A 57671-nucleotide genomic window follows, 5' to 3' on the forward strand; every position below is an offset into this window, starting at 1 on the left:
GCTGCAGCGAAATATCGATAGCTTCTTTTGGACTCTTCTTGAATTGAACGAAATCAGAACTGAAGCTGATTATTGTAGTGATGATCTTATCGTTAATAAGGTGTGTCATGTCGGTAGAAAGTGTTCAGCTCGAGATTTCTGACAAATTCGAATAAAATGGCTGCTATCACAGCCAACGCAACAATAACCTGTACCCGATACCTCGCTACAGGAAACGAACAGACTTGTGTCTTACCGGATGCAACGCATGTTCTTTGCGATCAAAAATCACAAATTTTGGAGCCACTATGTCAACCGACACCACGATGGAGTCTGCTGGACTCTCGTCCGCGCCTGCCGCGCAACACAGCACAACAACATCCCTTTCCCCTGCTTTGCATGATGTCAGCCTCGACGATAAATATACATCGAACAGCGGTACGATTTTTCTTTCCGGCATCCAGGCCTTAGTCCGTTTGCCGATGATACAACGCCAGCGTGATCTGGCTGCGGGTTTGAATACGGCAGGTTTTATCTCAGGGTATCGCGGTTCCCCGCTCGGCGGTCTCGATGAGACTTTGTGGAAAACCAAAAAACTGCTGGAGCAGAACCATGTGAAGTTCGTGCCGGGTGTAAATGAAGATCTGGCCGCGACCGCCGTCTGGGGCACCCAGACTGTCGATCTGATTGGACCTGCCAAATACGATGGCGTGTTTTCTATGTGGTATGGCAAAGGCCCGGGCGTGGATCGTTGCGGCGATGTGTTTAAACACATGAACCATGCCGGCACTGCTAAATATGGCGGTGTGCTGCTGGTGGCCGGAGATGACCACGGTGCTTATTCCTCCACCCTGCCGCATCAGTCCGACCATATTTTTTCTGCCTGCATGATCCCCATGCTGTATCCCTGCAATGTGCAGGAATACCTTGATCTTGGTCTGCACGCCTGGGCCATGTCGCGCTTTTCCGGTTGTGCGGTCGGCTTCAAGGCGCTGGCCGATACCGTTGAATCCACCGCTTCGGTCGATGCCGATCCTTTCCGCCTGAACATCGTGTATCCGGAAGATTTTGTGATGCCGGAAGGTGGCCTGAATACCCGTCTGTCGCTCGATACACTGGGTGTGCAGGCGCGCAAGCAGGAAGCGCTGATGCAGGATTACAAAATCTATGCAGCGCTGGCGTATGCCCGTGCCAACAAGCTCAACCACACCACCATCGACAGCCCGCAAGCCCGGCTCGGTATCGTCGCATCCGGCAAGTCTTACCTCGATGTGTTGGAAGCGATGGAAGAACTCGGCATCGATGAACAATTTGCCGCCGATATCGGCATCCGCTTGTACAAAGTAGCGATGCCCTGGCCGCTGGAACCGGATGGCATCCGCGAATTTGCGCAAGGGTTGGATGAAATTCTGGTGGTGGAAGAAAAACGTCAGATGGTGGAATACCAGCTCAAAGAACAGTTGTATAACTGGCGCGACGATGTGCGTCCGCGCGTGATTGGTAAATTCGACGAAAAAGGTGAATGGGTACATCCACGTGGCGAATGGCTGCTGACTTCCAAGGCCGATTTCTCGGTAGCGCAAATCGCCCGTGTCATCGCCAGCCGTATTGCGCGTTTCCACACCAGTGATCTGATCAAGGCGCGTCTGGCTTTTCTGGAAGCCAAAGATGTGGTACTGACCAAACAGGTCAATACCCCGGCGCGTCCTGCTTACTATTGCTCGGGCTGCCCGCACAATACCTCGACCAAAGTACCGGAAGGCAGTCTGGCGCTGGCCGGTATCGGTTGTCATGTGATGGCAACGGCGATTTATCCTGAACACAATAAACTCACCACTCACATGGGCGGCGAGGGCGCACCATGGATAGGTCAGGCGGCTTTTTCGACATTACCGCATGTGTTTCAGAACCTCGGTGACGGCACCTATTTCCATTCCGGTTATCTGGCGATCCGTGCGGCGGTAGCGGCGAAGGTGAATATCACTTATAAAATTTTGTATAACGATGCAGTGGCGATGACCGGTGGCCAGCCCGTCGATGGCACGATTACTGTGCCTATGATGGCGCAGCAAATGGCGGCCGAAGGCGTGCAACGTATCGCACTGGTGACGGAAGATTTGTCGCGTTACAGCGATCGCTCCCAATTGCCGGAGATGGTCACACTGCATGATCGTAAAGACATGGATGCGGTGCAGCGCGAATTGCGCGAAATCGCTGGCTGCAGCGTGCTGATTTACGATCAGACCTGCGCTGCCGAAAAACGTCGTCGCCGCAAAAAAGGCGAATTTCCTGACCCGGATCAGCGTCTGTTTATCAACGACGCGGTATGCGAAGGTTGTGGCGATTGCGGCGTGCAATCCAACTGTACCTCGCTGATGCCGCTGGAAACTGAATTCGGCCGCAAACGCGTGATCGATCAGTCTTCCTGCAATAAGGATTATTCCTGCGTCAAAGGTTTCTGCCCCAGTTTTGTCACGGTAGAAGGCGGCAAGTTGCGTAAATCAAAAACCGGCACCGCGAAGAGCGATGATTTCGGTGCTTTGCCTGAGCCGCAACTGCCAGCCTGCAGCAGCGCTTATAACATCCTGCTGAATGGTATCGGCGGTACTGGTGTGATCACCGTTGGCGCCTTGCTGGGCATGGCGGCGCATCTGGAAGGCAAGGGCGCATCGGTGCTGGATATGACCGGTATGTCGCAGAAAAACGGCTCCGTGACTTCGCATATCCGCATCATCGAGCAGGCTGGCAAACTGCGCGCGCAACGTATCGCGACCGGTGAAGCCGATCTGATTCTGGGTTGTGACATCCTGACCGCTGGTGCACATGATGCGATTTCTAAAATGCGTGCAGGCCGTACCCGTGCAGTCGTGAATACGCATGAACAGCCGACCGGTGCATTTGCCAAAAATGCAGACTGGCAATTTCCGCTGGAATCAACCGAACACCTGATCAGTGAGTCGGTGGGTGGTAAGGTCGATTTCATCAATGCAACCCGGCTGGCGACCGCGTTGATGGGGGATTCGATTGCGACCAATCTGTTTATGTTGGGTTTTGCTTATCAGAAAGGTGCGATTCCTGTATCAGAAGCAGCGCTGATGCGTGCAATCGAACTCAATGGCGTTGCTGTCGACGCCAACAAAAAGGCTTTCCTGTGGGGACGTCGCGCTGCGGTCGATCTGACGAAAGTCGAAAAAATTGCCATGCCTGCTCAGAATGTTGTCTTGACCATGCCGCAAAGTCTGGACAGTCTGATCAAGCGCCGCGTTGATTATCTGACTGTGTATCAGAATGCCGCCTATGCCGCGCAATACAGCGATCTGGTCAGCCGTGTGCGCAGCGCGGAAAGCGACTTGGGACAGGGCAACCGTCTGAGTACGGCGGCGGCGAAATACTATTTCAAACTGATGGCCTACAAAGATGAGTACGAAGTCGCGCGTCTGTACACCAATGGCGAGTTTACTGCCAAACTCAAGCAACAGTTTGAAGGTGACTTCAGTCTCAAATTTAATCTGGCACCACCGCTGCTGGCGAAAAAGGATGGGCAAGGCCGTCTGCTGAAGGCGCAATACGGTTCCTGGGTCTGGCAGGTATTCAAACTGTTGGCAAAATGCAAGGGTTTGCGCGGTACTGCGCTGGATATCTTTGGTTATACCGAAGAGCGCCGCTCCGAGCGTGCCCTGATCACTGATTATCGTGACCTGATCCTGAACCTGATTGCGCGTCTGAACCAAGACAATCTGGAACAGGCAGTGGCACTGGCAAACTTGCCGGAACATATCCGCGGTTTTGGTCACGTTAAGGAAAAATCGGTACAAACCTACTATGCTGACAAAGCTGCGCTGCTCGATCAGCATAAAGCGACGGTGACTGAAATTTCCCGGGTCGCCTGAAGCTGGCAGCCGCAGTAAACCACTCACCCTCACGTTGGAGAGAGTGGTTTTGTTGCTCAAAGGGAATAAATGGGAGGAAGGTGAATATTTTTCAGGCACTGAGTCTGTATCAGCTTCTCACCTCATTTCCGGCTCGTAAGCCTTGCCAGTATTGAGTGTGCCGTTTTGCATCTGCTCATATATACTCATTGACGTTTACGTTAACGTCATATAACTTAGCTGCATAATTCATCAGCAAAGGAAATCCGACGCCCAGAGCGCAAACCTTTGCCATACCTTGTTGAGGAAGACATGACCGACCTGTCCGTAGCCCAGAATCTGACCGAATATAAACCTGCTAACAAAGTCCGTTTCGTCACGGCTGCTTCACTGTTCGACGGCCATGATGCCTCAATCAATATCATGCGTCGCATCCTGATGGCGAACGGTGCCGAAGTGATTCATCTGGGGCATAACCGCTCGGTCGAGGAAATCGTTACTGCCGCCTTGCAGGAAGACGCGCAGGGCATTGCGATTTCGAGTTATCAGGGCGGCCACGTTGAATATTTCAAATACATGATCGACCTGCTCAGGCAGCGTGGCGGTGCGCATATCAAGGTATTCGGCGGCGGTGGCGGTGTGATCGTGCCGGAAGAAATCGCCGATCTGCATGTGTATGGCGTGACCCGTATTTTCAGCCCGGAAGATGGTCAGCGCATGGGGCTCGTCGGCATGATCCTGTCGATGATACAGGCATGTGATGTGAACTTGTCCGGCTATGCGCCGACCTCACTGGATGTACTGACAGAAGGCGACATCACGACCCGGCATCGCCCGCTGGCACAACTGATTACGGCACTCGAAAACGATAGTGTGCAACCGGAATTACGCGCAGAGTTATTGAAAGCCGCACAGCAAACCAGCGTACCGGCATTCGGCATCACCGGCACAGGTGGTGCTGGTAAATCCTCGCTGACCGATGAGCTGATCCGCCGTATCCGCCTTGATCAGGACGACCAGCTGAATATCGCACTGATCTCCATCGACCCATCACGGCGCAAATCCGGCGGTGCCTTGCTGGGTGACCGCATCCGTATGAATGCGATCAACCCGTGGGCGGGTCAGGTGCGCGTGTTCATGCGCTCGCTCGCCACGCGCGAAGCCGGTTCAGAAATTTCCCAGGCGTTGCCGGACGTGATTGCAGCTTGCAAAGTCGCTGGCTTCGATCTGGTGATCGTGGAAACTTCCGGCATCGGTCAGGGCGACGCCGCGATTGTGCCGCATGTGGATGTCTCCATGTATGTGATGACACCGGAATTCGGCGCTGCTTCGCAACTCGAAAAAATCGACATGCTGGATTTCGCCGACTTTGTCGCGATCAATAAATTCGACCGCAAAGGTGCGCAGGATGCTTTGCGCGATGTCGCCAAACAATACCAGCGCAACCGCGAGCTGTGGAGCAAAAAGCCTGACGAGATGCCAGTCTATGGTACCCAGGCATCACGCTTTAATGATGATGGCGTCACGGCCTTGTATCAAGGTTTGCTGCCTGCGCTGACCGCTCGTGGTCTGAAAACCATCCCCGGCAAACTGGCGCCGGTGACGGTGAAATTTTCCAGCGCCAAAAACGTCATCGTGCCACCGGCCCGCAGCCGTTATCTGGCAGAAATTGCGGACACGGTGCGCGGTTATCACAAACACACTGGCAAGCAGGTGGTGCTGGCACGTGAACGCCAGCAGTTGCACGAGTCGGCACGCATGTTGCACGAGCATCTGCAGGCGAATGGCCGCACGCCGGTGGTCGTTCGTCCACAGGCAGAACAAGCCGGGTCAGCAGAGTTGCAATCCCGCCTGCGCGAAAACGATATTTTGTTTGAACTGAATCAGCTTGCCAGCGACAAAGACGCCCAGCTGGATGCTGAATCCAAAAAACTGATCAGCATGTGGCCAGACATGCAGCAGGCGTATTCCGGTGATGAATATGTCGTCAAAATCCGCGACAAGGAAATCCGCACCCGCCTGACTTACAAATCCTTGTCCGGCACGACGATACGCAAAGTTTCGCTGCCACGTTTTGCCGATCACGGTGAAATCCTGCGCTGGCTGATGCTGGAAAATGTCCCTGGCTCTTTCCCTTACACCGCCGGTGTGTTTGCCTTTAAACGCGAAGGCGAAGACCCGACCCGTATGTTCGCGGGTGAAGGCGATCCATACCGCACCAATCGCCGCTTTAAACTGGTGTCACAAGGCATGGATGCCAAACGCCTGTCCACGGCGTTTGACTCGGTCACGCTGTATGGCGCTGACCCTGCAATCCGCCCTGATATTTACGGAAAAATCGGTAACTCCGGCGTGTCGGTCGCGACATTGGACGATATGAAAGTGCTGTATGACGGTTTCGATCTGTGTGATCCGGCGACCTCGGTCTCCATGACGATTAACGGCCCGGCACCGACGATACTGGCCTTCTTCATGAACACCGCGATTGATCAGCAAATGGATAAATTCCGCGCTGATAATAAGCGCGAACCAACCGCTGACGAAGCCGCCAAAATCCGCGCCTGGGTGCTGATGAATGTGCGTGGCACGGTACAGGCCGATATTCTGAAAGAAGATCAGGGTCAGAACACCTGCATTTTCTCGACCGAATTTTCACTCAAGGTGATGGGCGATATTCAGGAATATTTCGTGCATCATCAGGTGCGTAATTTCTACTCGGTGTCGATCTCTGGTTATCACATCGCCGAAGCCGGTGCCAATCCGATTTCGCAACTCGCATTCACCTTGTCGAATGGCTTTACTTTCGTCGAGGCCTATCTGGCACGTGGCATGCACATCGATGATTTCGCTGCGAATCTGTCGTTCTTCTTCAGCAATGGCATGGACCCCGAATACACCGTGCTGGGCCGCGTCGCACGCCGTATCTGGGCGGTTGCGATGCGCGACAAATACGGCGCGAATGATCGCAGCCAGAAACTGAAATACCACATCCAGACTTCAGGCCGCAGCTTGCATGCACAGGAAATTGATTTCAACGATATCCGAACCACGTTGCAGGCACTGATTGCGATCTACGATAACTGCAATAGCTTGCATACCAATGCCTATGACGAAGCGATCACCACACCGACTGATGAATCGGTACGCCGCGCACTGGCGATACAGCTGATCATCAACCGTGAATGGGGTCTCGCGAAAAACGAAAATCCGATACAAGGCAGCTTCATCATCGAAGAACTGACCGATCTGGTTGAAGAAGCCGTGTTGCAGGAATTCGAACGTATCGCCGAACGCGGCGGTGTATTAGGTGCGATGGAAACCGGCTATCAGCGCGGCAAGATACAGGAAGAGTCCATGCATTACGAACATCTGAAGCATGACGGCACCCTGCCTATCATCGGCGTCAACACCTTCCGCAATCCTAAGGCAAACGACGCACCGCAAAAGATAGAACTGGCACGTTCAACCGAAGAGGAAAAACAGTCGCAACTCACACGCCTCGCTGATTTCCATCAACGCCACGCAAACGTCGCACCGCAAGCACTGGCAGCATTGCAGCAAGCCGCGATCAACAATGAAAACGTGTTTGCCAAACTGATGGATGCCGCACGGGTCTGTTCACTCGGCCAGATCACTACTGCCTTGTTTGAAGTGGGTGGGCAATATCGTCGCAATATGTAGTTGACCCTTTCTGTAATTTCATGCACGGTCGCATTGCTGTGTGTGCCGTGAACAGCAACTGCAGATAAAAAATCCCGGACGAGTTCCGGGATTTTTTATTGAAGCAAATAGTCCAGACTAACGCGGGTTGTTAGCATCGTCGAAAACGCTTCCACTGCAGGTGCAGCCAAGTCACTGAGATGACGCAATCCTGACAAGCGTGTGAAAAAACGTATCCAGTACACGTGCACTTTTTCAGTCGATAATCTGTAATGCTGATAACGCTAACGTTCGCGTACCTGATCCAGCAAGCGTGGTTTTTAAGGGATGATGTTTTTGTTCGTTTTATACTTTGTTAATTATCAGTATAAACAAATGTAGTTAATGTTCATGCGGTTTTCATGAGGATTGTAACACGTTGACAATTTGACCATTGACGGTTAATGTTGCAAAATGAAAATTAAAACACGATAGGCCACTATGAAATACGCCACGTTCTTCGTTATGTGCGCCTTCTCGCCCCCCATTCTCGCCAGTGAGCAATTGGAACTACCTCACTACGATTGGGGCGCTTGCCCGTTTGAGTGCTGCACATACAAGGAATGGGAAACAACCAAACCGGTCATTGCCCGCGAGAAGCCATCGAGCTTCTCAAGAACTCTTTTTACAGTTCCGCCCAAACAATCTGTTACAGGTTTAACGGGGGTTGTCATAACAATAAGTCCGGGAATTACCCGCATTCTCAAGCCTGTTCAACTCGGCTATACGAAGGACGAAAAAGGGCCAATGCTCTCCCTAAAGCCAGGAGAGAAAATCTACACTTTGCATTATCTTGGCGAAGGTTATGATCTCTTCTGGTACAAAGGGAACACCTATTCAGACCAATGCAATGTGTCCGAGAACGCCTTTGGTAACGTGCCATTTGCAGGTGACGTGAAGGTTGAGTCGAGACCAAAAACAAGCTGGTGGGTAAAATTCAAAGACAACAAGGGGCGAGTCGGCTGGTCCGAAGTAAATGAAAACTTTGTTCACGTGGACGCATGCGAATAGTGGCTAACCCTACGGTCAAGTTCGCTCCGCTTCGCTGTGCTGGGACTGCGCTAAAGCGCAGTCCCTTACCTCCAAGTTAGATGCTTACTCCTATGAACTCAGCTCACGAAAAAATCAAAACTCAATTGTCTTCTGGCGAACGCGTCTTGTGGTCAGGTCAGCCGCGCCAAGGCGTGATCATTCGTGGCACTGACGCCTTGATGATTCCATTCAGTTTGTTGTGGGGCGGATTTGCTGTGTTCTGGGAAATGTCTGTTATCAATTCCAATGCTCCAGCATTCTTTGCCCTATGGGGTATCCCCTTTGTTCTTATCGGTATTTATATGGTCGTTGGCCGTTTCTTCGTTGAGGCAAAGCAACGTGCTAACACTTTTTACGCCGTAACCAATGAACGCATTCTTATAGTCTCGGGGTTTCTCAAACACAATGTCAAATCCCTGAACCTTCGCACGCTCTCCGATCTTTCTTTGTCGGAAGGCAAAAGCAATGAAGGCACTATTTCATTTGGAGGCGGATCTCCGTTTGCCTCAATGTTCAGCGGCTTCTCAAGCTGGCCGAGCATGGGGACTCATCTGGGACCACGGTTTGATTCAATCTCAAACGCCAAGTCCGTTTTTGAAACAATTCGCGGGGCTCAACGTGCTGCTTAACCACGCATCTAACCCGGCGCTCAGCCCCGTTCGCTTCGCTCTCTGGGTGCTGCGTGATAAAGCCGCGCAGCGCCGGTTAGCTCTACGTTAACGTGACTGAAAACTGCGTTGCGCATGGCGTACCCTGTATGGCTTGATTCTTTGGGCAAGCGCTGTTTCAGGCTTGCTATCCCTTCCTTCCGGAAATTCGGAAGTCGTTACGCAGTAGTGTTCCAATGTCGGACGGCTGGCTTGATTTAAGGGGCGTAATGGCTTACTGGTTGCATTAGCGCGGTTTTCTGCCTTTGGTACACCGGCTCAGACCGTGTCAGGTATGGCGGGAGAAAAAGAGCAGGAGAAGCGGAAAAGTGCACCGCCCGCTATGCAGGTATAAGGTGGCTGCTTACGCGCCAATATCCGTCGCGTTGTCGTCCCGGGTTGCCCGGTATATTTGGGATTGCGGTTTCAGGCGCTGGTGCTAAACAGGCTGCCGACGGCGCTGCTGCCCTGGATATTGGCAGCCACCAGTTTCAGGAAAGACTGCAGGCTGGCCTGATCGGGATTACCGCCGCTGCTTTGGATCAGGCTGTTGAACGATTGTTGCAGGTTGCCGATGTCGGTGCCTGTGCTGTTGCTGCTGAGGCCGCCGGTCAGGCTGCTCCCGCCGTTCAGATTGGAGATCAGTTGCTGGATACTGGTTTGTAGTTTGATGGTGGCGCTGTTCTGATCGAGTTGTACCGGAGCGGGCGCGTTGCCGCCATTGAGCAGGCTCGATAAAGGATTGCTGGTCTGGCTGCTATCAGATAAGCCTGGCAAGGCGGAATACAGGCTGCTCAGGAAATCGGAAGACGATTGCTGGCCAGTGGCCGACAATAAACTGGAAACATCGAGACCGGAATTGAATTGCGCCAGGCTTTGTGCAATCGCGGCAGACAGACTGCTGCTGGCATTGCTGCCAGAGACTGCCGTAGCCGTCGTGCCGGTTGAGCTGACGGTATCCGTGCTGGCGGCGTTGACCGTGGGCAGCAGGTTGTTCACCGTCTGATAGCTGCCGGAGCCGATCGTTGAAATTGACATGGTGTTCTCCTGATGTGCCGCTGCTACTGTGCAATGCGCCGAACGGGTTGGGAATGCATGAAGCGGCAGACCTGCCATCCTGCCGTTCACCGGATGTTTTCATTGTCGGTCTGTGACGGTGGAATTGAAATGACAGTTTGTTTATTTTTACAAAACTATACAAAACGGGCTTTGAATATATTCATATACTCCCCCTTAGTATATTTCAACATCTTTTATTTTCAATGCGAACAGGTCGGAAATTGCAGATACTCCCTGATTTTATATTCTTTGCACAAAAATCTTTGCAATACTGCGGGATTCCCTGAGTCCGCATGATCTGCCGCTGCAGGGCTGCCACAACGGGCACCGGAACTGCCGCCGGGACGATGGCTTCATGCTAGTATGAAGCCATCGCCGTACTGGCGATGTTGACTATGCGTGCATCAGCATCCGGGCCGGTGCCGTGTGGATTTCATGAGATGAAGGTGCTCTATGACTCAATCAGTTTTTGTCAGTTCCACGCCATTTGATCTGGCGCTGCATCGTCAAACAATCATGGATGCGTTGTCGCAGCCGCAATCCGGTCTGCCACCGCTGAAGGTGATCATGGCTCTGCCGGAAACAGCACTGGATGAACGCCTGCGGCTGGTGCGTAATGCAATGGTCTATGTCGTTGTGCTGGGCATGGTGCGCGGCAATACCGAAGCCGCCGGCACCCGTTCGCTGGTGCAGCTGGAGTTTGAAGAAGCGCAGCAATACAGCGTGCCGACCCTGATATACCTGATGGATGAAGACGAGCATCTGGTCTTGCCCAAGCACGTCGATACCGGTGCTGCTGCGCAGCAGCTGGCCGACTGGAAAGCAGCTCTGAGTCAGAAGCAGCATGTCCGCTTTTTTCATTCTGCTGCTGATCTGGCGGCGCGTCTGCAGAATGACCTGCATCTGCTGCTGCAGCCGGTGCTGACGGAAACCGCTCCTGCACCATCTGCCGGCGGCGCACCTGCCGCTCCGGCCAGCAAAACTGCAACATCTGCTGCACCCGCACCCGCTGCTTCTGCCCCGGTGTCGGGTATGAAGGCCCGGCGCTATGCCCTGACGCCGCCACGCTTTGCGTTTTTCAAGGAAAAAGTCAGCCCTTTGCTGGAGCAGAAAGAAACACCGGTCAGTGACGCCGTATTGCAGGAAGCACTGGAATTTATTTTGGCAGGAAACAGCATGGCAGCCGCATCGGGGCTGAACCGGGGTAGTACTCTCGGACTGGAAGATGCAATTGAGCTGGTGCGCAAGATGGAGCTGATCATTATCGACACGGTTCAGCGGCACCAGGTAAAAAAATAAGTAATTGCCCAGCACTGATTGCAGGCTCCTGCACAGTCAGACCGGACAGAATGCATCATCACCACCGCAATCGTGATTACAGACGTAACAGAAAAACAGACAGAAGCTATGAGCATACAGATCAGTGAAGCGGTGCGTAAAGAAGCCGTGACTTCGGTACAGCGCTATTTCCGTGAATATTTTCCTGAACCGCTGGGTAATCTGGAAGCGGATGCGCTGCTGGCTTTTTTCCTGCAGGAGATCGGACCGGTGGTGTATAACCATGCCGTTGCCGATGTACAGGAACGTCTGCAGGCGCGGGTGATGGAAGTCGATATCGAAGTGCACGAAGCAGAATTCACCTATTGGCGGCAACATGACAGCAAACGTAAAAAAGCCTGACGCCGGAAGGCGTGCCGGGCTGGCGGCCTCACTGCGACGGATGTTGCTGACGCTACCGGTATGGATAGCGTCGTCCTTGCCGGTGCAGGCGGCGGGTACTGGAGCGCAGGCACCGTCGATCGCCGATCTTTTTGATGAGGACGGCGTGCAGATGATGTACCCCTCGGCGGCGGGGTCGCAGTTCCGGCTCGGCGCACGTGATCCGGCGCAGACGGCCGGATTCGAAATCGAACGCCACACCGCGGTGCGCGCAGGGAAAGACGGCGGTCTGCGATTCTGGAATCTGCCATCGTTTGCGCTGAACTATGCCAGCGGCGGCAGCGGTCTCAGCAGCCGCCTGCATGTGTATGCTTCGGCAGCCAGACAGCGTTATACCTGGAAAACACAGCACGGTTTTCTGAATAGTCCGGCAGATTTCACCAATCAGGAAATGACGATTTATCTGCGGGTGCATCAGATCAGCGATCCCGCCAGAGCGCAGATTGCCCTCAAAATCCGCGGCGGCAGACACAGCGACAAAACGCCGGATGCCGCTTCCTGTGTGATGCTGACCCTGTCGCCGTCTGCACATGGCAGCGTGGCGCGCTTCGGCAAGGAATTGCGGCATCCGCTGTATGACTATGTGACGCTGCGAGCTCTGGGTCAGGCAACGCTACGGGACAATGTCTGGATTGGCCTCAAGCTGGTCAGCTGGAACGATCCGCATGATGCCACGCGCGTGCTGCACCGGCTGTATCTCGACACCGACCCGTTTCAGGCAGATAGCGGCGTGCCGAACAATAACTGGCGGCTCTACAGCGAATACACCGATATCGCCGGCGTCAGTACCGGCCGTTACCGGACGCTGGTGAACTGGGGTGGCAATGTCGCCACCTTCCGTATAGATGGCTTTCACGACGTCGATTTTGCTTACCCGTCGGTACGCGAGATTGTGGTGCCGCAATAAGAGATCGCGGCAGGGCGGGTATACTGCCGGGTTTATGTCTGCTGAAAGTTTGAGTCATGTCTACAATTCCCGCCTGTCCGCAATGCGGCATGGAAAACACCTATCCTGATGGCAGCCAGTTTGTGTGCGCCGATTGCGGCCACGAATGGTCTGCGCTGGCTGCTGTCAGCAGTGAGGACAATGCAGCGCGCATTGTCCGTGATGCCAATGGCAATCTGCTGTCCGATGGCGATGCCGTGGTGCTGGTGAAAGACCTGAAAGTCAAAGGCTCGTCCACCACCCTGAAACAGGGCACCAAGATCAAGAGCATCCGCATTGTCGATGGCGACCATGAGGTCGATTGCAAAATGGATGGCGGCAGCTTCATGCTGAAAGCCTGCTATCTGAAAAAGGCCTGAGTATCTGAGTGAGTGTTGCCGGTTTCGGAAAGCTTCGCCGGTGACGCTTGTTCCGCAGCAGTTTCCGGTATCGGCATCGGAATAGATAGATCAGCTTGCCGCATGGCCGGCAGCACAAGTCTGCGGCTCTCTGTGATGGAGGAATTCCTGCAGCGCCTGTTGCACTTCCCGGATCACACCGGCCCAGTCGCCATCCTGCCGTTGCCGGAAAATGCGGACTGTGGGATACCACGGCGACTCCTGCCCGCTGGCCAGCCAGCGCCAGTCCTGGCGGTAATAAGGCAGCAGCAGAAAGGCCGGTTTGCCCAGTGCGCCTGCCAGATGCAGCACTGCGCTGTCGATGCTGATGACCAGATCGAGCTGGCTGATCAGGGCGGCGGTATCGGCAAAATCATGTAATTCCTGATCGGCACAAAACAGCGGCGTGGCCTGCCACTCGCGGGCCTGCTGCGCGGCAGGGCCTTTTTGCAGGCTGACCCATTGCACGCCGGATTGCTGCAGCAGGCTGTGCAGGCAACTGAGTTCAGGTAATGAACGATCCTGATCGGTTTCAAATTGCGGGTTGCCCTGCCATGCAATCCCGATGCGCCATTGCTGCCGGCTGAGCCGGGTATGCCAGCGGGCAGCAGCCTCTGGTGCGGCAAACAGATAAGGCACCTGCATTGGAATCGTGGCGCGCCGGGTGCCGCAGTGATGCGGCAGGCTGAAGATGGGCACCCAGATATCCCACAGACCATCCGGCAGGGTTTCGTCGTAGCCATAGACGACATCTGCGTCCGGCAAGGTCTGAAGCAGGCGTTTCAGCGGCGGATGACACAGCAGGCCGGTCTGCGCCGCGCCGAGCTGCTTCAGCAGGCTGGCGTAGCGACAGAATTGCAGCATGTCGCCAAAACCGCATTCAAACACGATCAGCATCCGTTTCCCGTGCAGAGGTTCACCCTGCCAGCGCGCAAAGGGCAACACCTTGGTCAGTGCGTCCTGCGAAGTGCGTGCTTCAAGCCGTTGCCAGCCTTCCTGCCAGCGTTCCTGACGCAGCAACAGGTAGCTCAGGTTAAAACTGGCAGTGCGGTAATCGGGCATCAGGCTGAGCGCTGTCCGGTAGGCGTCTTCGGCTTCTGTTTCGCGCCGCAGCCCTGCCAGCAGCACGCCCAGGTTTGACCAGCCGGCGGCGCTGCCTGGCACCTGTTGCAGTAAAGCGCAGTAGATGTTTTCTGCCGCCGCAAATGCCTTGCACCGGGTCAGCAGCGCGCCGGCATTGATATAAATCTGTTGTTGGCCGGGATGGGCCTGTGGGTCGGCGTGTTGCAGTGCCTGATGGTAATACTGACTGGCGGCAGAAAAATCCTGTTGCTGTTCTTTCGCATACGCCAGATTGGCCAGCACTTCGGGGCATATTGGGTCCAGTGCCAGCGCCTGCTGATAACACTGGGCCGCAGCAGCATAATCCTGCGCTGCAAGGAGTTGATTGCCGAGTGCAAATAAGGTGTCAAGCGTTGGAACAGCGGTGGCTGGCATGATGTCGGACAGTCTCATGGGGAGCGGGAAATTGTACCGCCGGAACGCCTGCCGTGTCTTTTTCCTGTGATGCGCAATCGCGCAGGATAGTGTGTCGTTGCATCGTTCTGCATTTTACTCAATACACATCACGCCGGTAACGACCCGTCTGCGTCAGTGTGTCGAGCAGCGTTTCACCCAGAATCGAGAGCAATGCCGCATGGACACCGGCAGCCATGCCGTGCAGGCTGCCACACACCAGAATAGTCGCGCCCCGTTCCGCCCAGCGTTTTACTTCTGCAGTCTGTTCAAGCAGAGCGTGCTGCACATAACGCCGTTGTGTCTGATCGCGGGAAAAACACAAATCCAGGCGACTCAGCGTACCCTGCCGCAGCCAGTGTTCCACTTCCGTCTGAAAAAAATAATCATGTGCACGCTGCCGTTCACCGAAGACCAGCCAGTTATCCGCCAACCCTGCCGCAGCGCGCGCTTTCAGGTGTGCCCGCAATCCGGCAATGCCGGTGCCGTTGCCGATCAGCAGCAAGGGATCGGGTGACAGCGGTGTATGAAACGAGGGATTGCTGCGTACCCGCAGGGCAATGGCTTGCCCCGGCTGCACCTGCTCGGTCAGCCAGCCTGAGCCTGTACCCAGGCGGCCATCCGGGTGCCGCATCTGGCGCACTGCCAGTTCCAGTCCGCCGTCAGACGGCAGGGATGCGATCGAATATTCGCGGCTGGGTAAAGTCTGCACAGCGCTGGTGACGCCTGAGCCGGGCAATTCGCCGGGGCCGATTTCTGCAATGTCTCCGGCCTGCCAGTTGCTGCCCGCCGGTGGAATCAGCTGCAGATGAAACACAGGCTGGCCTGCGCTGCCGGGATTGAGCAGATGTCTGTCACGCAGTATCCATGCGCCGTAGGCCGGCGTGCTCCAGTCCGCCAGCCCGGTGTCGCCGCTGATATGGTTCAGATGATGCTGCCAGTGCCGCAGAGCGGCTTCGTCGCCGTTATCGACCTCAACCAGATCAAACAGCGCTTGCGCCTGCTGATGCGCCAGCCACTGCCGGAGCTGATGTCCGAAAGCGCAGTAGCGGCTGTAATGGCGGTCGCCCAGCGCCAGCACCGCATAGTGCAGATGGGATAAATCCTGCTGCTGCGGCAATATGCGGCGGCAGAACAGGCTGGCCTGATCCGGGGCATCGCCTTCGCCGGTGGTGCTGACCACAAACAGGATTTTGCAGTATTGCGTCAGGGCTTCAGCGGACAGCTGATTCAGCGTGCGCAGCGCTACCGTTAATCCGGCCTGTTGCAGGCTGGCAGCGGTCAGGTGCGCCAGTTGCTGCGCATAACCGGTCTGACTGGCATACGCGATCAGCACGATATCTGTGACCGGCTGATCTGTGGTGGCGCTGGCGATTTGCAGCGGGTGCTGTTGTTCCTGATATTGTCGCCAGTAACTGAGGCAGAAGATCAGATATGTCGCGCCGACCAGCAGGCCGCACAGCCAGGCCGGGCAGGCGCCGGGGCCGGAATCCAATTGGGTCAGGCTGGCAATGCTGGCGATGGCGCCAGCGGCACTCAGCAGGTGCAGGTGGTGGGCGGTGAAGGCGGTATTCAGTGGAGAAGTCATCAAAGCGTTGGGAATACGATAGTCAGGCAATCGTTTGTGGCAGCCGCATATCGGATGGGTTTATTCGAGCATGGCGGCCAGCGCCGCGCTCATGCTTTCCTGAAACAGGTGCGGCGTGTTTTCACTTATTTCTGCGGCAGGGAGGCGCTCGGTAAATAAGGCGGCAATCCGGTGCGCATCGGCATATTTTCTGGCGGCATCTTCCCCCATGACGGTGAACGCGGTGGCCAGCGCATCGGCGACCATGCAGTCGGGATGAATCACGGACACTGCCGCCAGCGTATTTTGTACCGGATAACCGGTGCACGGATCGATGGTATGAGAATAGCGTTGTCCGCATTGTTCAAAATACTGTCGGTAATCGCCGGAGGTGGCGACCGATAGGCCGTGCAGCGCCAGCAGATGACCGTGTCCGTTGTCGGATGCGGCGGATTCCGCGGGCGATTCCAGCTGTACCCACCAGGGAGAAAAATCCGGTTTCATGCCCTTGCCACGCAGCTCACCGCCGACCTCGACGAGATAACTCGGCACGCCTTGCTGATCCAGATAGCGTGCCAGCAGATCGACCGCATAGCCCTTGGCGATGGCGGACAGATCCAGCCGGATGCCGCCAGCCTGCCATGCTTCGCGGGTGGCGCGGCGCAGCGCCAGATCACGCCAGCCGTGGCCGGTCATCGCGGTTCCGATGGCTGCTGCATCCGGCACGCTGTTCCTGCGCGGCGCCGGGCCGAAACCCCATAAATCCACCAGCCTGCCTGCTGCCGGATCATAGCTGCCGCGGCTTTGCCGGGCGATATACAACGCATAATCCAGCACATCAAACAATGCGTCCGGCAGCTGTTGCCAGCTTTCTGCTGGTGCGCGATTGAAACGGCACAGATCCGAATCGGGCTCCCAGGTACTCATCTGCAGCACGACCTGATCCAGCAATGCCTGCAGGTCGTTTTGCCAGATAGTCAGCCGTTCCGGATCGCTGGCGTATAGCTGCACCTGCCAGCTCGTACCCATGCTGTGACCGGCGCAGCGCAATGGCTGGGCCGCAGCAGGCAGTGGCGCTGGCGGCGCGGCCTGCAGGGGGATGAACACATGCGGCATCGGCAGCCTTGCGCTTATTGCGGCAACACTTCCAGCGTCAGCGCCAGACTGGCGATGCGGCTGCTGGCTGGCGGTGTCACGCCTTGTTCCGTTTTGACCTCTGCTTCCAGCCAGTACAGACCGGCTTGTGTCCAGGTCACGCTGAACAGGCCATCCGCATTGCTGACGACGGTTTGCTCATTGAGCGTCTGGCGATAGCGGATGCCACCCCGAATGATGTGTACCGTCACATTCGCTGCGGGCCTGCCATCAATCAGCAGATGAAAGCTGGCTGGCTCACCGGCTACCAGGTCATTCGGATGTGTGACAGGGCTCAGTTCCAGTCCTTTGCCGCTGGTCTTTAAAGCCTGACCGTCCGGTTTGCCATTGGTGACAAAGGTTTCGATCCGGCTGCTTCTCTCTGTCACCTGCAATTCGGTGGCATGAGATGGTATATCTTTGCTGAGACTGGCCGCATTGCCGCGCCAGCGTTTCAGTATGCCGTTGTCTTTGTAACTGGCTGACAGGCCTTCGTTGAGGATGTCAATTTTGTAGCTGCCGGTCTGTCTCAGCGGCAGGTCAAACACGCTGCGGAAACGGCCGGTGCTGGCATTTTCAGGGGCAATCCGGCTGCCATCGGGCGCGGTTACCTGCAGATTGTCGAGTTTCAGCGGCATGTGATCGAATTCAAACACATTGCTGGCGGCGGCTGCATCCAGCGTGACCCACGGCGCATTACCGGACAGGACAGTGGACGAGGGGACCAGGAAAGTCCGGTGTGCTTCAGCACTGACACTGATGCCTGCCAGCAGGCTCAGCGCGGCCAGACGGCGCAATGCAGGATGGGAAAAACGGTGCATGTTGTTTCCTTTTACTTGACGGTGACACTGATCTGACCCAGTTCGGTGTTGCCCTGTGCCTTGGCATTGATCTCATTTTTTGCCTGCCACTGGAACGGCACTTTGACGACTTCCCGTCCGCCGCCTTCGCGGGCGGCTTCCACCAGTAACTGGTAATCGCCGGCGGGCAGTTTTGCCAGCACGCCTTTGTCGCCGCTGAATACCATGCTGTGTTCACCGGTGGTGCGGGTTGCACCACTGAGACCATCGACCGGCATCTGCAATTCGCGACCGCTGCGACGCCACCACTGACGCAGGTCTTTCAGCCATTTGCTGCCTTCGTTATCGCGTTTTTTCAGGTCATACCAGACCGCCAGATTGCCCGCAAAAGTCTGGTCGGGTTTTTCAATCCAGATGGCGACATAGGGTTTGTGATATTCCGCCACATTCAGTCGCGGCACTTCCACCCGGACAGTGAGATCAGCTGCCAGCGTATTCATTGTCGCTGTGCCGAGCAGGCCGGAGATGGCAAACGGGAGCAGGTTGCGCATAATGTAAAGCCTCGTGATGAACAAAAAAAGAACAGACAAAACCGGAAAAAAGATCGATGTCCGACACCAGACAGCAGCGCCGGTCAGCCGTCGCATCATCAGTGCATGAAGATCACGATCAGTAGTACTGGCAGCACCACACCGTAACCCACCAGCGGCCAGGTGGCAGACCGGTTGGCTGCATGCATTTTCAGCAGCAACAAGCCGGTGACGCAGAAAATCAGGCAACCGGCGGCAAACGCATCGATAAACCAGTTCCACGCGCTGCCGGTATTGCGGCCTTTGTGCAGGTCGTTCAGATAAGCAATCCAGCCGCGCTCGGTCAGTTCGTATTCCAGCGCACCGCTGTCGAGTTCAATCCTGAGCCAGGCGTCGCCACCGGGACGGGGCAGCGCCAGATAGGCTTCTTCCGGCGACCATTCCGGCGCCTGCTTTGCGGTGTCGATGCCGAGCTCCTCAACGAGCCAGTCGCGCACCGCTTCAGGCAGCGTTGCCGCATCGTCATTGCGCGCGACGATCACCTGATCCAGCAGCGCCGACGGCAGCGTGCCGGTCTTGTTGCTGATTGCCGGATGCGCCTCAATCTGGGCGGCATGGTTCAGCGTGATACCGGTTGCGGCAAACAGCATCATCGCCACCAGACACATGGCAGAGCTGATCCAGTGCCACTGGTGCAGATAGCGCAGCCAGAACGCGCGCCGCTGCTGGCTGGCATGGGAGAGCTGTTGCGGTACATCCATAATGCATACTTTAAATGATAATTATTCTCAATTATATACGAAGGGTGGCAGCGGAAAGAATTTTTTCTGTTGGTTTTCCATGGTAATGCCCGGTTTCCGGTTAGGATTTGCGCTGGCGCAGCATGGCTCACTGTCATGTGCATGTTAAAATTTTAAGTATTTCCCCATTTTTAAAAAACAGATGCTATGAATGTTGTGATTCTCGCTGCCGGCATGGGCAAACGCATGCAATCTTCGTTGCCGAAAGTATTGCACCCGCTCGCCGGAAAAGCATTGCTGCAGCATGTGATCGATACTGCGCGCAGCCTGCAGGCGCATTCGATTTGTGTGATTTACGGCCATGGCGGCGATCAGGTGTTGTCGGCGGTGGCTGCAGAAGATCTGAAATTTGCACGTCAGGAGCCGCAGCTTGGTACCGGTCATGCGGTGGCGCAGGCGATTCCGGTCCTGGATGACGCGGTACCGACCCTGGTGCTGTACGGCGATGTGCCGCTGACCACGACGTCCAGTCTGCAGCGTCTGGTGGATGTGGCAGGCCGCGACAAGCTGGCGATTCTGACGGCAGTCATGGATGACCCGACCGGGCTGGGTCGCATCGTGCGTGAAAATGGGCAGATCGTCCGGATTGTGGAACAGAAAGATGCCAGCGAGGCAGAGCGTGCGATCCGCGAAATCAATACCGGCATCATGATCGTGCCGACCCCGCAGCTCAGAGAGTGGCTCGGACAATTATCAAATAATAATGCGCAGGGCGAATATTATCTGACCGATATCGTCGCCAGCGCGGTGGCGGCCGGTGTACCGGTGGTGTCGGCGCAGCCCGGTGCGATCTGGGAAACGCTGGGTGTGAACAGCAAAGTGCAGCTGGCGGAACTGGAGCGCATCCATCAGGGCAATATTGCACGTCAGTTGCTGGAGCAGGGCGTGACGCTGATGGACCCGGCGCGTATCGATGTGCGCGGCAAGCTGGTCTGCGGACGGGATGTGACGATTGATGTCGGCTGCGTATTTGAAGGTACGGTCACGCTGGCAGATGGCGTCAGCATCGGCGCGCACAGCGTGCTGCGCAACGCACATATCGATGCCGGTGCCATTATCAGACCGTTCTGCCACATCGAAGATGCCACCGTCGGCGCGCAGGCCCAGATCGGCCCATACGCAAGACTGCGCCCAGGCACCATACTGGCCGAAGATGTGCATATCGGGAATTTCGTCGAGGTCAAAAACAGCCAGATTGCTGCCCACAGCAAGGCCAATCATCTGGCGTATATCGGCGACGCCACGGTCGGCAGCCGCGTCAATATCGGTGCCGGCACCATCACCTGCAATTACGATGGCGCCAATAAATTCCGTACCGTGATCGAAGATGATGCCTTTATCGGCAGCGACACCCAGCTGGTAGCGCCGGTACGGGTCGGCAAGGGCGCAACGCTGGGCGCCGGCACCACGCTGACGAAGGACGCGCCGGAAGGCAAGCTGACGGTCTCCCGTGCGCGGCAGATCACGATCGACAACTGGCAACGTCCGGTCAAACTCAAGAAAGTATAAATAATAGACGGTGGCAGTACGCCCGGTACGCAGGGTATTGCTTCGTCAACCGGCCTGCACAACAGAATGTGTCGGCCGGTTTTTTATTTTGCGGGATGTCGCGGATGGCGATGATTGCTCCTCACAGGCCGCTGTCGGGATAACGCATCAACAGTTGTTGCGCTGCGCCAGCCTGTGGCGTCTGCTTGCTGACGGCCTGTTCCAGATATTGTTTTGCGACCTCAGGCTGGTGCCTGGCGATGGCAAGCCGTGCGGCCCGCAGCCAGACGGCGCCACGAAATGGCAGACCGCTTTCCTCAAACGAGCTGTCATTCAGAATCTGTTGCAGCAATTGCGTCCCCTGTGTCTGACGCTGCATCGCTTCCGGTAATGCCAGAAAGGTATTGGCGGCGACAAATTCGATTTCCAGCGCTACCGGTACCTGGCCGTGCCGCTCGCTGCGGAATTCCGGTGCTATTTGCAAGGCCTGATCCAGCAATGCCATGCCTTGTTGCAAATGGTTTGCCTGTGCATGGCGGTCGCGATCTGTTGCCGCCAGTTTGCTGGTGGCGGCACCGCTGTATGCCATCAGCAGCGGATTGCCGGGTTCTTGCTGCAACAAGCTGGAAAAGCCCGCCGCTGCCCGTTGCATTGACTGGCAGTTTTGCTCGGACTCTGCCTGCTGCAATGAATTGACCATGTCCTGATGCAGCCAGGCAGCGACAGCCTGTTCGGCACGCGCCTGCACCGAACACGGTGTTTCCGTGGTCAGCTGTTGCATTGCCTGCCGGAACGCAGTTTCGGAAAATGCCATTGCCTGGGGGCTCAAAGCCAGATTGCCAGCCAGGGCCAGTCCCGACCACTGAAGGTAGCGAAAAAAACGGGAAGCGGATGTATTTGCCATGATGTACTCCTGAAAGGTGAAAAGGTTGTCGGTCACTGCCACCGCAGAATAGGTATGCCGCTTCGCTGCTGCCAGCCGGATGCGATAAAGCGCGGGTTTGGGTCGTGAACTGTGCACCTGGTACCGTGAACGGGGACTGTCTTGTGGCGTTATCGGATGGCTGAGCAAACTAATTTCACCTTTCCGGCGACATGAAAAACGGATCTGCCCCATGTATACTCGGCGTCATAGGAGTCTGTATGAAATCTGTAACCGTTTTATCTTCCCGTCAGCAAAAAACCGGTATGTTGCTGCGCGGTGCGCGCGATACGTTGCCGATGCTGGTCGGTGCGGCGCCGTTCGGCATGATCTTTGGTGCACTGGTGGCGACCAGTCCGATGCTGCCGTGGCACGGGCAACTGATGTCGCTGACGGTGTATGCCGGATCGAGTCAGTTTATTGCCGCCGGCCTGGTCGCCAGCCATACCGGCATGCTGGTGATCTGGCTCACCACGCTGATCGTGAATCTGCGCCATATGCTGTATGCCGCCACTCTGTTGCCGCATGTGGCGCATCTGTCGTCGCGCTGGCGCTGGCTGCTCGGATTTTTGCTGACTGATGAAACCTTTGCGGTCGTCGCCGGTTACCATCAGCGCGTTTTGTCAGCGGATGAACAACGCTATGCACACTGGTATTTTCTGGGGTCGGGGCTGGCGATGTACGGCAACTGGCAGGTCTGGACGCTGGTGGGTCTGCTGTTTGGCACCTTATTTCCGCAGTTGCAGAATATGGGTCTGGACTACGCGATGGTGGCGACGTTTCTTGCCATTGTCGTGCCGCAGCTGTCGCGCATACCTCAGCTGGCAGCGGCGCTGGCAGCGGGCAGTTTTGCCTACCTGTTGCAGGGCATGCCTTACAAGCTGGGCTTGATGGCGGCAGTGCTGATCGGTGTTTTAACCGGCATGGCCTTGTCGAAGCGCGGTGCGCAAGACGGTCAAAAGGGGGGCGCAGCATGAATTACGCACTGATGATTGGCGGCATGGCAGTGGTGACTGTGCTGGTGAAGGCGCTCTTTTTTATTCTCGGCGACCGCATCGTATTCCCCCGCTGGCTCAGTCTGGCGCTGAGTTTTGTGCCGGTCACGGTGCTGACGGCGATCATCACGCCGATGATTCTGGCGCCGCATGATAAAGGTCTGGAACTCACTACCCATAATCCGCAATTACTGGCATCGTTGGTGACGATCGTGGTTTGCGTACTGAGCCGCCGTCAGATGCTGACGATCGTGGCAGGTTTGCTGAGTTTTTTCTTTTTCCAGTGGCAGCTGGCGCACTGACAAACTGAAGTATTTGAAATGCTAAAACGTATTCAAAGATTTTCCGGTGCGGTTGTATCGGCTGTATGTGACAACCACACCGGACGCCGGATGTACAACCCGATCGTCCGGCTGGCGACCTGACCCGGTTAATGCGGCCTGACTTCTTTTTTCAGTGCCGCCATCGCCATTTTATCAACCAACGCTGGCGCTAACAGTTTCAGCCAGCGTCCCAGTTTCCCTTTGCCGGTCATCACCACATCGCGCTGCCGCTGTTCCATACCATGCAGGATCAGCCGCGCGCATTCTTCCACCGGCATGGCATCGTCTTCTTTCAGGCCGCTGCTGCCCGCGGCTTCACCGGCAGCGTTGTAGCCGTGATAGCGAATGCGCGTGGCGACCACGCCGGGATACGCGAGTGTGACGCTGACGCCGGCTTCGGCAAGCTCGGTACGCAGGCTTTCAAAAAAACCGTTCATGGCAAATTTGCTGGCGCTGTATGCTGTCCGGCCGGGAACGCCGATCAGTCCGGCAAGGGAAGACACGGCGACGATGCTGCCCCGCGACTGTTTCAGATATGGCAGCGCCGCGTGGGTGCACCACAGGCTGCCCCAGAAATTAATCCGCATCAGTTCTTCGTACCAGCCGAGGTTTTCCACGTCGCTGAATAAGGCCTGCGCCGATTTGCCGGCGTTATTGATCAGCGCATCAATCCGGCCGTAGCTGGCAACGGCAGTCTGTATCAGGTGGCGGCAATCGGCTTCGATGCCGACATCCGTTCTCACGACCAGACAGCTGGCGCCTGACTGGCGGCATGCGCTGGCAACCTGTTGCAAGGCTTCGGTGTTGCGCGCCGCCAGCACCAGCGCCACGCTGCTGCCATGCCGTTGCGCCAGCTGGCGCGCCATTTCAGCACCGATGCCGTCCGAACTGCCGGTAATAATGACAACCTGCTGTGACTGGCTCATGATTTGTAGCTTTCATCCATGCGATCGAGCTTGCGGATCAGCGATGGCCAGACAAACGCACCGCCGAGGCCGCCGGTCTGTACCCGCATCGATTCCGCCACGCCTGACACGATCGCCGGATTCACATGCACCAGCTCACCGCCAGCCTGCGCCGCCAGCTGGATCTGGCAGGTGGCTTCAAAGGTGTACATTGAGAGAAACGCATCCGCAATGCTTTTGCCGACGGTCAGCAGGCCGTGGTTGCGCAGCATGAGGAAATTGGCATGACCCATATCCGCCTGCAGGCGTGGTTTTTCTTCATCGCGGAAAGCGACGCCTTCGTAATCGTGATAAGCGAGCGAAGCCAGCACAAACGTCGATTGCTGGGACAGCGGCAGCACGCCGCAGCGCTGGGCGCTGACGGCCACACCGGCTCTGGTATGGGTGTGCAGCACGCACTGCACATCTTCCCGCGCTGCATGTACGGCGCTGTGAATCACAAAGCCGGCCGGATTCACGGGAAACGGCGAATCAATCACCTTGTTGCACTGCTGATCGACTTTCACCAGCGACGACGCGGTGATTTCATCAAACATCAGGCCGTAAGGATTAATCAGGAAATGATGCTCCGGTCCCGGCAGCCGGGCGCTGATATGGGTGAAAACCAGATCGCTCCAGCCATACGCGGCAACCAGCCGGTAGCAGGCGGCCAGATCAACCCGTAATTGCCATTCTTCGGCACTGACCTGATCTTTGAGGGAAGGGATATGCATGGTGTCTCCGTGAGTTTGAATGTGTCGGTATGTTGAAATCGTGGTTCGCAATCAGGACTGCCCTTTCATCGCCGCTTTGTAAATCGTATTGCGCGGCTGCGCAAACAGGCGCCGCAGCATCGGCTCGAATTCAATGACAGGAAAGGTTTCGGCATGGGCGTCAAAGGCCGGGTTGTCGTACAGCGCACAGAATTCTGCAGTACGTTCAAAATGCGGATGCCCACGGAATTGCTCGCGCATGTCGCGATCCATGCCGATGTGATGGAAAAAATAATAGCCCTGAAAAATACCGTGGTTCTGCACCATCCACAGGTTTTCCTCACTGACAAAAGGTTTCAGGATAGCAGCAGCAATATCGGGATGATTGAAGCTGCCCAGCGTGTCGCCAATATCGTGCAGCAGTGCGCAGCACACATATTCCTCGTCCCGGCCGTCGCGCAGGGCACGGGTCGCGGTTTGCAGCGAATGGGTGTAGCGATCGACCGGAAAGCCGCCGTAATCGCCTTCGAGTAATTGCAGGTGACGGATCACACGTTCTGGCAAGCCCTGGGCAAACTGCCGGAATTCGGTGCCGATGATCTGCCAGTCCTCCTGGGTGCTGTCTTCCATGCGGGTGAAATGCGCGCGGTGGTGCATGCTGGTCTCCTGTGTTTTTATAAAAATTGAATGAGGTTTGACTGAAACAGCCGGATGGCACCACCTTAACGCGCTGACCAGCGACAAACTGTCAAATATTTTACAATCAGGCAGATTCTTCATGGAGCCCCGCATGCCGTCTGCCTTCAGCCTGTCAGTCCTGTTGCACAACCCGTGGTTTGCCGCGCTGTCAGCCGGATTGCGGCGTGACATGCTGGCGGCGACCGAACGCCGGCATTTGCAACCAGGCGAGATGCTGTTCCGGCAAGGACATGTGCCGGACGGTTTTTATGCTCTGCTACAGGGCAAACTCAAGATGTCGACCCTGAACGAAGACGGACGCGAGGCGATCCTGACTATGCTCGATGTCGGCACCTGGTTTGGTGAAATTTCGCTGATCGATGGTCAGCCGCGCACGCACGATGCCACTGCTGTCGGCCATGCAGAGATTCTGGTTATGCCGCCACCGGTGTTCGGGCAGCTCATGGAACAGGCCGAATTTGCCGGTGCGGTGGCGCGGATGCTGGCGGCGCGCATCCGGCTGCTGTACGGACTGGTGGAGGACGCCAGTCTGCGTTCGGTCCGGCACCGGGTGGCGCGGCGGCTGGTGCTGCTGTCTAACAGTCATATACCGGTGTCGCACGATGGCCCGGCAGCGATCCCGGTCACTCAGGAATCGCTGGCGATGATGCTGGGAATCAGTCGCCAGAGCTTATCGAAAGAGCTGAAGTTTTTTGAACAGCAGGGCGCGCTGACACTGGGTTACGGTCAGATCAGCCTGTTGTCTGTCGCATTATTGACACGTCTCAGCGAAACAGACTGATCGTTTGCCTGACAAGACATTTCCGGTCGCCACAGAGGTTTGTTAAAGATTGCAAATAAATTGTTTCTTACAGGTATTTTTCGAAAATTCCAGCTATGTTGCAATTCATGGGAGATCAATGCACGATGAAAATAACTGATGTGTGCACGTAACCGATTCATAATCAATATGTGGAATGTCTGGCGTGATTGCTTGCTGAGCCTGACTCTGATTCTGAGCACAACGGCTGCCGGGGCGCATTGTTCGCGTCCGATTACTGTGCCGGTCGCACCGACCGGCTTTAGCGTGATCATCAACGGCGATATCATTTCTGGTATTTACCCAGAATTACTCACCTCCCTCAGCAGCAAAGAAAAATGTGAATTCGTTATCACGCCTGTTCCACGTGCACGGCTGGAAATGATGTTCGACAATGGTCAGGCAGACATTCTGATCCCTGCTGCACGAACGCCGAGGCGCGATCAGTCCGGTATTTTCATTCCCCTGATTTATTACCGCGCCATGCTGATCGCTGTCCATCCGCAACAGAATCCCCCCCAAAATTTTAAAGAATTGCTGGACCAGACGTCGGTTCGCCTGAGTGTCGTGCGAGGATTTGATTATGGAGAAGGCTACCAGAGTCTGATCAGCGAATTGCAAAAACAGGGGCGTCTGAGAATCGAAGCAGATCCTGTGTCGGTGGCGCGGATATTAAAATCCGGCGCCGCCGATTACACGCTGATGACGCCATCGATCTTTGCCGGAACTGTGCTGTCGGATGCGCGGGTTGGAGACATGATGAATAAACTGGAATACATTTCACTGGCAGAGTTACCGTGGAGTGATTCTGGTGTTTATCTGTCACGTAAATCACTGAGAGCGGAAGATCTGGCAGCGCTGACAGAGATGTTTGAGCGCGTGGGAAATTCTGGTTTGGTCTGGAAAGGCTTTCAGCGTTATTACAAAAAAGAAGTGCTGAAAGAAAGTATCCGGCCGCGATGATTGCGAATACGGCATCGCTGTGACATCAGCACATCAGCTCAGGCTGATCCGGGTTTCAAATTTGCTGCGGAATACCGAGAAAAAACTGCGCACATTACGGATATTGTGCTGAGTCGCAAACAACCGGTGCGCCAGCGCGTGATAGGCATTCATATCTGCTACTTGAATGATCAGTACAAAGTCCGGTCCCGGCGAAACCCGGTAGCACTGCTGTACCGCAGCTTCTGTGGTCACTGTCTGCTCAAATTCGATCAGCTTCTCCGTCGCCTGCTGATCCAGCGTGATTTCCACAATCGCCGTCAGCCCGGCGCCGACCTTGTCCGGCGCCAGAATCGCTACCTGACGGGCGATCACGCCCTCATTCATCAGACGCCGCACCCGCCGCAGACAGGTCGGCGCGGACGCATGCACCCGTTCCGCCAGCGCGTGATTGGTCAGGGTGGCATCGAGCTGCAACTGCTGCAAAATCCGTTTATCGAGTTCATCGAGGAGAATCATAGATGGCCAATATGAAATAATATTTCAAAATAAAATTATAAATGGAATTTAAAAACATAACAAAAAACAATTTTCAAGAAATTTCAAAAATAGATCTATTTTGAAAGAAAGTATCGCGGTAACTGCTTTAGCATCATCACATTCTTGATTCATCTGATAAGAGGACATTATGTGCGGTATCGTCGGCGCAGTTGCACAACGTAATATCACCCCTGTATTGCTGGAAGGCTTAAAACGTCTTGAATACCGCGGCTATGATTCCTGCGGCGTCGCCCTGCATGTGGACGGCAGATTGCAGCGCTCGCGCAGCACCTCCCGTGTGGCGGAGCTGCAGGCGCAGGTGGAGCAAAGCGGTCTCGCTGGTTTTACCGGCATCGCCCACACCCGCTGGGCCACGCACGGCGTGCCATCCTCCGCCAATGCGCATCCGCATTTTTCCCGCGAACGGATTGCGCTGGTGCATAACGGCATCATTGAAAACCACGAAGAACTGCGTGCCGAACTGATGGCCGCCGGCTATGTGTTTGAAAGCCAGACTGATACCGAAGTGATTGCGCATCTGGTCGATCACCTGTATCAGGGCGATCTGTTTGAATGCGTGCAGCAGGCCGTCAGACGTCTGACCGGGGCTTACGCGATTGCCGTTTTTTGCCGTGACGAGCCGCACCGCGTAATCGGTGCACGCCAGGGCTCACCGCTGATCGTCGGCATCGGACAAGGGGAGAATTTCCTCGCCTCCGACGCGATGGCGCTGGCAGGCACCACCGACCAGATTATTTACCTGGAAGAAGGCGACGTGGTTGACCTGCAATTGCAGCGCTGCTGGATCGTCGATGCTGACGGCAAAGCCGTGCAGCGCGAAGTGCGCACCGTGCATGCGCACAGCGGCGCTGCCGAGCTCGGCCCTTACCGGCACTACATGCAGAAAGAAATTTTTGAACAGCCGCGTGCCATCAGCGACACCCTGGAAGGTGTCAGCAACATCATGCCGGAATTATTCGGTGATCAGGCATACGGTATTTTTAAAAAAATTGACTCTATATTGATCCTCGCCTGCGGCACCAGCTACTACGCCGGTCTGACCGCCAAATACTGGCTCGAATCCATCGCCAGAATTCCGGTCAATGTGGAAATCGCCAGCGAATACCGTTACCGCGAGAGCGTGCCCAATCCGGCGACACTGGTGGTCACCATTTCCCAGAGCGGTGAAACCGCCGATACGCTGGCCGCCCTGAAACACGCGCGCAGCCTCGGCATGCAACACACGCTGACGATCTGTAATGTCTCCACCAGCGCCATGGTGCGCGAATGCGTGCTGTCCTACATCACCCACGCCGGTGTTGAAGTCGGTGTGGCGTCCACCAAGGCATTCACCACCCAGCTCACCGCTTTATTCCTGCTGACGCTGACGCTGGCACAAAGCAAAGGGCGGCTGAGTGATGCCGATGAAGCCGATCACATTAAAGCTCTGCGCCACCTGCCGCTCGCCATCAGCGCCGTGCTGGCGCTGGAACCACAGATCATCGCCTGGGCAGAAGAATTTGCCAACAAAGAAAACGCCTTGTTCCTCGGTCGCGGCCTGCATTACCCGATCGCACTGGAAGGCGCGCTGAAGCTCAAAGAAATTTCCTACATCCACGCAGAGGCCTACCCCGCCGGCGAGCTCAAGCACGGCCCGCTGGCACTCGTGACCAAGGAAATGCCCGTGGTGACCGTAGCGCCGAACGATGCGCTGATCGAAAAACTCAAATCCAACATGCAGGAAGTCCGCGCGCGCGGCGGCGAACTCTACGTCTTTGCTGACGCCGATTCACGCATCAGCTCCAGCGAAGGCGTCCACGTTATCCGTATGCCAGAACACTACGGCCAGCTCTCCGCCATCCTGCACGTGATCCCGCTGCAACTACTCGCCTATCACACCGCCCTGGCTCGCGGTACGGACGTCGATAAGCCCCGTAATCTGGCCAAATCGGTAACGGTTGAGTAATGTCGTTATGTGGGAGTGTGACTAATGTGGACAGATAATAATGTCTGCCACAACAGCATGGCCACACTCAATCATATCGACCCCAACGATCTCCAATAATTGGGCTATCTGGCAGCTCAGATATTGAAAATTTAACGCCAGGAGCCTGATTGCCTTCCCGTAAAGTTGCATCAATAATATTTACTTTATGCATCAGTCTGAGCTTTCATTTGATTTTTATTAAATTCTGACTTGGTACTACAAAATTCGTCCCGCAACAACAGCAATCGGCATATCAATATTGATTAGCTGATATTGACTGAACCTCTTTTTTGCCGAAGAAATTAAGTTGGTCAATTCAGAACATTTAGCTTCATCCTGAAGTGCACGTTTATATGAAGACCAAGTTTGGAGGTAACCAATTAATTGATTGATACTCCACTTTTCTTCAATAGAAAACTCAGGTGCCTCTATCTTTTTAAATGGAAATGAAACATCATGACTAGCATATCCATCCCAAAGAATTTTATTATTTGCAGCCCAATACGGCGAAACAATCTCCCTGAGTGGCATTACAAATTGTTCGAAAATTTCTTTATCACAGTCAAACCATGCGTAGCCCCAAGCACAAAAAAAAGCATCCGGCTTTGCAACTCTTTTGACTTCTGTCCAAAATTTACTGTAATCAAACCAATGTAATGCCTGCGCAACCGTAATCAAATCAAATTGTTTTTCTTTAAATATAGTTTTTTCTGCTGGTTGTGCTGAATAAACTATATTGGGGGCCTCTAACCCTTGTGATACTTGCTCCGAACTTATGTCCGTTGCCTGAACGACCGAGAAGTACTTGGCTAAGTCTACTGCGGCTTGACCATTTCCCGTAGCGCAATCCCAAACCTGTTCTTTGGTATAAACGTTTTGCAACATCCAATCATAAAAAGCGCGTGGATAACGTGGTCGAGCTTGCACGTATTCGTCAGAACGTTCCGCAAAAGTATTGGCAAATTGAGTCATATTCTTATTCCTTTTAAATTCACTATAATCGTTTACCAAGACGGCTTAAATAATCGTCACCGCGTTCCACGACGTCAATATCGGTAGATAAATTAACCAAATGATAAATGCATTCAGAATGCATTCAATTTAGGTCCATTTCAAAAAATAAACCATTGTTATGAATTTCTCCCTTATTAATATTAATTCTGTGCTAAGCGCGTTGCCCAGGCATGAGATATCTACGCCAAAATTGCCGACGCTCAATTTGAGCCAAAACTGGAGGTAGGATTGTGTGCCGCGATCATCAATTCATTTGTTGAGATACGCAATCCACATCGGCACCTCGAGCGGCACGTTCAAGCGTCGAGGACCAATTTCATATATGGGTCTCTATGGGAAGGTTCAATATATTGCCGAAATACTTCTATATGTAATGCTCGAGAAGAGTTATGGGATATTTGCTCTCTTCAAGTGTGCCAGCGAATTGAATTTGCGGGTCTCCTGTAAATGATCCGGCGAAAGATGGGCATATCGCCTCTTCGAGAAGGGACTTCAGGCACTCAGTGAAAAGCGGCGACCCGCAGGGTCGCCGCTTGGCTGTTGTCTGGCACATCAGATCAGCGGCCACAAGGCCGCGCCACAGCCGCTTTAGTTTTTGTAGCTGGCGTCCGCTGTCGCATTGCCGGAAGCCGAAGCGCTCCCGCCGGCACGCACGCTGGCGCTTGGCATCGGCATTTGCGAGACAGCATCCGCGCCATTGGACACCACGCTTGTGCTGCGATCGCGCGCACCGATGGCGGTGGCGGCAGCAGCGCCACCGGCGGCATCGGCATTGCCGGTTTCCACCGCTTGCGTTTTGCCTGCGGCTACTGCGTATTGCGCATCACTGCGGCTTTGCTGCTGCACCGCACCGGCTTGACCGCGCACTTTCGATATTGCATCACCCTGCGCCCCGGCATTGCCTTGCACGAAACCATTGGCCGTGCCGCTGGCCGCTGCGCCGTTCTGCCCAGGACCAGCGTGCAGTGTGGCGTTATCGGAGCCGTTGGCCTTGATCCGCGCGGAAGACGCGCTGCGCACTGTACTGACAGCTGCATCGTCGCTGCCGCCGGTGGCATTACCCACTGCTGCCGCATCGCCCGCCAATCTGCCGCGCCCGGTTTGTTCTGTCGCGATCCCCGGCGTGCCGCGCATCACATTGAGCGAATTGAATGCGCTGCCGCCCAGGGAACCGCCAGCGCCGCCCAAGCCGCCCAAGCCGCCCAGCCCGCCCAAGCCGGCGGCGTAGCTGGAAACGCTCAGCACCAGGCTGGCAAAAGTGCCTGCAATACGAAGGGTTGAAATAGAGGTCATGGTATTTCTCCTTGAAATTGCTGCGGACCATCCGCAGCTTCTTTGCAAGGAAAACGTCGGCCGGCCCCTATTCCATCCATCGCCATCAATATATTTTTCAACGAATTTGTAAGCGGATGTGACGAACTTTGATAGCAACGACGGCAAGCTTAGCGAAAACTATCAGGTTCGACGCGGTAGGCCTCACCCAGTACGCCATATCCCAACTCCTTGCTCATCAGCGGAGGGTGCCCGGCCGTCGCTAATCCGATCAACGAGGCCAGCGCCTTCTTGGCGGCCTGCGCATCCGGCAGCGGTAAATAGGCAGCAGCCATCGCTGCAACGATAGGAGCAGCAAACGAGGTGCCGCGCACGATGCGGAAGGGAGGCGTCCCCGGGGTGGCGACGACCATATTGGCGCCGGGAGCGGCAAACATCACTTGCGCGCCGCGCGCCGCCTCGGGCAGGGGGCGGCGCGCGGCGTCCACGGCGCTAACGCCGATCACCCCGGCATAACTTGCAGGATATAGCGGCGGCGCTGCGGGCCCGTCGTTGCCGACCGCCGCCACCAGCAGATGTCCGCGGCGGAGTAATGCTCCCACCATGGTTTCCAGCGCCTGGTTCGGCGGGCCAACAATGCTGAGATTGATGACGGCCACTTTTTCCGCGGCCAACCAGGCTAATGCATCGGCAATTTTGTCCAGAGCACCGCCCGTCGCGCTACCGCAATAAATGTCGGCCGCATACAGCGTCGCCCCGGGTTGCACGCCATTGAAGTGCTTGTCATGGCCCGCCATCAGCGAAGCCACAGCGGTACCGTGCTCGCTGGGCACTTCCTTGCCGTCACAGCCATGGCGATGAATGACTCCGTCCTTGAAAACCGCATGCCTGGCCCACAAGCCGCCATCCACCAAGCCCACCCGAACCTCTTGCGACGCAAGCTTTGCGGGCGACGCGTCGCCTGTCATCGGAACGGCGGCGACTACAGCCGACGCCGTAGTGGACGCGGAAGTGACAAACTCTGCGCGTGCCGCGCTTTCCAGATAAATGTGGTTGAAGTCGAACACGGTGGCGGGACTCAAGGCTCGCAGGCTTTCCAAGGCCGCAGCCGTCTCCACCGTATCGGGCACGCGGATCACGAGCAAGTTTTGTTCTAGCCCGGCGAACCGGCGTGTGCGCACAATCTCGAAACCGGCAGCACGGATCGCTGCCAGGCTGGCGACATCAGGCGTCCATGCCACAATTTCATGGCGTACTATGGGTTCACCACGCGGATCGGCTTCCAGTTCCTTGTGCCGTTCGCGCAACAATTGCCTGACGTTGGCGAGCCGCGCTTCGGCCAGATTCAGGCTATCCCCCAACTCGTCCGCCCTTAGCAAGCTGTCTGCGCGTGCCCGCAGTTGGCCCATGTCCAAAGCTTTCAAATTCGGCGTGCCGGGCAGATTGACTGGCGGCAAGCGCAATTGGGCATGAACCGTAGCGCAGGCACAACACAGCAGCACGGCCACGCAACGGCCAAGCCAAAAAACCAAGCATCCTGAGTAGGATTCTCTCTTAGAAAATTGCATAATTAACCAAATGTCCAATAGGGCGAGCTCTTACAGCTTAGCCTTGCAGTAATTTAACGACCCAGACATGGAATAAAATCCCTCGCAGCGTCGTTTTACCTATAACTATGACTCAAAACATCGCCGACATCCATGCCGACATCGCCGCTTTGCTACCCCGGCTGCGCCGTTTCGGCCGCGCCGTGACCAGGAACAAGGAAGACGCAGACGACTTGGTACAGGTCGCCGTCGAGCGAGCCCTGCTACATACCGGACAATGGGAGCCGGGCACCCGGCTGGACAGTTGGTTGTTTCGCATCATGAAGAATGCCTGGATAGACGAAGTCAGGGGACGCGCGCGGCGCGGACAAGTCTTGGCGCCGGCAGAAGCGGGAGAGCACGTCGGCAGCGATCCTAGCGAAGCCTATGTGCACAGGCTTGCCGTCCAGCAAGCTGTGGGCATGCTCCATGAAGACCACAGGTTGGTGGTCGGCCTGGTGTTGATCGACGGCATGTCGTACAAGGATGCGGCACAAGTGCTGGAAATTCCGGTTGGCACCTTGACCAGCCGCCTGGCGCGTGCGCGCGAAAGTTTGCAGGCCCTGCTATCGGAGGCCGGTGCGATGACGAGGATGAAGCAATGAATTTCAGCGATGAAACCCTGATGGCCTATGCCGACGGCGAACTGGACGAAGTGACCAGCGCGCAAATAGTGGCGGTGCTGGCCAAGGATGCCGAGCTGGCGGAACGCGTAGCACGGCACCAAGCCTTGCGGGCCGACGTGTTTGCCGCCTTCGCCGAGGTCGTCGACGAACCCGTGCCGGAAGCGCTGCAACGATTGTTGGCTTCTGCACAAGCGCCTTCGCCAGTCACGCAGCAAGCCCCAGTGCAAGCAGTGTCGCCGCTGGAAGCGGCGCGCGCCAAACGAGCCCAGAGCAGCGCCAACATGAAAGACCGCTTGGCGCGCTGGTCGTGGCCGGAATGGGGCGCGCTGACGGCCAGCCTGGTCGTGGGCGTCTTGGCGGGCAACCTAGATTGGAAGCAAGCTGGGCAGCCGTCTGGCGAGCATGGTGGCTTGCTGGCGGCCGCGAACGGACATGTCACTGCACAGGGGAAACTGGCCGAGGCGCTGACGCGGCAGCTAGCCAGCGCGCCAATCCAGGGTGATCCAGTTGCCATCGGTGTCAGCTTCCGCGACAAGAGCGGTCAATATTGCCGCAGCTTTGTGGTCGGGGCGAGCACCGCGGGGGTGGATGACCGTATGGCGGGCCTGGCCTGCAGGTCCAAGGACAAGGACGAGTGGAATATTGCCGTCGTCGCACAACAGGCAGCGCCGGCCGTCGGTTCCTATCGTACGGCGGCTGCCGAGCTGCCGTCCGCCGTGCTGCAAGCCATCGACGAGCGCATCGCCGGCCAGAGCCTGGATGCGCAAGCGGAGCAAGCTGCGCAAGCGCGGGGCTGGCGACCCTGATTCTTAGACAAGCGTCGCCTGCATTAGGCTAGGTCGGAGTCTGCGTTGGTCATGGCGAGGGAACCCCATTGGCATGCGGCGCAAGCTGGTTCAGCTCGGCCACGCACAGTCAGGGTGAGTGCGCCGTGGTCGACATAATTTCCGTTCTGCACCCTTGCAAGTGTCGTCATCGGGGGGAGGCCCCTGCGGACGGGGCATGCGACCAACTTTATTGGGCATATCACGCACAGGATCAGTCATTTGAATTACCTCCCGACTTTACAGAAAATGTCGTTCTCCGTAGAGTCAATAGCTTACAGAGCCACTTCCCGACTAACTTTATTCAACCTGGTCAAGTGTGACTAACGTAAATAAAGTTGGTCGGACCAATAACAACGCTTTTCTATCAATGCGATTGACTGATCGAGTAGACTTGACGCAGTTTCAGGAGCTTTTCGGTATTACTCAGTTAGGCTGCGCGCTGCGCCTGTATAGGTAATTGCCAGCTTAACGATCCGCAAAGCTTGTCGTCATTATTCAGGCCCTCTGCACCTGTCCAATCTTCAACATCTCTAAAAATATCAGTCGCTGTCCAAACAGTAGGGTAGAGGAAGAGAGTTCTGCAATGAAACAATCAAGGTTTTCTGACAGCCAAATCATGGCAATCCTGAAGCAAGCTGAGAACGGTTTGATCATTCCGGATGTGTGCCGCGAGCATGGAATTAGCNAGCCAAATCATGGCAATCCTGAAGCAAGCTGAGAACGGTTTGATCATTCCGGATGTGTGCCGCGAGCATGGAATTAGCGTGCCCACGTTCTACAAATGGCGAGCCAAGTTCGGCGGCATGGATGCTTCGCTAATCGCCCGAATGAAAGAGCCGGAAGCTGAGAATGCGCGTCTGCAGAAGATGTACATCGAAACCCAGATCAAGAATGATTTGCTCTCGGAGGCACTTGGAAAAAAGCCTTGAGGCCATCTGACCTATAAAAGCGCCATGATACTAATTTTAGGGGCAGGTCAACCACACTAGACACCGCTTTTTCGAGGAAGTCGGAATTGCAGACAGCGCAGGAAATTCATCACCAGCAAGTCGCAGGAGAGTTTGTCGTGTGCTGGTTTGTATATTCAGCGCCGGATGTTCAGTTTGAGAATTTCGTCCGCGGCACGTAAGCCGGATTGATAAGCGCCGTGTACGGTCTGATAGTATTTTTTTTCGGTCGCTTCGCCAGCAAAAAATACTTTAGCTGTAATGTTCCTGGCCAGATCATCACGTTGTCCCGGCGTTGAGCCGAATGCATTGAAAGAATACGATCCATAGGCGTAAGGATCAGATTTCCAGCGTGTGATGATCGCATCCACTGGCATCGGAATTTGTTTGCCAAACATCGTGCTCAGTGTCGAGACTGCGCTCTGGATAATTTTGTCATCGCTCCAGGTTTCAATTTTGCTACCAAAGTCGGCGGCGTTAAAGCCCATCAGTACCGGTTTCCCGGTCGGCCGCGCAAAGCTGACCCATTCTGCCCATTCCCCGGCATGACCTGAACGCGGTAAATGATTCAGCCAGTCCAGACTGGTATTCCAGAAGGTTTCCGGAAACAGCAGGCAATACTTATTCAGTACGCCAAATCCCAGCTGACGGATTGCCGCTTGTTTTTGTGGCGGTAAAGCCGGGAAAAATCTGACGTTTCCGGCCTTCAGTACACCAAGTGGCAAGGTCACGATCACTGCGCCAGCGGTAAACCCACCCTGGGTCGTTTCAACGCTGACGCCTTCTTTCTCATCGTAGCGAACGGCGCTTACTTCGTGGCGCAGACGTATATCCAGACCAGCTGCCAGTGAGTCGGTAATGACTTTATAGCCGTCCAGAAAAATTGCTTCCTCCCCTGTATATGAACTGCCGTCATCAAACCAAAGGCGTGATAACTGATCTGCAGAGCCGCTGTATTCATGCTCAAAATTCGAATTCAGCGTGAAATCGATGATGCGCTGTTCCAGCGGCGGGCGGGTATCGTAATCGGTTTCAGCGTAAACCAGCTTGCGCAACGAGGAGTCCGGTCCTCGGCGGTTTTGTTCAACAATTACTTCGCTGATCTCTTTGCGTATGCTGTCGATTTTCTTTTCATCGCGGGCGTTCAGCGCCGTTCCGTCACCGTTATAGAGTTCAGCTTTTTCCGCATCTGTTATTACGGTGCGGGCACTGATTTTACGTGCCAGTTTTGCCACCGGATTTGCTGGCCCCGCACCATGTATCCACGACGCACCGATATCGATAGCCGGTCCGCGCCAGTTTGTATAGGTATGAATTCGCCCGCCGGTACGGTCACGGGCTTCCAGCACAATCACATCCACGCCGATATCGTGCAATTTCCGGGCAGCTGCCAGACCGGCAATACCGGCGCCAATCACCAGTACCTGTGCGGTGTTTTTTTGCCCACTATGGCCGGCGGCAAGACTGCCCAGGGGTAATAAGGGTGACAAGCTCAAGCCAGCTTTCAAGATGGTTCTGCGTTTCATGCTGCTCTCCTGTTCAGGTTGTGTATTTCTGGCTCAATACTTCAATCGCTGCACGCAATACCGGCAAATATGCGTTGTGCATTGACTGGAAATACTTTGCATCCGTTACCCCATCGGCAAAATATACACGATAGTTCAGAGGCGTTACCTGCACGACCACAACCTGCCGGCACTAAGCCGTCTATCATCGATAAACATCACGCCTGTGTATGCCCTGCCACTTTCAATCTGGTGACATTCGCCCCGTGCAATTTCAACGGACCCCATTTCAAACGCTGGATCTTGCGCGATACGTTTTGAGAAAAAAGGAGAAAATGTGTAAATTTGATGGAAATACATCGAAAATGTATCTAACGCAAGAAAAAAGCAGTCAATCTCAACCTAGGGAGAATCCCATGAGTCTCAGCCGTCTTGTTCCTATGCAGCCTGTCAAGAGCTTGTTGGTCAGTGTGGTGTTTTACGAGAAGCTTGGTTTTCGGGTTGAAAGTCGGAATGATGAGTGGGGATGGGCGATGTTGTCCTGTGGAAATTGTCAGATCATGCTCGATCAGTCCATTAATCTGCATCCGGACATTCCCCGCATTTCCGTTCTCTACCTTTATCCTGACAATCTCGTGGATTTTCGTCATCGTGCGCAAGAAAATGGCCTCTCCCTTCCTGAGATCGATGACACATTTTACGGAATGACCGAATTTCGCATAGAAGACCCAGACGGTAACCGCCTCTGGATTGGTCAAGTCAGGGGGTAATGATCCATGCTGTTCCAGCATCCTCCTTTCAGTTTGCTTATCTTGCCGACGGCATGTAATGAATGCGATGTATCAAGTGAAACACGCCATTGATCGGCCGCAGAAAATATTTTGAAAATATGTTGTAAGGAATCCTGATGCAGTGACGACTACATCATCAATAGATCGGGCGGGCTTTGGGAGACAAGGGCGTGCCGGGGTTTATTGTGAGTCATTTCAGAAATTTATTCCCACTGTAAAGGATCAATATCATGAGCAATTTCACTGCAACACAAAAAAATACCGCTGCCGCTCTCGCGATCGCACTGACAGCAGCCCTGGCGACGATGTCTGCACCGGCATCGGCTGCTGACAAGATGGGGGGCGACACGGAAAAATGTTTTGGCGTGGCTCTGAAGGGTAAAAACGATTGCAAGGCTGGTGCCGGTACGACCTGCGCAGGCACTTCCAAGATCGACTATCAGGGCAATGCCTGGTCGATGGTGCCTGCAGGAACCTGTGCAAAAACCGTGTCCAAGACTTCACCGACCGGTTTCGGACAGATGGAAGCTTTTAAAGAAAAGAAAGCCTGATCAGGTATTAACACATTACGGAGCGCTCTATGCTGAAAAAATTCTCTGCATCGTTGCAGCATGGCGGCGCTCCGGCTGGTATCAGCATGCCGTGCCTGCCGGTACGCGCAGGCATTGGTCTGAAACCTGAGCATTTTCATGCTGTGCTGGAAATGCAGCCCGATGTCGGTTTCTTTGAAATCCACGCTGAAAATTATATGGTCGATGGCGGTCCATTGCATCATTATCTGAGCAGAATCCGCGAACATTATCCGCTCTCCATCCATGGAGTCGGTTTGTCGATCGGCGGAGAGTCCGCATTGGATATGCAGCATCTGGATCGATTAGCCGGACTGATCCGGCGTTATCAACCGCAATCATTTTCCGAACACCTGGCGTGGTCCAGTCACGGTGATGTATTTCTCAATGACTTGCTGCCGGTAGCTTATGACGCAACCAGCTTGCAGCGCGTTTGCGATCACATTGATCAGGTGCAGTCGCACCTGCAATGCCGGATGCTACTGGAGAATCCGGCCAGCTATGTGGAATTTTCTTCGTCAACGATGACGGAAGCGGAATTTATCCGTGAGGTGGTACAACGCACCGGCTGCGCTCTGTTGCTGGATGTGAATAATGTTTACGTCTCCAGCGTCAATCATCAGCGCGATGCCTGCGCTATGATCCGCGCCCTGAGCCTGCTGCCGGTGGGTGAGGTACATCTGGCTGGATTTGCGCAGGAGACAGATGCTGCCGGAGCACCATTGCTGATAGACAGCCATGGTGCTGCCGTTGCGCAGGAAGTCTGGGGACTGTATCAATACGCGCTGGAACGCCTGGGGCCGGTTGCCACGCTGATCGAGTGGGATAACGATGTTCCGGCGCTGGAGATTTTATGTCAGGAGGCGATACAGGCGGATTGCCTGTTGCAGGATGTTTCCGTATGGGAGCGCACAGCGTGAACCAGCAACAGTTTGCCGATGCCCTGCTGAACCCGGTATTGCCCGCGCCGTCGGGACTGAGCACATGGAATGGCTCTGACCCGGCGGTGCGTTTCGCGGTATACCGCAATAACGTAACGGTGTCGCTGATTGATGCGCTGGCGGACACCTTTCCTGTCACGCAGCAATTGGTTGGAGAAGATTTTTTTCGCGCTACTGCTCGATTGTTTGTGGCCAGTGAACCGCCGCGATCGAAAATACTGGCATTTTACGGTGCGGCGTTTCCGGATTTTCTGGCGAATTTTCCACCGGTGGCAACGGTACCTTATCTGGCAGATGTCGCCCGACTGGAAATGCTGCGCGTGCATGTCTGCCATGCGGCAGATGATCCGCAGCCAGCGCCGGAAACGTTGATACACATTCTGGACAAACCTGGTCTGTTACCTCACTGTCGCCTGCACCTGCATCCGTCGGTACGGGTTTTCCGGTCACGCTATGCGGCGGTATCGCTCTGGGCGGCGCATCATGGCCTGGGCGACATCGGCAATATAGACCCGGATATCCCCGAGGCGGCTTATATCGTACGACCTGCGCTGGAAGTGGAGGTCATTCCGGTGTCCGTTGCTGCGGCCGGTTTTCTTGCGGATCTGCTGGCAGGCGTCAGTTTGGGCGAGGCTGCAGAACGGAGCAGCAACGCAGATATGCAAGAAGAACTCGCAGATATTTTTCATTTGCTCATCAAAACCGGATCGGTCACCGGGATCAGCCACATATCAGGAGAACAATATGAATGAGCATCACCATATCATTCGTATCCGCCACAGCCAGCCATTGATTGCACTGATTCAGCGGTTGATTACCTTATTCGGACATATCCCGGATTCGCTGATCGCTGTCGTCGGGCGATTCTCGATTGCAGCCGTATTCTGGAAATCGGGGCAGACAAAAATTCAGGGGCTGGCGATTGATCTGATCAGCGGTGAATTCAGTCTTGGCTGGCCGCATTTGTCGGACAGCGCGATTGAACTGTTCCGCAGCGAATACCATTTGCCATGGCTCGCGCCGGAGCTGGCAGCGCCGATGGCGGCACTGGCAGAGCATGTTTTTCCTGTGCTGCTTCTGCTGGGACTGGCAACCCGCTTTTCTGCCCTGGCATTGTTCGGTATGACCATGGTGATCGAAATTTTCGTGTATCCGGATGCATATCCCGTACATGGGACATGGGCGGCCATACTGCTGTACCTGATGGCTAAAGGACCGGGGAAAATTTCTCTCGATCACTGGATTACGCGTCGTCTGTAAAGGAATGGAGGTTTTTCTGGTGGGGCTTTTTAACGATTCAAGATATCGCTCCGGAGAACGATAGACGGTAACGAACTACATCATGGGAGAACTACAGTTATCGTGGTAATTGGCTGCTATAAAATTGTCCGGGAAAGCGGAAAAAATCATGCGCTAAATGTGTACTGAAGTCAGAACCCAGTGGACAGTGTTAGAGTAGACACGTCGAGATTCTTATTTACAACGATTGCACTGTATTTCCGCTATTGCGCCCCTTTTCATGCATATATGCCTTTATGTCAAAATAGATATGGAGAATCAACCTCTATGGGTTACACGATTCTTCGCAGATCAGGTCTGTGCTACACTCAATCGTCGTGGAAAATGCACAGAAATTGTTCTGGAACCATGATGCTATCCGGTCTTTGGCTCTGCGCCGATACCCTCCCGACGAAATATCCGGGCCAGGCTTCGCACAAGTTCTCCTAAATTTTACTGAACAGGTTGCCTTCATGAAGTCAGCAAAAAATACATGGGTCTGGCGCGGAGCCAGCGGTTTACTGACGTTTTTTCTGCTGACTTCCTGCAGTGGCGGTGGCAGCGGTTCCGGTCCGGGGACAGTAAATCCTCCGCCTCCGGTAGCCCAGATCACTACCAACCAGGCTGCCCGTTTCCTCACTCAGGCCACGTTTGGTGCGCGCCAGACCGACATCGATCAACTCGTCTCCAGCAATAGTTACGATAACTGGATCAACAGCCAGCTGAGCATACCGGCTACTTTACAGCTGCCGCAAATGCCTGCCAGCGGCACCTCCACGGCGCTGCGCAATGCGCGCATCGAGGCTTGGTGGACTACCGCAATCAATGGTCAGGATCAGTTGCGGCAGCGCGTAGCGTTCGCCCTGAGCGAGATTTTCGTGGTATCCGACCGTAGCGACGCGTTGTCTGAAGAGGTACGTGCTATTGCTTATTATCACGATTTGCTGGCCAAAGATGCTTTTGGCAGCTTTCGCACGCTGCTGGAAGATGTAACCCTCAGTCCGGCGATGGGACTGTACCTGAACATGCTCGGCAATCAAAAGCCGGATCCTGCCAATAATATCCATGCCGATGAAAACTATGCGCGCGAAGTGATGCAGTTGTTCACAATCGGACTGGTGCAACTTAATGCCGATGGCACGATAAAAACCAATGGCGGTAATCCGATTCCCACTTACGGCCAGCCGGAAGTCAGTGGTCTTGCACGCGTGCTGACGGGGTGGAGTTGGAATAGTGCCGACTTTTTCAACGGCCCGGCTAATAATGTTGCACAGATGGTTCCTTTTCCCAGCTTTCACGATACCGCTGGCAAAACCATCGTCGGCGGCGTTGCCATCACCGGCAGCGACGCGGGTACGGAGCTGAAATCTGCGCTCGATACATTGGCCAATCATCCCAATGTCGGCCCTTTTGTCTGCCGCCAACTCATTCAGCGACTCGTCACCAGCAATCCATCTCCGGCGTATGTGGCACGCATCGCGCAAGTATTTGCTGATAATGGTAAGGGCGTGCGTGGCGACCTGGGTGCTGTGGTGCGCGCTATCCTGCTGGATGCAGAAGCACGCAGTGACAGCAATATCGGCGGCGCGGCATACGGCAAACTGCGCGAGCCGCTATTGATGGCGACCCATTTGTGGCGGACTTTTGGCGCCAGTGCAGCCAATGGCAAATATCAGGAATGGAATCCGGAAGACAGTCTCGGCCAGGCACCGTTCAGCGCACCTTCCGTATTCAACTTTTTCAACCCGCGCTTCGCACCGGCAGGGCCGATTCAACAGGCAGGGCTGGTTGCGCCGGAATTCCAGCGCGTTAATGCGGCTTCGGCAGCATTGATCAATAACTTCCTCGCGGGCCACATTTTCGGTCACGATCAGGGTAACACCAGTGCGCAAGCCGCCGACATCCTGTTGAATCTCGATCCGCTGCGTTCATTGGCGACCGGCAGTGACAGCGGCCCACTCGTGGATAAGCTGAATCTACTGCTGATGAGCGGCCAGATGAATGCGAGCATGCGGCAATTATTGGTAACACGTTTGAACGGCATGGACGCCAGCGACCGCGGCACCGCCCGCATTCTGGAAGCCATTTTCCTGACGATGGGCTCCCCAGCTTATCAAGTACAGAAATGAGGATGTCGATGAAACAGACCTTACCCAGCGCTCTGATGAATCGGCGCACGTTACTTAAATGGAGTTGCGGCGCAGCTTTAGGCAGTTCCTCCCTGCTGGCTACGCTGGGCGGACTGACCGCTATGGGAAGTGCGGCGGCAGCCGGTAGCTCGGGCTATCGCGCATTGGTATGCGTGTATCTCTACGGCGGCAATGACGCCTTCAACCTGATTGTACCCACAGACAGTACAGGTTATGCAGCGTATCGGAGTGCCCGCGTGAAACTGGCCATTCCTCAGTCCAGTCTGTTGCCCATCACAGCTAAAACACCGGATGGTCATCAATATGGTTTACATCCCTCTGTACCAGAACTGCAATCGCTGTTCTCAACGGGGCAATTGGGCGTAATCGCCAATGTCGGTACCTTACTTGCTCCTGTGACACGTATGGATTACCTGGCAGGAAATAATCTGCCGCAACAATTGTTTTCGCATTACGATCAGACCAATCAATGGATGACCAGTCGTCCGGAAACTCCGGATCTCACCGGCTGGGGCGGGCGTATCGCTGATTTACTGCAATCACAGAATCAGGCGAATGGCTTATCGATGAATATCTCGCTGGACGGCAATAACGTATTTCAAAGCGGAAATACCGTACTGCCTTACGCCGTCGATCCACAAGCCGGCGCACAGGATTTTGATGGACTGACTGCCAATGATCCGGCCGAACGCCTGAAGGCTTTTCAATCAATAATCGATCAAGGCAGTGCCAGCGCCAATCTGCTCGAACAACAGCAAGCCGGCGCAGTTAAACAAAGCCGCATGTTGGGTAAGGTTGTACGCACGGCGCTTGGACAGGCACCGGTTCTTAAGACGGTATTTCCCAATAGTGACCTGGGGCAGCAGTTGAAAATGGCGGCGCAACTGATCTCCGTACGCAGTCAGCTGGGGGCAACGCGGCAAGTGTTTTTCGTATCTATGGGGGGCTTTGATACGCATGATAATCAACCGATTGCGCAACCCAGATTGTTCAGCGCACTCAGTCAGGCACTCTCCGCCTTTTATAACGCCACTGTAGAGCTTGGCATCGCCAATTCGGTCACGACGTTTACGCAATCGGATTTTGGCCGCACACTGACCAATAACGACAATGGCACCGACCACGGCTGGGGTTCGCACCATCTGGTGCTGGGAGGTGGCGTCATCGGCGGCGACATCTACGGCAGCATGCCTGACCTGACCATAGGCGGTGCGAACGATGCTGATCTCGGCCGCATCATTCCTTCCACCTCGACCTATCAGTACGCCGCTACACTGGGGCAATGGCTGGGCGTATCCAATAGTGATCTGGCGACCCTGTTTCCGAATTTAAATCGTTTTAACAAAGCCAATCTGGGATTTATGGCTTGAAGGCTTTCCGGTATCTAGCTACGGTGAGAGCGCCTATGCGCAAATCGGGATCAGCGTTATAAAGTGTTGGGCGCCTCCCGTTATGCTGGTGAATACTCAGACCATGCAGCCGGAAGCGCCGGAAGAAAGGTCATGGACGGTTTCATGTTGCTGCTTGCCGGTTTCCACTGCCGTTGCGGCAGCGACGGTAATGCCGTTTTTGACGGCGACGATTTCAGCCATGATAGACAGGGCGATTTCTGCCGGCGTCTTGCTGCCGATATACAGGCCAGCCGGGCCATGCAGCCCTTGCAGGGTCTGGTCCGGGATATCGAAATGGGTGCGCAGCCGTTCGCGCCGGTGCTGGCTGTTTCTGCGCGAACCGATTGCGCCGACGTAAAACGCCTGCGACTGCAGCGCATCGATCAATGCCAGATCATCGAGTTTCGGATCATGGGTCAGGGCAATGACGGCGGTACGGGCATCGGGCTGCAAACGCAGGATCAGGTCGTCCGGCATGTCTGAACTGAGGCTGGTGCCGGGCAATTGCCAGCTGGCGCGGTATTCCTCACGCGGCTCGCAGACAATGACTTCAAAGCCCAGGCTCAGGGCGATCTGGCACAGGAAACGGGACAGGTCGCTGGCGCCGATGACGATCAGCCTGACTTGCGGCCCCAGGTAAGTGGTGAGTTGTTGCTGATCCAGATGCGGCATCCCGTCGCGCTGACCTGGCCGTAGCGTAACGTCACCGCTTGCCAGGTTCAGCACCCGTTCGGTACTGCGCCGCTGTTCGCAACACGCCAGCAATTCATCCAGCCGGCTGTGCGCCGATACCGGTTCCAGCACCAGTTCGACCGTACCACCGCATGGCAGGCCGAAACGGTGCGCTTCGTCGGCGGAAATGCCGTAGCGCATCACGGCGGGCAGATGGCTGTTGCAGACGGTATGGATGCCTTGTTCCCGTATCCGTTGTATCAGTTCGTCTTCGATGCAGCCTCCCGACACCGAACCGGCGGTTTCGCCGAGGGCGTTGATCGCCATCAGCGAACCGGGCGGACGCGGGGAGGAGCCCCAGGTTCTGGCCACCGTGACCAGCACGACGGGCAGGCCGAGCGCCTGCCAGTGTAGTGCGGTGCGGAGCACGAAGGTGTCGAGATCTTCCATCTTGTCAGCCCGCTCCTCAGGTTGTGCTCAGCTTGAACGGCAATTGACGCACCGGCTTGCCGGTCAGCCGCGCCAGTGCGTTGGCAAAGGCCGGCGCCAGCGGCGGCAGGCCGGGTTCGCCCATGCCGGTAGGCGGTTCTGCGCTGGGCACCACATGGATGTCGAAAGCCGGCACATCCGTGATGCGGGCCACGGTGTAGTCGCTGAAGTTGCTCTGTTCCACGATACCGTCTTTCAGCGTGATGGCTGCACCCGGCAGACACATGGACAGCCCCATGACGGCGGCTCCCTGCACCTGCGCTTCGATGGTGCGCGGATTGACCGCCAGATTGCAATGCACACCGGCCGTCACGCGAATCAGCGCCGGTTGTCCTTTCTTGAGCGTTGCTTCCACCACATAGGCGACCACGGTTGAGAACGATTCATGCACGGCCACGCCCCAGGCATGAGCGGCCGGCAGCCGTTTTTTGCCATAGCCGCTCTTGTCCACCGCCAGTTGCAGCGCGGCGCGGTGACGCGGATGCTGTTCACCGAATAGGTTCATCCGGTACGCTACCGGGTCCTGTTTTGTGGCGCGGGCGATCTCATCGACCAGTGTCTCCATCACAAATGCGGTATGGGTCGACCCGACGCTGCGCCACCATAGCACCGGCACATTGTGTCTGGGGTGATGCACTGTCAGGCGCATCGGGAACGGATAGGGATCTCGCATGCCTTCGGTGGCGGTGGCGTCGATGCCGTTTTTGACCTGAAATGATTCAAACAGCGTACCTGCCGTGATGGACTGGCCGACAATCACATGATCCCAGGCCAGCACTTGACCTTTCTGGTCGAAACCGATGCGGGCGCGGTGCAGGTGCATCGGACGGTAATAGCCGCCGTGCATATCGTCTTCACGGCTCCAGACTGTGCGCACCGGTACATTCAGGCCTGCTGCATGGGTTGCCTTGGCAATTTCGCAGGCTTCAGTGACAAAATCGCTGCCGCTGGAAAAGCGCCGGCCAAATCCGCCGCCTGCCATCTGCACATGCATGGCAACCTGTTCCGGTTTCAGTCCCAGTACTTTCGCCGCCGCCGCCGCATCCATGCCGGGCCCCTGCGAGCCGGTCCAGACTTCGGCGCGTCCTTCTGACAATGCCACGGTGCAGTTCAGCGGCTCCATGGCGGCATGCGCCAGATAAGGAAAAATAAATTCGGCATCGATTTTTCCGGTAGCGCTGCCGAGTGCGGAAACATCCGCCTCAAAAAGCCGCGGACCCGGCTGTGTGGCGAGCTGGCGGTATTCTGCCAGTTGCTTCATGCTGTCCACTTTTTCGACCGCTTCGGTGTTCCATGTCAGTTTCAGCGCATCGCGCCCCTTTTTGGCAGACCAGTAGCCGTCGGCCACCACAGCCACGCCTTCGCCATGATGATCCAGCGGAATACGCACCACCGCCTTGACGCCTTTGATGGCCAGCGCCGCACTGTCGCCCACCGAAGACGGGCGGCCACCAAAGACCGGCGGCCGGGCGACCACGGCAGTCAGCTGTCCCGGCAGATGCATATCGATGCCGTAATCCTGTTTGCCACTGCTTTTGGCGCGCGCATCCAGACGGTTGGTGGGCTGCCCGATGAGGCGGAAGTCGGCGGGGCTTTTCAGCGTCACATGCTCCGGCACCGGCATCGTCATGGCAGATTCCGCCAGTTCGCCATAGCTGAGCTGGCGACCATCGGGATGCATCACCTTGCTGGCCCGGGTGTGCAGTTGCTCGGCAGGCGTGTTCCAGCGCGCTGCTGCTGCGCTCAGCAGCATGGCCCGGGAACGGGCGCCGAGTTCGCGGTATTGCGTGAAACTGTTTTTGATGGAATTGGAACCACCGGTCAGGTGGATGCCAAACAGCGGATCGACATAGGCCGCATCGCCCGACCCGTGCTGGCTGCGCACCAGGCTCCAGTCGGCATCGAGCTCCTCTGCCAGGATCATCGGCAGCGCAGTTTGCACGCCCTGACCGAATTCAAGCCGGTTGATGATGACCGTAATTTCACCGTCCGGCGCAATCCGGACAAATGCCGATGGCTGCTGGGTGGGTTTTAAGGCGTCCGCCGTCTGCCCTGCTGCCAGATGCGGGAAAGTGCCGAGCGCAAATCCGCCGATGCCCGCGAGCTTCAGGAAACTGCGGCGCGTCAGTCCTGACGCGGGTTCCGGTTGATTCCGGCTCAGCAGGTGCTGCAGGGCGCGTGGCATGTCGATGTCTTGGATATTCGGTAACATGAGGATTCCTTCAGGTGAGGGATTTGGCAGCATCGGCCACGGCGGCTCGGATCCGGGGGTAAGTGCCGCAGCGGCAGATGTTGCCGGCCATCGCGGTATCGATTTCTGCCGCACTTGGCTGTTTGCCCCGCGGCAGGGATTTCAAAAATGCCGTTGCGCTCATGATCTGGCCGCTCTGGCAATAGCCGCATTGCGCCACATCATGCCTGATCCAGGCGGCCTGCACCGCATTGCCCACGCGGTCATCGCCGCCCGTGGCTGCTTCGATCGTGGTGATTTTCCTGCCTTCAACACTGGAAACCGGTGTGACGCACGAACGGATCGCCTGCCCGTCCAGATGCACGGTACAGGCGCCGCACAAGGCTGCGCCACAGCCGAATTTGGTGCCGGTCAGCTGGAGGCTGTCGCGCAGCGTCCACAGCAGCGGGGTGTCTGGTTCGACGTCCACCAGCGTATCTTTACCGTTGATAGTGAGCTTGATCATAGAATTCTCCAGAGTGAGAAAGAAAGGCCGGGCGGATGTCGCAGTCAACACAGCCCTGGCTGGTCCGGCGTTGTCATCCATCATAGAACAGTTGCCGCCTGAATGCCGGACGGTTAAAAGGGAAATCTCCTGTGCGATGGCTATTGTGTCGCAAGAACAGGGCCGGGAGTTTGCCTGATCTGATGCTTTTCTTGCCTGATTTGACGAATTCTTTACAAAAATAAAAAACAAAACAGTGAACGGTGATAGCCTGCATCTGCCTGAATCCTTTTCCGACTCCCTATGAAAGAACAATCTCAATCATCCGCTGCCAACAAGCAGTTACTGGCAGAACTGGCTGGACAAATTGCCCAAACCGATGGGGTTTTTAACACACTGATCCCCGAGCTGACGGTCTTTCGCCGCAGTACCCTGACTGCCCCGCTTCCCTGCATTTACGGTCTGGGGCTGGGCTTGACGGTGCAGGGTGGAAAGCGTGTCATGCTGGGTGACGAGATGTTTGACTACGGCCCGGGTCAGTCGCTGCTGACTTCGGTGGATCTGCCGGTCATTTCCCATGTGACCCGCGCCACCGCAGAAGCGCCGTATCTGGGGCTGGGCATTGCGCTGGATGCCCGGCTGATTACCCAGATTGCCGCCGGTATGCCCGTTCCGGCATCGTCCAGAGCACCGGCGGCACGCGCCATGTCGGTCGTCGATCTGGAAGACGGATTGCTGGGGGCGCTGGTACGCCTGGTGCAGCTATTGCGAGAACCGGCAATGATCCCGCTGATTGCCCCGCTGATGTTGCAGGAAATCATCGTGCGCCTGTTGAGCGGCGGGCATGAGCGCGTGTTGCGCCATCTGGTGACGGCCGGTTCGCCGGGGCAGCAGATCGCCAAAGTCATGTCCTGGCTGAAGCAGCACTACATGGAGGATATTGCGATGGAAGACCTGTCGGTCAGGGCGCACATGAGTCCGTCGACTTTCCGGCAGCATTTCCGTCAGGTAGCCGGCATGAGTCCGCTGCAATACCTGAAATATTTACGTTTGCAGGAAGCCCGGCAATTGATGCTGAATCAGGACTTAGACGCCAGCAGCGCGGCAATTCAGGTCGGGTATGAAAGTGCATCCCAGTTCAGCCGCGAATATACCCGGCTGTTTGGCGCGCCGCCTTTGCGTGACATCCGGCGGGTGCGTGCGTTGCCGGTGTAGGCCGGCGCGCCATCAAGGATGGCAACAGACATCCATGCTGTGCAGATTCAGCGTTCCGGCATCGGCCGGCAACACATAGACCGGTGCAAAACCACCGCCCGGCGTGCGGAAGTTGGTGGTTTGCCCCTGATAGAGGCGGGCTGCAGTCCACAGCACCTCACCGTCATACACATAGTCCCGCAAATCGAATTTGAGCGCCTGCGCCGCATCGGTACCGGCAATCATGCGCTCCCCCGGCTTCACCAGCGCCTGGGCGATGTACTGCCCGGCCAGGATTTCCTGCCACACCCGTTGCGTGATTTTGTCGCCGCGGTACGCGGCACGGCTGCCAAAGCCGGCGGCAGGTTTGAAGAACAGACCGTGCCGCGCTTTCCAGAGCCGTTCGCTCTGGTCGGCGGTGACCAGTTCCGTCCGCGGAATGTTGTCGCACAGGATATCCTGAATGGCAGGCGCAACGCCCCATGCGCTCAGACGTTGCCGGTCCGTCCACAGCACCAGATTGCGCTTGTCGGCATACAGGGCATGGGTCTGCGGATGCGGCGTCAGCACCATCGCATCGCACAGATAGGCGTCGCGCAGGACCTGATGTTCTGGCTGTTCCAGGTAAAAATCGGTGAGCCGGTTATACACCAGATCAATCGGTGTTTCACCGTACCATAACTGAGCGTTTTCCAGCCGGAATGTCGCCGGGCCCGCAATCACGACATGGATGCCATGACGTTCAAACAATTGCTGGAACAGCAGGAATTCCGGATAAAGATATTGCTGTTCCGGATTTTCATCGACGATCGCGATGCTTGTCAGCGGGCGCTGGCGCTGGGTCATCGCCAGCGCCCATTCCTGCTGAAACATATCGATGATGCGGGTTTCAAAAGCATCAATCGAGGAGCGGGACGGGACGTACATTTCAATTTCGGCGCAGCATGCGCGCTGGGCGCGGGCGAGGATCGCATTGAGCATGGCGCCGCCCGCATTGGTATTGACTTCGATCAGACCGGAATGCTGTTCGTTGACGTGGAAGTCATAGCCGAAAAAAACACCGCGCTGTCCCGGCGGCGTGTGACGGGCAATGTCCGGTGCCGTCGCCAGCACGAAGTTGCGGTAGGCGGGCAATGCCACCACCGCTTCTATTGCGTCAATCGTGTCCCGCATACGTTGCGCCTGCCGGTGGGAGAGGAATACCGGATGCTCGGCAAACAGATGCGGACAGCGTTGCTGAATCAGGGACGACAGTTCATGCTGACTGATCTCGGATTCCAGCGCCTGCTGCAATGCCTGCTGATTCAGGCTGATGCAGAAGCATTCGCTGTTGAGCTGGCTGGCCACCGCCATTTCCGGCACAGACAGCACAGTCTGGCTGGCGATGGGGAGCGCGGTGGCGTCCGGTTCAGACATCGGGATACCTCATGACATCAGATGGTTGGAATAGATTTTAGTGTGACGTTGGCCTGAAATTGTCGCATTTCGTGCATGAATGAGCATAGCTGTGATCGTGGAACAGATAACTTGATGTGAAACAAGGATGGTTTAAATAATTCTATATTTCGATTATTATGGAAATATAGATTGAAAATTCAAAGGATAAAAAGGATAAATATGGAAACCCGACAAGCCATTTCTGCACTGGCGGCGATTGCGCAGGAATCACGTCTCGCTATATTCCGTCTGCTGGTGCAGGCCGGACCTGCCGGATTAATCGCCAGCAAGATCAGCGAGCAGCTCACGATTCCACCGTCTTCTTTGTCTTTTCATCTGAAAGAGCTGAATTACGCCGGATTGACCACTGCCAGACAGGATGGCCGTTTCATGATTTATACGGCCAATTTCGAGACCATGAACGATCTGCTGGGTTTTCTCACTGACAACTGCTGTGGCGGTAATCCCTGTTCTTCCGCATCGTCCTGTACATCGGATGCCTGCAGCAGCGCGGTCACAGCTTAAGCGATGTTTTTCCTTCTTATTGATTTTCTGATCAGGCCATGAACGTACTCTTTCTCTGCACCGGCAATTCCTGCCGTTCCATTCTGGGTGAAGCCACTTTCAATCATTTAGCACCGCCCGGCTGGCATGCCATGAGCGCCGGTAGCCAGCCCACCGGACAGGTGCATCCGCGCTCGCTGGCCCTGCTGGCAAAGGAAGGCATTGCTGCCAACGGTTATGACAGCAAGTCCTGGGATAATCTGCCCGCTACGCCTGATATTGTCATCACGGTCTGTTCCAGTGCGGCCGGCGAGACCTGTCCGGCCTACCTGGGGCCGGTATTGCGCACGCACTGGGGAGTCGCTGATCCGGCGCATGTAACCGGCACCGATGCCCAGATAGACGCCGCATTTATGCAGGCATACCGGATTCTGCGCGCTCGCATCGAGACATTTTTTGCCTTGCCGCTGGAAGATCTGGTGCAGGACAAGACCAGGCTCAAAGTCGAGCTGGACCGGATCGGAGTGCAATCAGCATGAATAACGCGAAACGTCTGGTGTCTGAAGGATTGGGCAGCGCCTTGCTGCTGGCGGTAGTGGTTGGCTCTGGCATCATGGCGGAGCGGCTGGCGGCAGGCAATGCCGCGATTGCCTTGTTGGCCAACAGCATTGTCACAGGTGCCGGGCTGATTGCGCTGATCCTGATGTTTGGCGCCATTTCCGGTGCGCATTTCAATCCGGTCGTGACGCTATCGGCAGCCTGGCAGAAAACCATGTCGTGGACGGACGTGTTGCCGTATATCGTGGTGCAGATTGCCGGTGCATTTGCGGGTGTGGCGATAGCGCATGGCATGTTTGACGAGCCCTTATTTTTTGCGTCCGCGCATGTCAGAACCGGCTGGGCGCAATGGTGGAGTGAATCGGTGGCCAGCTTTGGGCTGATCGCCGTCATTATCAGCACTTCCAGAACCCGTCCCGGTGTGACGCCGTTTGCGGTGGCAGCCTATATTACGGCAGCCTATTGGTTTACGTCATCGACCTCGTTTGCGAATCCGGCGGTGACGCTGGCACGCGCCGCCAGCGATACGTTTGCCGGCATACGGCCAGCCGATGTACCCGGCTTCATCATTGCCCAGCTGTGTGGTGCAGCCCTTGCCACCGGTTTATTTTCCTGGCTATATCGGGCACCGGCGGTGAAGAATACGGAGCCGGTGGCGGACTGAAAACCGGGCAAAAAACGGCTTCTCATGACGGCTGCATGGCAGCAGCCGCGGCCCGTCGCTGTTATGATGGACGCATTCCAAATTGTTGCTGTGACCGGGAGTTTTCCATGAATGCATTCATCCATTCCAGTTTCGGTGTGACCGATTTCTGGACTTTTCTGATCGGCACCATTTTCATTGTGCTGCTGCCGGGGCCGAATTCGCTGTACGTGCTGAGTGTTGCCGCGCAACGCGGCGTGCGGGTTGCGTATCGCGGCGCCTGCGGAATTTTTCTGGGCGACCTGATGCTGATGATTTTATCTGCCGGCGGTATGGCTTCGCTGCTCAGAAGCAGTCCCGGCTTATTTTATGTGGTGAAGTATGCCGGCGCAGCGTATCTGGGGTGGATTGGCCTGCAGATGCTGCGCAATGGCTGGCGAGGGTTCCGTCAGCGTGCACAAACCGCTGACGCTCCTGTTTCTGTCGCTTCAGCAGCGGTTCAGCCGGGCGAACCATTCACCAAGGCACTGGCGATCAGTCTGATGAATCCGAAGGCAATCCTGTTTTTTATTTCTTTCTTCATCCAGTTCGTCGATCCGGAATTTCACGCGCCGCTGCTGTCTTACGGTTTGCTGGCGCTGATTTGCCAGCTGGCGAGTTTTACTTACCTGACGATCATTATCCTGGTGGGTGCGCGACTGGCCGAGGCATTCCGTCAGCGCCGCCGCCTGTCGGCAGGGATGTCGGGCGGTGTCGGTGCGCTGTTTATCGGGTTCGGCGTCAAGCTGGCATCGGCAACCCTATGACAGGATGAGGGAAGATTGGCGGCTGCTCAATCATCGTCGTATAAGGTGTTAGTTACTTTAGACAGAGACGCCAGCTTTGCATTGTTGGCTTCCATGCAAGCGTGGCAAAAAAATTGTAACCACCAATCTCTATAATTTATGACAATTGTTCAGAGGGACGGTACTGCGTATTCACGGCTTATCAGGTTTTACCGTCACGTTTTTTAACAATTGATTTAAGGCGTACTTAAGTTTTATTGCACAAACTGTGCGGATCCGGGCTGGCTCATTAGCTGGACTGTTGTTTGATGATTTAACTCATGAGGTCTGAAATGAATTTCTCTGCAATGACAATTTCCCGGTTGCGCCGCGTAGCCGTTATTGGAGCGGCCAGCATTGGCCTGATATCTTTGCTGACAGCTTGCGGCGGCGGAGGCAGCTCCGGCTCCTCTACTTCTGCAACTGCCACCACTCCGGTCAGTTCAGGTGGGAGTACAGTGACTTACACCGGACCGGTTGCTGGTCTGGGTTCCATCGTGGTCAACGGGGTGCGTTTTGAGACCGTTGGCGCTAATGTGCACGATGCCGATGATCCTTATGGCAGTACCAAATTCCAGTCCGCGATCAAGCTCGGCACGACAGTTTCTGTGACCGGCACGGCAGACGACAGCACCAGTTCCGGCGCCGCCGCCGATATCCGCATCATCGGTGGCCTGCGCGGTAAGGTCACAGCAGTTGATACCCAGAAAAATACGCTGACGCTGAACGGCCAGGTGGTCAGCGTTACCAGCGCCACGGTGTTTGAGGGCGCGCTCAGCAGCCTGTCTGCTTCTATGGTGAATATGTATGTGGAAGTGTATGGTTATCCGCAGTCCAACGGTGTTTTCACCGCAACCCGGATTGAAGTGTCGGCCACAGCGCCGTCAGTGACCGGTGCTGTAGTTTTGCGCGGTATGGTCAGTGCAGTGGATATGACCGCCGGTACACTGAAACTTGCGAGCGGCCTCAGCGTGAGCTTCATGGCAAGCCAGGTATTGCCGAAAGGTGCGCAAATTGCCGTGGGAACCGATGTCCGCGTCTTGGCGACTACTGTACCGGTCAATAACACGATTGTTGCCACAAAAGTCATCGTAGTCGGTGCCGGAACGCTGGTAACAGGGAACTCTAATTCACCCTCCGGACAACTCATCAAGATCAAGGGAATAGTTGATGCAGTCAGCGGCACAACCATCACCGTGGCTGGGACGAAGATTGACCTAGGTACATTGCCTGTGCCGGCAGTCGGTGCCGTGGTGGAAATCAAGGGAACACTGTCTTCCAGTGGCACCATTACTGCTACCAAAATCGAGCTGGAATCGAATGGTCACAGCGCGGATGTGCACAGCACAGACGGTAAGGTGACAGCAACCGCTAACTACCAACATGAACTCTATGGTGTTGTGACAAATTTCGTTTCACTGTCTAGCTTTAAGGTGCAGGGCGTACCGGTTGATGCGAGCAAGGCACGCTTTGAATATGGACTGAACAATCTGGCCAACAACGTGTATGTCGAAGTCAAAGGCACGTTGCAGAACGGCGTGCTGGTGGCAACGAAAATAGAGCTGAAAGGGAAAACGACCGCTACCACCAACGGGAGTGGCAATCCGTCCAGCGACCAGTCCAGCGGCAACCGCAGCTTTGAAATCTATGGCGTCCTGACCTGCACCAGTTATCCCGCCAGCTGCACTTTGGAACATGGGCTGACTACATTGCAGGCTAATCTGTCTGCCGCGGTATGGGCAGACGGTGGTCAATATCAGACCGGAACGAAGATGTTCGTGGAAGCAAAAGGTTATCTGGACACCAAAGGCGTGTTCCAGGTCAGCAAGATCGAAACCAAATCGGGCAGCTGAATCAGATAGTTGGACACGGGATGGCCGGTATCCGGATCATCCCGCTCCGTGACAACAGATTGATAGAGCAGACTGATAACCTGTGGCGGCGTTAATCGGCGGTCACAGGTTTTTTTCATTGAGCGCGTCACCCCAGGGAAGGGCCGGCGCGACCAGACGCCGCTGTCCGGGGTGGCTGACTGCCGGAAAACGTGAGGTGCCGTTTTCCCAATCCTGCTGCGCCTGTGCAACCACAGCTTTACTGTTTCCGACAAAATTCCACCACATCACCACCGGCTCTGAAAATGGCAAACCGCCGAGCAGCAGCGCGCGGCCGCCGGCCGCCAACTGTATCTGCAACGTCGCCGCACCGCTGGCGGAATAGGCCAACTCATGCATGGCGATGGCTTCACCCTCTACGGTGACTTCACCTTCCAGCGGCAGGATGCCGTATTCAAACGACGGCTCCAGCGTCAGCGACAGGTTGCAGCCATCGCGGCTCACCAGATCCACACCGACTAAAGGTGTGTGCACCTGTGCCGGTGCCGTGCGCCCGGCGTAGCTGCCAGCGAGCAGAGTGAAACTGCAGGCCTGATCGTCCCAGCGCGGCAGCACCGGATAATGTTCAAACCGCGGTTCGCAAAATGCCATCTCTGGCGGCAGTGCTATCCACAGCTGTGCCAGATTCAGCTGCTGGCTGCCTGTGATCGAATCCTCGGTATGCACAATACCCCGGCCCGCCGTCATCAGGTTCACCTGACCTGGCCGGATGACTTGCTCATTACCCAGACTGTCACGATGCAGGATTTCACCTTCAATCAGCCAGGTGAAAGTCTGCAGGCAGGTATGCGGATGTGCGCCGACATGCATGCCGGCGCCCGGGGCAAAGCTGACCGGACCGGCGTGATCCAGAAAGCACCATGCGCCAATCATGCGACGCTGGCGGGTTGGCAATGCACGCAGCACCTGCATGCCATCTCCCAGATCCGTGGCTCTGGCGCTCACGCGTTCTATACGGTTCATGAACCACCTCCTGTTCAGCGCAGATCGGAATGAATGCGGACTTCGCCGCTCAGCAGCTTGTGCATCGGGCAGGCATTCGCGATTTTGAGCAACTGCTCGCGCTGCTCCTGACTCAGATCGCCCGTCAGCTCAATATGCCGCAAGATATCGTTGCCCGTTTCCGGCTTGCCATCCGGATTCAGTTGCAGCACCACCCTGATGCCGGTCAGCGACCATTGCCGGCGGTTGGCCACCATCTGAACGGTGATCGCTGTGCACGAACCCAGACTCGCCAGCATCAGCCGGTCTGGCGACGGACCTGCATTGCCGCCACCGAACTCGGTGGGTTCATCGGCCAGCCAGGTATGGCCCAGATCGTCGGACAGGGTGACCTGATAAGGCATGCTTTGCAGACTGGCGGTGACAGCAGGTGTGGCAGACATGATGGTTCCTTGAAAGAATAGGGCATGAAAGACAGCTTGTTCCCTGCAAGGGTAACTGAAAACTGTCTGCCGTGTGTCGGTATGGTATGGCGGAAGAGATACGAGGCACAGGACAGTTCTGCACACTGATATCGCAGAACGACCACTCTGGTCGGGTAAGCTGCTTGTCGTTCAGCTTTGCCCGGGATGGTCGCGATCCGGTTTTTTCCAGGGGTCGAGATGGGTCATCAGGTTCAGTACCCGGTGCCTCTGCATGACTCTCTGCCGTGCTTCAACGGCAATATCGTGACCTGCTTCAACGGTGATGGCGGCATCGACTTCCAGATGCGCATCGACGACGATCATGTCGCCCATTTTCCGGGTGTGAACATCATGGACGTTGATGACGCCCGGAGTACTTAACAGCGTCTCACGGATGGCCTGGACTTCCTGTTCGTCTGCCGCACGGTCGGTTAGATCATGCAGGGCGTCCCAGC

52 protein-coding genes and 2 pseudogenes (1 of these 54 cut by a window edge) are annotated in these 57671 nt (G+C 55.8%); 31 read left to right on the forward strand and 23 right to left on the reverse strand.

The features are described from left to right. The first annotated feature begins 287 nt into the window (after window positions 1-287). From HV832_RS08840 to HV832_RS08855, 4 genes are all read left to right on the forward strand, one after another. Window positions 288-3869 carry an indolepyruvate ferredoxin oxidoreductase family protein gene (locus HV832_RS08840; protein WP_223827189.1) on the forward strand — a complete coding sequence of 1194 codons (3582 nt, stop codon included), beginning with the start codon at window positions 288-290 and terminating at the stop codon, window positions 3867-3869. 291 nt (window positions 3870-4160) lie between these two features. Next, window positions 4161-7529, forward strand: a complete 3369-nt coding sequence (locus tag HV832_RS08845) for a methylmalonyl-CoA mutase family protein (protein ID WP_176803302.1) — start codon at window positions 4161-4163, stop codon at window positions 7527-7529. Window positions 7530-7988: 459 nt separating this feature from the next. Beyond that, window positions 7989-8558 (forward strand): hypothetical protein, encoded by a 570-nt coding sequence (locus HV832_RS08850; protein ID WP_176803303.1) that lies wholly within the window; start codon window positions 7989-7991, stop codon window positions 8556-8558. Between the two features lie 92 nt (window positions 8559-8650). After that, window positions 8651-9208: a hypothetical protein gene (locus HV832_RS08855; protein WP_176803304.1), complete on the forward strand. Its 558-nt coding sequence runs from the start codon at window positions 8651-8653 to the stop codon at window positions 9206-9208. A gap of 444 nt (window positions 9209-9652) precedes the next feature. Here HV832_RS08855 and HV832_RS08860 read toward each other — a convergent pair whose 3' ends face one another. Then, complete coding sequence (locus HV832_RS08860; RefSeq protein ID WP_176803305.1) at window positions 9653-10264, reverse strand: hypothetical protein; 612 nt, start codon at window positions 10262-10264, stop codon at window positions 9653-9655. A gap of 474 nt (window positions 10265-10738) precedes the next feature. Between HV832_RS08860 and HV832_RS08865 the strand changes: the two genes are divergently transcribed. From HV832_RS08865 to HV832_RS08880, 4 genes are all read left to right on the forward strand, one after another. Continuing rightward, complete coding sequence (locus tag HV832_RS08865; protein WP_176803307.1) at window positions 10739-11584, forward strand: DUF4062 domain-containing protein; 846 nt, start codon at window positions 10739-10741, stop codon at window positions 11582-11584. A 108-nt stretch (window positions 11585-11692) separates the two neighbouring features. Next, complete coding sequence (locus tag HV832_RS08870; RefSeq protein ID WP_176803309.1) at window positions 11693-11965, forward strand: DUF2164 domain-containing protein; 273 nt, start codon at window positions 11693-11695, stop codon at window positions 11963-11965. Beyond that, window positions 11940-12911 carry a hypothetical protein gene (locus HV832_RS08875; RefSeq protein ID WP_176803311.1) on the forward strand — a complete coding sequence of 324 codons (972 nt, stop codon included), beginning with the start codon at window positions 11940-11942 and terminating at the stop codon, window positions 12909-12911. Before HV832_RS08870 ends, HV832_RS08875 begins: the two co-directional genes overlap by 26 nt. A gap of 56 nt (window positions 12912-12967) precedes the next feature. Continuing rightward, entirely contained in the window at window positions 12968-13309 is a 342-nt protein-coding gene (locus HV832_RS08880) for a zinc ribbon domain-containing protein YjdM (protein ID WP_176803312.1), read from the forward strand. Window positions 13310-13399: 90 nt separating this feature from the next. On the opposite strand, the gene HV832_RS08885 is transcribed toward HV832_RS08880, so the two are convergent. The 6 genes from HV832_RS08885 to HV832_RS08910 all read right to left on the reverse strand — a co-directional run bounded on the left by HV832_RS08885 (window position 13400) and on the right by HV832_RS08910 (window position 19634). Further along, window positions 13400-14824: a tetratricopeptide repeat protein gene (locus tag HV832_RS08885; RefSeq protein WP_176803313.1), complete on the reverse strand. Its 1425-nt coding sequence runs from the start codon at window positions 14822-14824 to the stop codon at window positions 13400-13402. A 118-nt stretch (window positions 14825-14942) separates the two neighbouring features. Beyond that, complete coding sequence (locus HV832_RS08890; RefSeq protein WP_176803314.1) at window positions 14943-16430, reverse strand: sulfite reductase subunit alpha; 1488 nt, start codon at window positions 16428-16430, stop codon at window positions 14943-14945. Between the two features lie 60 nt (window positions 16431-16490). Further along, the gene (locus HV832_RS08895; RefSeq protein ID WP_176803315.1) at window positions 16491-17525 is read right to left on the reverse strand and encodes an FAD:protein FMN transferase; all 1035 of its coding nucleotides are present in this window, start codon (window positions 17523-17525) and stop codon (window positions 16491-16493) included. Window positions 17526-17539: 14 nt separating this feature from the next. Further along, window positions 17540-18364 (reverse strand): DUF4198 domain-containing protein, encoded by an 825-nt coding sequence (locus tag HV832_RS08900; protein ID WP_176803316.1) that lies wholly within the window; start codon window positions 18362-18364, stop codon window positions 17540-17542. 11 nt (window positions 18365-18375) lie between these two features. After that, window positions 18376-18894 (reverse strand): DUF2271 domain-containing protein, encoded by a 519-nt coding sequence (locus HV832_RS08905; protein ID WP_176803317.1) that lies wholly within the window; start codon window positions 18892-18894, stop codon window positions 18376-18378. A gap of 98 nt (window positions 18895-18992) precedes the next feature. Next, complete coding sequence (locus HV832_RS08910; protein ID WP_176803319.1) at window positions 18993-19634, reverse strand: PepSY-associated TM helix domain-containing protein; 642 nt, start codon at window positions 19632-19634, stop codon at window positions 18993-18995. 186 nt (window positions 19635-19820) lie between these two features. Here HV832_RS08910 and glmU point away from each other — a divergent pair, with 186 nt between their 5' ends. After that, on the forward strand, window positions 19821-21182 hold the full coding sequence (gene glmU / locus HV832_RS08915; RefSeq protein ID WP_176803321.1) for a bifunctional UDP-N-acetylglucosamine diphosphorylase/glucosamine-1-phosphate N-acetyltransferase GlmU: 1362 nt from the start codon (window positions 19821-19823) through the stop codon (window positions 21180-21182). A 121-nt stretch (window positions 21183-21303) separates the two neighbouring features. On the opposite strand, the gene HV832_RS08920 is transcribed toward glmU, so the two are convergent. Next, window positions 21304-22065 (reverse strand): hypothetical protein, encoded by a 762-nt coding sequence (locus HV832_RS08920; RefSeq protein WP_176803324.1) that lies wholly within the window; start codon window positions 22063-22065, stop codon window positions 21304-21306. Window positions 22066-22304: 239 nt separating this feature from the next. Between HV832_RS08920 and HV832_RS08925 the strand changes: the two genes are divergently transcribed. Beyond that, window positions 22305-23060 carry an AzlC family ABC transporter permease gene (locus tag HV832_RS08925; protein ID WP_176803326.1) on the forward strand — a complete coding sequence of 252 codons (756 nt, stop codon included), beginning with the start codon at window positions 22305-22307 and terminating at the stop codon, window positions 23058-23060. Continuing rightward, window positions 23057-23380, forward strand: coding sequence for an AzlD domain-containing protein (locus HV832_RS08930; protein ID WP_176803328.1), 324 nt, complete (start codon window positions 23057-23059; stop codon window positions 23378-23380). Before HV832_RS08925 ends, HV832_RS08930 begins: the two co-directional genes overlap by 4 nt. Window positions 23381-23508: 128 nt before the next feature. On the opposite strand, the gene HV832_RS08935 is transcribed toward HV832_RS08930, so the two are convergent. From HV832_RS08935 to HV832_RS08945, 3 genes are read right to left on the reverse strand one after another with little or no spacing between them, the layout of a single operon-like run. Further along, entirely contained in the window at window positions 23509-24327 is an 819-nt protein-coding gene (locus HV832_RS08935; protein ID WP_176803330.1) for an SDR family oxidoreductase, read from the reverse strand. Continuing rightward, a complete protein-coding gene (locus HV832_RS08940) occupies window positions 24324-25079 on the reverse strand; it encodes a class II aldolase/adducin family protein (protein WP_176803332.1) in 756 nt (251 codons plus the stop codon). The genes HV832_RS08935 and HV832_RS08940 overlap by 4 nt, the downstream gene beginning before the upstream one ends. 51 nt (window positions 25080-25130) lie before the next feature. Further along, entirely contained in the window at window positions 25131-25715 is a 585-nt protein-coding gene (locus tag HV832_RS08945; protein WP_176803334.1) for an HD domain-containing protein, read from the reverse strand. 133 nt (window positions 25716-25848) lie between these two features. Here HV832_RS08945 and HV832_RS08950 point away from each other — a divergent pair, with 133 nt between their 5' ends. Together HV832_RS08950 and HV832_RS08955 are read left to right on the forward strand one after the other, a co-directional pair. Continuing rightward, entirely contained in the window at window positions 25849-26538 is a 690-nt protein-coding gene (locus HV832_RS08950; RefSeq protein WP_176803336.1) for a Crp/Fnr family transcriptional regulator, read from the forward strand. 138 nt (window positions 26539-26676) lie between these two features. After that, a complete protein-coding gene (locus tag HV832_RS08955) occupies window positions 26677-27519 on the forward strand; it encodes a substrate-binding periplasmic protein (protein ID WP_176803339.1) in 843 nt (280 codons plus the stop codon). 33 nt (window positions 27520-27552) lie between these two features. Here the strand turns inward: HV832_RS08955 and HV832_RS08960 are convergent, their stop codons facing one another. Then, the gene (locus HV832_RS08960) at window positions 27553-28017 is read right to left on the reverse strand and encodes an Lrp/AsnC family transcriptional regulator (RefSeq protein WP_218131997.1); all 465 of its coding nucleotides are present in this window, start codon (window positions 28015-28017) and stop codon (window positions 27553-27555) included. A 169-nt stretch (window positions 28018-28186) separates the two neighbouring features. Here HV832_RS08960 and glmS point away from each other — a divergent pair, with 169 nt between their 5' ends. After that, window positions 28187-30004: a glutamine--fructose-6-phosphate transaminase (isomerizing) gene (gene glmS / locus HV832_RS08965; protein WP_176803341.1), complete on the forward strand. Its 1818-nt coding sequence runs from the start codon at window positions 28187-28189 to the stop codon at window positions 30002-30004. A 237-nt stretch (window positions 30005-30241) separates the two neighbouring features. Here the strand turns inward: glmS and HV832_RS08970 are convergent, their stop codons facing one another. From HV832_RS08970 to HV832_RS08980, 3 genes are all read right to left on the reverse strand, one after another. After that, window positions 30242-30997 carry a class I SAM-dependent methyltransferase gene (locus HV832_RS08970; RefSeq protein WP_176803343.1) on the reverse strand — a complete coding sequence of 252 codons (756 nt, stop codon included), beginning with the start codon at window positions 30995-30997 and terminating at the stop codon, window positions 30242-30244. 630 nt (window positions 30998-31627) lie between these two features. Next, window positions 31628-32332 carry a hypothetical protein gene (locus tag HV832_RS08975; protein ID WP_176803345.1) on the reverse strand — a complete coding sequence of 235 codons (705 nt, stop codon included), beginning with the start codon at window positions 32330-32332 and terminating at the stop codon, window positions 31628-31630. A 149-nt stretch (window positions 32333-32481) separates the two neighbouring features. Beyond that, window positions 32482-33879, reverse strand: a complete 1398-nt coding sequence (locus HV832_RS08980) for a S8 family serine peptidase (RefSeq protein WP_223827190.1) — start codon at window positions 33877-33879, stop codon at window positions 32482-32484. Window positions 33880-33986: 107 nt separating this feature from the next. Between HV832_RS08980 and HV832_RS08985 the strand changes: the two genes are divergently transcribed. From HV832_RS08985 to HV832_RS09000, 4 genes and pseudogenes are all read left to right on the forward strand, one after another. Beyond that, window positions 33987-34502: an RNA polymerase sigma factor gene (locus HV832_RS08985; RefSeq protein WP_176803346.1), complete on the forward strand. Its 516-nt coding sequence runs from the start codon at window positions 33987-33989 to the stop codon at window positions 34500-34502. Further along, entirely contained in the window at window positions 34499-35329 is an 831-nt protein-coding gene (locus HV832_RS08990) for an anti-sigma factor (protein WP_176803347.1), read from the forward strand. Before HV832_RS08985 ends, HV832_RS08990 begins: the two co-directional genes overlap by 4 nt. A gap of 604 nt (window positions 35330-35933) precedes the next feature. Next, window positions 35934-36035: pseudogene (locus HV832_RS17615) on the forward strand (transposase); the annotation flags it as partial. Continuing rightward, window positions 36025-36273: pseudogene (locus HV832_RS09000) on the forward strand (transposase); the annotation flags it as partial. The pseudogenes HV832_RS17615 and HV832_RS09000, both read left to right, overlap by 11 nt. Before the next feature lie 161 nt (window positions 36274-36434). On the opposite strand, the gene HV832_RS09005 reads toward HV832_RS09000, so the two are convergent. Continuing rightward, on the reverse strand, window positions 36435-37823 hold the full coding sequence (locus HV832_RS09005; protein WP_176803348.1) for a flavin monoamine oxidase family protein: 1389 nt from the start codon (window positions 37821-37823) through the stop codon (window positions 36435-36437). A gap of 395 nt (window positions 37824-38218) precedes the next feature. Here HV832_RS09005 and HV832_RS09010 point away from each other — a divergent pair, with 395 nt between their 5' ends. The 7 genes from HV832_RS09010 (at window position 38219) to HV832_RS09040 (ending at window position 44901) form a co-directional block, all read left to right on the forward strand. Next, complete coding sequence (locus tag HV832_RS09010) at window positions 38219-38572, forward strand: VOC family protein (protein ID WP_176803351.1); 354 nt, start codon at window positions 38219-38221, stop codon at window positions 38570-38572. 251 nt (window positions 38573-38823) lie between these two features. Further along, complete coding sequence (locus HV832_RS09015; RefSeq protein WP_176803353.1) at window positions 38824-39144, forward strand: BufA1 family periplasmic bufferin-type metallophore; 321 nt, start codon at window positions 38824-38826, stop codon at window positions 39142-39144. A gap of 29 nt (window positions 39145-39173) precedes the next feature. Beyond that, entirely contained in the window at window positions 39174-40082 is a 909-nt protein-coding gene (bufB, locus tag HV832_RS09020; protein ID WP_176803355.1) for an MNIO family bufferin maturase, read from the forward strand. Continuing rightward, window positions 40064-40855, forward strand: a complete 792-nt coding sequence (locus tag HV832_RS09025) for an HvfC/BufC N-terminal domain-containing protein (RefSeq protein WP_176803363.1) — start codon at window positions 40064-40066, stop codon at window positions 40853-40855. Before bufB ends, HV832_RS09025 begins: the two co-directional genes overlap by 19 nt. Next, complete coding sequence (locus HV832_RS09030) at window positions 40848-41363, forward strand: DoxX family protein (protein ID WP_176803370.1); 516 nt, start codon at window positions 40848-40850, stop codon at window positions 41361-41363. The genes HV832_RS09025 and HV832_RS09030 overlap by 8 nt, the downstream gene beginning before the upstream one ends. A gap of 491 nt (window positions 41364-41854) precedes the next feature. After that, the gene (locus tag HV832_RS09035; protein ID WP_176803371.1) at window positions 41855-43510 is read left to right on the forward strand and encodes a DUF1800 domain-containing protein; all 1656 of its coding nucleotides are present in this window, start codon (window positions 41855-41857) and stop codon (window positions 43508-43510) included. Between the two features lie 8 nt (window positions 43511-43518). Beyond that, window positions 43519-44901 (forward strand): DUF1501 domain-containing protein, encoded by a 1383-nt coding sequence (locus HV832_RS09040; RefSeq protein ID WP_176803373.1) that lies wholly within the window; start codon window positions 43519-43521, stop codon window positions 44899-44901. Between the two features lie 96 nt (window positions 44902-44997). On the opposite strand, the gene HV832_RS09045 is transcribed toward HV832_RS09040, so the two are convergent. The 3 genes from HV832_RS09045 to HV832_RS09055 are packed head-to-tail and all read right to left on the reverse strand — an operon-like array spanning window position 44998 to window position 48779. After that, the gene (locus HV832_RS09045) at window positions 44998-46044 is read right to left on the reverse strand and encodes an XdhC family protein (protein ID WP_176803375.1); all 1047 of its coding nucleotides are present in this window, start codon (window positions 46042-46044) and stop codon (window positions 44998-45000) included. A gap of 16 nt (window positions 46045-46060) precedes the next feature. Further along, complete coding sequence (locus HV832_RS09050) at window positions 46061-48295, reverse strand: xanthine dehydrogenase family protein molybdopterin-binding subunit (protein ID WP_176803378.1); 2235 nt, start codon at window positions 48293-48295, stop codon at window positions 46061-46063. A 10-nt stretch (window positions 48296-48305) separates the two neighbouring features. Next, window positions 48306-48779: a (2Fe-2S)-binding protein gene (locus HV832_RS09055; protein ID WP_176803380.1), complete on the reverse strand. Its 474-nt coding sequence runs from the start codon at window positions 48777-48779 to the stop codon at window positions 48306-48308. A gap of 282 nt (window positions 48780-49061) precedes the next feature. Here HV832_RS09055 and HV832_RS09060 point away from each other — a divergent pair, with 282 nt between their 5' ends. After that, window positions 49062-49973, forward strand: coding sequence for an AraC family transcriptional regulator (locus HV832_RS09060; RefSeq protein ID WP_176803382.1), 912 nt, complete (start codon window positions 49062-49064; stop codon window positions 49971-49973). Between the two features lie 12 nt (window positions 49974-49985). Here HV832_RS09060 and HV832_RS09065 read toward each other — a convergent pair whose 3' ends face one another. Next, window positions 49986-51368: a hypothetical protein gene (locus HV832_RS09065; protein ID WP_176803384.1), complete on the reverse strand. Its 1383-nt coding sequence runs from the start codon at window positions 51366-51368 to the stop codon at window positions 49986-49988. A gap of 201 nt (window positions 51369-51569) precedes the next feature. Between HV832_RS09065 and HV832_RS09070 the strand changes: the two genes are divergently transcribed. From HV832_RS09070 to HV832_RS09090, 5 genes are all read left to right on the forward strand, one after another. Beyond that, the gene (locus HV832_RS09070) at window positions 51570-51914 is read left to right on the forward strand and encodes an ArsR/SmtB family transcription factor (protein WP_176803386.1); all 345 of its coding nucleotides are present in this window, start codon (window positions 51570-51572) and stop codon (window positions 51912-51914) included. Window positions 51915-51952: 38 nt separating this feature from the next. After that, a complete protein-coding gene (locus HV832_RS09075) occupies window positions 51953-52432 on the forward strand; it encodes an arsenate reductase ArsC (protein ID WP_176803388.1) in 480 nt (159 codons plus the stop codon). Continuing rightward, a complete protein-coding gene (locus HV832_RS09080) occupies window positions 52429-53115 on the forward strand; it encodes an MIP/aquaporin family protein (protein WP_176803389.1) in 687 nt (228 codons plus the stop codon). The genes HV832_RS09075 and HV832_RS09080 overlap by 4 nt, the downstream gene beginning before the upstream one ends. Before the next feature lie 107 nt (window positions 53116-53222). Further along, on the forward strand, window positions 53223-53900 hold the full coding sequence (gene leuE / locus HV832_RS09085; protein ID WP_176803391.1) for a leucine efflux protein LeuE: 678 nt from the start codon (window positions 53223-53225) through the stop codon (window positions 53898-53900). A 311-nt stretch (window positions 53901-54211) separates the two neighbouring features. Beyond that, window positions 54212-55771, forward strand: coding sequence for a DUF5666 domain-containing protein (locus HV832_RS09090; protein ID WP_176803393.1), 1560 nt, complete (start codon window positions 54212-54214; stop codon window positions 55769-55771). A gap of 102 nt (window positions 55772-55873) precedes the next feature. Here the strand turns inward: HV832_RS09090 and HV832_RS09095 are convergent, their stop codons facing one another. From HV832_RS09095 to HV832_RS09105, 3 genes are all read right to left on the reverse strand, one after another. Then, window positions 55874-56773 carry a pirin family protein gene (locus HV832_RS09095; RefSeq protein WP_176803395.1) on the reverse strand — a complete coding sequence of 300 codons (900 nt, stop codon included), beginning with the start codon at window positions 56771-56773 and terminating at the stop codon, window positions 55874-55876. 14 nt (window positions 56774-56787) lie between these two features. Beyond that, window positions 56788-57195, reverse strand: coding sequence for an OsmC family protein (locus HV832_RS09100; RefSeq protein WP_176803397.1), 408 nt, complete (start codon window positions 57193-57195; stop codon window positions 56788-56790). Window positions 57196-57366: 171 nt separating this feature from the next. After that, window positions 57367-57671, reverse strand: partial view of a cation diffusion facilitator family transporter gene (locus tag HV832_RS09105; RefSeq protein ID WP_176803399.1) — the final stretch only. It continues 640 nt past the right edge of the window; the window shows 305 of its 945 coding nt (coding positions 641-945); the start codon falls outside the window, past its right edge; its stop codon occupies window positions 57367-57369.

The organism is Cognatundibacterium oligocarboniphilum (genome assembly GCF_013377855.1).
Lineage (GTDB): Bacteria > Pseudomonadota > Gammaproteobacteria > Burkholderiales > Burkholderiaceae_D > Undibacterium > Undibacterium oligocarboniphilum.

Coding starts and splice junctions, on each gene's coding strand:
- HV832_RS08840 (WP_223827189.1), top strand. CDS start 288: ATGTCAACCGACACCACGATGGAGTCTGCTGGACTCTCGTCCGCGCCT.
- HV832_RS08845 (WP_176803302.1), top strand. CDS start 4,161: ATGACCGACCTGTCCGTAGCCCAGAATCTGACCGAATATAAACCTGCT.
- HV832_RS08850 (WP_176803303.1), top strand. CDS start 7,989: ATGAAATACGCCACGTTCTTCGTTATGTGCGCCTTCTCGCCCCCCATT.
- HV832_RS08855 (WP_176803304.1), top strand. CDS start 8,651: ATGAACTCAGCTCACGAAAAAATCAAAACTCAATTGTCTTCTGGCGAA.
- HV832_RS08860 (WP_176803305.1), bottom strand. CDS start 10,264: ATGTCAATTTCAACGATCGGCTCCGGCAGCTATCAGACGGTGAACAAC.
- HV832_RS08865 (WP_176803307.1), top strand. CDS start 10,739: ATGACTCAATCAGTTTTTGTCAGTTCCACGCCATTTGATCTGGCGCTG.
- HV832_RS08870 (WP_176803309.1), top strand. CDS start 11,693: ATGAGCATACAGATCAGTGAAGCGGTGCGTAAAGAAGCCGTGACTTCG.
- HV832_RS08875 (WP_176803311.1), top strand. CDS start 11,940: ATGACAGCAAACGTAAAAAAGCCTGACGCCGGAAGGCGTGCCGGGCTG.
- HV832_RS08880 (WP_176803312.1), top strand. CDS start 12,968: ATGTCTACAATTCCCGCCTGTCCGCAATGCGGCATGGAAAACACCTAT.
- HV832_RS08885 (WP_176803313.1), bottom strand. CDS start 14,824: ATGCCAGCCACCGCTGTTCCAACGCTTGACACCTTATTTGCACTCGGC.
- HV832_RS08890 (WP_176803314.1), bottom strand. CDS start 16,430: ATGACTTCTCCACTGAATACCGCCTTCACCGCCCACCACCTGCACCTG.
- HV832_RS08895 (WP_176803315.1), bottom strand. CDS start 17,525: ATGCCGCATGTGTTCATCCCCCTGCAGGCCGCGCCGCCAGCGCCACTG.
- HV832_RS08900 (WP_176803316.1), bottom strand. CDS start 18,364: ATGCACCGTTTTTCCCATCCTGCATTGCGCCGTCTGGCCGCGCTGAGC.
- HV832_RS08905 (WP_176803317.1), bottom strand. CDS start 18,894: ATGCGCAACCTGCTCCCGTTTGCCATCTCCGGCCTGCTCGGCACAGCG.
- HV832_RS08910 (WP_176803319.1), bottom strand. CDS start 19,634: ATGGATGTACCGCAACAGCTCTCCCATGCCAGCCAGCAGCGGCGCGCG.
- glmU (WP_176803321.1), top strand. CDS start 19,821: ATGAATGTTGTGATTCTCGCTGCCGGCATGGGCAAACGCATGCAATCT.
- HV832_RS08920 (WP_176803324.1), bottom strand. CDS start 22,065: ATGGCAAATACATCCGCTTCCCGTTTTTTTCGCTACCTTCAGTGGTCG.
- HV832_RS08925 (WP_176803326.1), top strand. CDS start 22,305: ATGAAATCTGTAACCGTTTTATCTTCCCGTCAGCAAAAAACCGGTATG.
- HV832_RS08930 (WP_176803328.1), top strand. CDS start 23,057: ATGAATTACGCACTGATGATTGGCGGCATGGCAGTGGTGACTGTGCTG.
- HV832_RS08935 (WP_176803330.1), bottom strand. CDS start 24,327: ATGAGCCAGTCACAGCAGGTTGTCATTATTACCGGCAGTTCGGACGGC.
- HV832_RS08940 (WP_176803332.1), bottom strand. CDS start 25,079: ATGCATATCCCTTCCCTCAAAGATCAGGTCAGTGCCGAAGAATGGCAA.
- HV832_RS08945 (WP_176803334.1), bottom strand. CDS start 25,715: ATGCACCACCGCGCGCATTTCACCCGCATGGAAGACAGCACCCAGGAG.
- HV832_RS08950 (WP_176803336.1), top strand. CDS start 25,849: ATGCCGTCTGCCTTCAGCCTGTCAGTCCTGTTGCACAACCCGTGGTTT.
- HV832_RS08955 (WP_176803339.1), top strand. CDS start 26,677: ATGTGTGCACGTAACCGATTCATAATCAATATGTGGAATGTCTGGCGT.
- HV832_RS08960 (WP_218131997.1), bottom strand. CDS start 28,017: ATGATTCTCCTCGATGAACTCGATAAACGGATTTTGCAGCAGTTGCAG.
- glmS (WP_176803341.1), top strand. CDS start 28,187: ATGTGCGGTATCGTCGGCGCAGTTGCACAACGTAATATCACCCCTGTA.
- HV832_RS08970 (WP_176803343.1), bottom strand. CDS start 30,997: ATGACTCAATTTGCCAATACTTTTGCGGAACGTTCTGACGAATACGTG.
- HV832_RS08975 (WP_176803345.1), bottom strand. CDS start 32,332: ATGACCTCTATTTCAACCCTTCGTATTGCAGGCACTTTTGCCAGCCTG.
- HV832_RS08980 (WP_223827190.1), bottom strand. CDS start 33,879: ATGCAATTTTCTAAGAGAGAATCCTACTCAGGATGCTTGGTTTTTTGG.
- HV832_RS08985 (WP_176803346.1), top strand. CDS start 33,987: ATGACTCAAAACATCGCCGACATCCATGCCGACATCGCCGCTTTGCTA.
- HV832_RS08990 (WP_176803347.1), top strand. CDS start 34,499: ATGAATTTCAGCGATGAAACCCTGATGGCCTATGCCGACGGCGAACTG.
- HV832_RS09005 (WP_176803348.1), bottom strand. CDS start 37,823: ATGAAACGCAGAACCATCTTGAAAGCTGGCTTGAGCTTGTCACCCTTA.
- HV832_RS09010 (WP_176803351.1), top strand. CDS start 38,219: ATGAGTCTCAGCCGTCTTGTTCCTATGCAGCCTGTCAAGAGCTTGTTG.
- HV832_RS09015 (WP_176803353.1), top strand. CDS start 38,824: ATGAGCAATTTCACTGCAACACAAAAAAATACCGCTGCCGCTCTCGCG.
- bufB (WP_176803355.1), top strand. CDS start 39,174: ATGCTGAAAAAATTCTCTGCATCGTTGCAGCATGGCGGCGCTCCGGCT.
- HV832_RS09025 (WP_176803363.1), top strand. CDS start 40,064: ATGGGAGCGCACAGCGTGAACCAGCAACAGTTTGCCGATGCCCTGCTG.
- HV832_RS09030 (WP_176803370.1), top strand. CDS start 40,848: ATGAATGAGCATCACCATATCATTCGTATCCGCCACAGCCAGCCATTG.
- HV832_RS09035 (WP_176803371.1), top strand. CDS start 41,855: ATGAAGTCAGCAAAAAATACATGGGTCTGGCGCGGAGCCAGCGGTTTA.
- HV832_RS09040 (WP_176803373.1), top strand. CDS start 43,519: ATGAAACAGACCTTACCCAGCGCTCTGATGAATCGGCGCACGTTACTT.
- HV832_RS09045 (WP_176803375.1), bottom strand. CDS start 46,044: ATGGAAGATCTCGACACCTTCGTGCTCCGCACCGCACTACACTGGCAG.
- HV832_RS09050 (WP_176803378.1), bottom strand. CDS start 48,295: ATGTTACCGAATATCCAAGACATCGACATGCCACGCGCCCTGCAGCAC.
- HV832_RS09055 (WP_176803380.1), bottom strand. CDS start 48,779: ATGATCAAGCTCACTATCAACGGTAAAGATACGCTGGTGGACGTCGAA.
- HV832_RS09060 (WP_176803382.1), top strand. CDS start 49,062: ATGAAAGAACAATCTCAATCATCCGCTGCCAACAAGCAGTTACTGGCA.
- HV832_RS09065 (WP_176803384.1), bottom strand. CDS start 51,368: ATGTCTGAACCGGACGCCACCGCGCTCCCCATCGCCAGCCAGACTGTG.
- HV832_RS09070 (WP_176803386.1), top strand. CDS start 51,570: ATGGAAACCCGACAAGCCATTTCTGCACTGGCGGCGATTGCGCAGGAA.
- HV832_RS09075 (WP_176803388.1), top strand. CDS start 51,953: ATGAACGTACTCTTTCTCTGCACCGGCAATTCCTGCCGTTCCATTCTG.
- HV832_RS09080 (WP_176803389.1), top strand. CDS start 52,429: ATGAATAACGCGAAACGTCTGGTGTCTGAAGGATTGGGCAGCGCCTTG.
- leuE (WP_176803391.1), top strand. CDS start 53,223: ATGAATGCATTCATCCATTCCAGTTTCGGTGTGACCGATTTCTGGACT.
- HV832_RS09090 (WP_176803393.1), top strand. CDS start 54,212: ATGAATTTCTCTGCAATGACAATTTCCCGGTTGCGCCGCGTAGCCGTT.
- HV832_RS09095 (WP_176803395.1), bottom strand. CDS start 56,773: ATGAACCGTATAGAACGCGTGAGCGCCAGAGCCACGGATCTGGGAGAT.
- HV832_RS09100 (WP_176803397.1), bottom strand. CDS start 57,195: ATGTCTGCCACACCTGCTGTCACCGCCAGTCTGCAAAGCATGCCTTAT.